This window comes from Streptomyces mutabilis (assembly GCF_046628145.1).
Taxonomy (GTDB): Bacteria; Actinomycetota; Actinomycetes; order Streptomycetales; family Streptomycetaceae; genus Streptomyces; species Streptomyces mutabilis.
In genome coordinates this window covers 7138634-7193985 of the sequence record NZ_CP176874.1, presented here as the reverse complement: position 1 = coordinate 7193985, position 55352 = coordinate 7138634, and the positions used below count along the sequence as shown (strand labels likewise).

The following is a 55352-nucleotide window of genomic DNA, read 5'->3' as shown; positions in this document are numbered from 1 at the left end:
AGCGAAGTCGGGCTCCCGGTGGGCCGGTTCCTCGGGGGCGGGCGAGCGGGCGACCGAGGCGTGCGCGGCCGGTGCCGCGTCGGGTCGCGTGCCCGGCGGACGCACCGGGTGCGTGCCGGTGGCCGTGGTCGTCTCCCCGGTGGGCAGGTCCACGGCGGATATGGCGTACTCGGGCGAACGGGGTGATGAAGAGCCGGTGGTCATGATCTCTCCGTGTGGTGGGGGTGCGGCCGCCCTGCGTCCCCGACATGCGACACGCGCTGTGTGCTGACCATTACTAAGCACGTCCACCGCGGCCTGCCACCGGAGTGGGCCACAGGGATGAGAGACCGGTTCCCGGGGACTTGCCGCAGCCCGGAACGGGCATCCGCAAGGCAAGGCGCGTGCCGCACAGCATGAGGAGGGGGCGGGGTGGACACGACCACAGTGGTGATCATCGCGGCGGTGACGCTCGCGGTGGCCGTCCTGGCGGCGGCGGTGGCCGTTCTGGTACGGCTGGTCCGCACCCGACGGGATCTCAGGCGGGCCGGGCTGCCCACCGGTCCGCGGTGGGTCTTCTGGGGGGCCGTCCTCTACTTGGTGCTGCCGGCGGACCTCGTGCCCGACCCGGTCTACCTGGACGACGTCGGTGTGCTGCTCCTCGCGCTGCGCTCCGCGCGCGGCCCTCTCGGCGGGCGGCGGGAAGCCGAGAGCCGGCGGCGGGACGCCGGTCCGCGCCGTGACTACGCTGCGTAAGGAAACCATTCACCCGTTCGATTCGTATAAGTCTCTGGAAGCCGAAGGAAGTCGGCGGACCAGGCGACGGCGCAAACGAGCCGTCATCTGATCGGCGCAGCACCGACTAGGGAGAGACGATGCAACCGTTCGCGCTCAACTACGCACGGCCCGCAGTGGAGTTGGAGGCCACCACTCCCTACGTCTACGACTCCGGGCTGCAGTTGAACGTGCTCCTGGACGGGCGGGTGGCCGCCGGTGACCACGCGCTGCTGAGAGAGCTGGGCACCACGACGTCCACCGCGGGCTCGAAGACTCACTTCGACGACTGAACACGGGCCGTCGACAATGACCGTACTGATCCTGACCTGTGAAGAGGACGTCACCGCGGACATGGTGGTCGTGCACCTCAACGCGTCGGGAGTACCGGTGGTCCGCCTGGACCCCGCCGATCTGACCGGTTCCGCCGCCCTCTCCGGTGAGTTCGTGCACGGCTCCTTCCGGGGCCATCTGTCCTCGGGGGGCCGCCTGGTGAGCATCGGAGGGATCCGGTCCGTCTGGGTGCGCAGGCCGGGCGAGGCGGCCGCACGCGCCGCGGAGCCCTCCGCGTGGCTGACCGAGGAGTCCGGGCAGGCGCTGTACGGCATGCTCCGCGACTGCGGGGCACGCTGGATGAACGAGCCCGACGCCGCGCACCGGGCCCGGTACAAACCCTGGCAGCTGCGCCTGGCCCAGCGGTGCGGGCTGCCGGTGCCGGCGACCCTCATCACGACGTTCCCCCGGGCCGCGCGCGAGTTCGCCGCGCGCTACCCGGACCTGGTCGTCAAGCCCGTCTCGGGCGCGCACCCGCAGGACCCGCCGCTGGCGGTGCCGACCAGCAGGGTTCCGCCCGAGGCCGACTTCTCCGCCGTCGCCCACGGCCCGACGCTGCTGCAACGCCGGGTCGCCAAGCGCGCCGACATCCGTGTCACCGCCGTCGGCGAGGAGTTGCTGGCCGCGCGGAAGACGACCCTCGCGTGCCCGGACCCGGAGGAGGTCGACGTCCGTTTCACGGCGTCCCCCGAGCCGTGGCGGCCGGCCGAGGTGCCGCCGCGCGTCGCCGAGTCCGTCCGCGCCTACCTCCGCGCTGCGCACCTCGCCTACGGCGCCTTCGACTTCGCCGAGGACGGCGACGGCACCTGGTGGTTCCTGGAGTGCAACCAGTCGGGGCAGTTCGGCTTCGTCGAGGTGGACACGGGTCAGCCGATCGCCCGCACCATCGCCGAGTGGCTGGCCCGTCCCGCTTCCGGGGAGCCGGTGGACGCGGGCGGTCCGGGCACGGCCGCCGTCGGGTGAGGCCCCCCGGCGCGCGGCCGCCCGTCAGTGCTGGCGGGGGCCGGGCAGCAGGGCGGTGCGCTGCCAGCCGGCGCCCGGGGACGGCTGCCGTTGGGCGCCGGGCAGATAGCCGGGTCCGCCCAACGGGCGCATGACAACCTCCAGCTCCCTGCTCACGCGCTCGGCGTCCCGTCGCACCTGCTCGGGAACGTCACCGCGTTCGGCGACGAGTCGGTCGTAGATGGGGGAATCCTGGAACACCCGTCAACGTGCCTTTCGTGTCGTCCGCCCCCGCACGGAGGCGCGACTGAGCAGTCTAGGCGTCCGTCCACCCGGCGGTGCGCATTCGTCCGAAGGTGACGGCCGCTCAGGCGCCGGTCGGGGAGAATCCGGCCGGACGGTCACGAGCACCGTCACGGTGGCCCGCAGCCGGTCGAACCGCGCCGCGTCCCACGGCAGGTCAGCCGCCGCGGCACCGCGTGCGCAGGGCCCGTCTTGCGGATCAGCCCGGTCCTCACGGCCTGACCCCCAAGACGGGCCCCAGGGTACGGCGGTCTCACACGGCCAGCGACAGGCCGCTCTCCCCGTCCGGCTCCGCTGCACGGGCCGCGTCCGCCGTCCGGCCCTTGGCGAGCAGCAGCGCGTCGGCCTTGGCCACCGCGTCGTGGATGCCGGTCGTCGCCATCATCACGCAGAGCGTGTAGCTGACGTCCGCCAGCTCGCGCGCCGTCGCCGGGCTCTCCCTCTCCGCCTGAGCGATCCGCAGTGACGCGTATCGGGTCAGCAACGTTCTGACGACTTTCGGGTCGGGTTCGAGCACGAATCGCCCCTCTCTCGATTTGCGCTCCGTATGCCCGAACCCGGACGAAACATTCACACCGTGCGAGCCGCCACACGCAATTGACGAAAATCAGTCGTTTCCTGTCCGATCTTTGCCGAATTGAGGCAGCTGTTAGACCGAAAAGGGACGGAATGACTTCGAGTGCGACTGGGTGACGTGGCCGCCGCGGTCAGGCGACCTGTCCGCTGTGCAGTGCCGTGTACGCCCCTCCCCTGCCCAGCAGCTCCTCGTGGGTGCCGGTCTCCAGGATCCGCCCCTCCCCCATGACCACGATCCGGTCCGCTCCCCGGACGGTGGACAGCCGGTGTGCGACGACGAAGGTCGTCCGACCGCGCAGCAGCCGGGCCAGTGCCTGCTGGACGAGGGCTTCCGAGCGGGTGTCCAGCGCCGAGGTGGCCTCGTCCAGGATGAGCACCCTGGGGTCCCGGATCAGGGCGCGGGCGATGGCCAGTCGCTGGCGCTGGCCTCCGGACAACCGTGCGCCGTGCTCCCCGACGAGGGTGTCGAGGCCCTGTGGCAGCCGGTCGACGAACTCCAGCGCGTTGGCGTCGCGCAGCGCACCGCGCACCGCCTCCTCGTCGGCGTCGTCCATGCCGTAGGCGACGTTCTCCCGGACGGTGCCGTCGAAGAGGATCGACTCCTGCGGCACCACCGAGACGAAGCGACGGTACGTACGCAGGTCGAGGGTGTTCATGTCGGCTCCGTCGAGCAGCAGCCGGCCGGACGTGGGCCGCAGGAAGCCGATGACGAGGTTGAGCACGGTGGACTTGCCGGCGCCGGAGGCGCCCACCAGCGCGATCGTCTCGCCGGGTTCGACCGCGAGCGAGAAGTCGCTCACGGCCGGCCGCCCGTCGTTCTCGAAGGTGTGCCCGACGCCCTCGAAGGTGACGGCGCCGCGCAGCGAGGTGAGTTCCGTCCTGCCCTCGTTGTCCTCCAGTTCGGGGGCCTGGAGCACCTCGCCGACCGAACGGACGGACTCCAGGCCCTTGGTGATGACCGGGGCCAGTCCCGCCAACGTTGTCGTGGAGTTGGTGAGGGTGGTCAGGAAGGCGCTGAGCATCACGACGTCGCCTGCGGTGACGCCCCAGACGTCGTGGTACGAGATCAGCGCCGCCCCCGCGAGCACCAGGACACCGACCACGTTGAGCACGACCCAGGACAGCGAGCCGAAGCGGCCGTTGACCAGGTCCAGGCGCATCCCGGAGGTGAGCAGGCGCTCCAGGGTGCCGTCCATGCGGCGCAGCGCCTTGCCCTCCAGGCCGTGGGCGCGGGTGACCGGGATGAGCCGGGTCATCTCCGTGACCCGGGAGGAGAGGGTCTCGACCTCGTGGCGGAAGTGTTCGTTGTGGGTGCGCAGCCGGGCCCGGAGCCGGGCCACCAGGAGGGAGGCGGCGGGGACGACGACCAGGAAGACCGGCAGGAACTCGGGTGTGCGGACCGCGATGATGACGAGACCGCCGGCGAGGACGGTGAACGCGCCGAGTCCCGTCTCGGCGGTCTGCTGGACCATCTGCTCGACCGTCTCCACGTCCCGTACGACCTTGGCCTGAAGCACGCCGGCGCTGACGCGCGAGTGGTAGCCGATGGAGAGCTGCTGCATGCGGGTGCAGAGCGCGGAGCGCAGGGCGGTGCCCATGCGGCGCACGCTGCCGTACAGGAGGCGGACGTACAGCAGGTGCAGCGGGTAGTTGACGACCAGGATGAACATGATGATCCCGGTGCTCGTCCACAGGTCGCCGATCGGGCCGTGCTGGACGACGGTGTCGATGATGGACGCGGTGATGAGCGGCAGCAGCCAGACCGGGCTGTGCTTGACGGTGAAGACCGCGACCGCTCCGGCCAGCCGGTGGCGGTCGGCGCGGAAGAGGTAGACGAGGGTGCGTATCGGGTGTTCGCCCCGGTAGCGGTGGTCGAGCGGCTTTTCGGGCGGCGACGCCATCGGCGTGGTCCTCCTGGCGACTGGGGGGCAAGCGCTTTCTTCCGCGCGCTTTCCTACCCCGTCGGCAAGGAGTACGCCACCTCGTCCCGCTGGTCGGTACGCCGGCACACCGTGGCGTCGCGTGCCGGAGGGAGGCCCGCGCCTTCTCCCCCGTGGAGGGCGCGGGCCTCAGTCTCCGAGCGTGCGGGCGAGTTCGGTGGTGGCCCTGGTGATCTCGCTGTCGTCGTCGGCGAGCAGCCGCTGCAGTTCGCTCCGCCGGGCGCGGACGGCCTGCCGCGCCGCGCGCTCCCATGCGACCGGGTTCTCCCGGTGGTTGAGCAGCTTGGGATAGACGGTGGCGGTGGTCTCCCACTGCCGTGCGTCGGCGATGTTCTTCAGCAGCTGGATGATCTGGGCCCGGCAGTTCACCTGGGGCCGCTGGGCGAGCTCCCAGAGGAAGGGAACGGTCGCCGCGGTCGCCTGCTCGACGACGAAGCCGTACTGGCAGATGCGTTTCCGCAGATCGACGAGGGCGGCTCGGGCGGTCTCCGGGTCACCCCCCGCGACCTTGCGCAGCAGGCGCGGAATGGCCGCGGCCGAACCGCTGGAGTCCTGGATGTCGCTCCAGGGCACTCCGTCCAGCCCCGCGAGGGGGGCGGCGGCCCTGGGCGGGCCGGGCGGCTGCGTCTGACGATCGGTGCGCCGGGTGCTCGGCTCGGGTGTCGGAGCGCTGCGCATGGTGTGGGGCCCTCCGCGGCAGTCGGGTCAGGTGAGGGGGCGGGTCGTCAACGCGGCCCAGACGGTCTTGCCCGCCGGTGGTCTCGGGGTCCAGCCCCAGTCGTCGGCGAGTGCGTCGACGATGCACAGGCCGCGCCCGTGCTCCCGCAGTGCGGAGCCGTCGGACGGGGTGCGTACGGGTTCGTTGTCCCCGGGGTCGGAGACGGTCAGCATCAGGTGACCGGGGCGCAGGGCGAGGCCCAGCCTGACCTCCGGCGCACCGGCCGCGGCGGACGGCACCGCGTGGGCCACGGCGTTGGAGGCGAGCTCCGTGATCACGAGGACGGCGTCGTCGGCCTGCCGGTCCAGGGACCAGCCGCTCAGCGTCTCCCGGGTGAAGACCCGGGCCCGGGCGAAACCCTCCGCGCTGCACGCGATCCGCAGCATCGCGGCATCCGGACGCCCCTCCGCCACGGCTGACCTCACGTCCGGAGCGGCCGACGGCCATGGGCTGCGGCCGACGGCCGGTCGCGCCGCGTGCGGGAGCACACCGAACCGGCCCGCCACGCCTGCCTCCGACACTGGTTCGCCGGGTGACCGGAGCCTTAAATGCGCAGGTGACGACACGGCATCTCCCTGATGCAACGTCAGAACGGGGCGCCGACCGAGGGGTTGACGCCACGGCTATTATCCACGCTGACAGCGCTCGCGTGCAATTGCACGGGAAATTGCGCGAAAAGAATCGGATGGGAGCGCGCCGGGACCGACGGGCCCCGGTCCGCTTCCCCGAACGGCGAGGAGACCGCGGTGCCACCAGTACGCAACGGAGTGCGGGCCAGTTCGTTGGAGGCCCGCTGGAAGAAGAGTCGGCACAGCAACGCCGAAGGCAACTGCGTCGAGGTCGCCTTGGTGGACGGCGGCATCGCGGTGCGCAACTCCCGTGATCCGGACGGCCCGGCGCTCGTCTACACGCCCGCCGAGGTGGCCGCTTTCCTGGCCGGGGCGAAGGAGGGCGAGTTCGACCACCTGCTCTGAGGCGGGCGGCGGTCGCCGTGGAGTGCTGCCGACGGGGGTTCCGCCCCGGCGGCCGACCGGGGGAGCATGCACCCAACCGGAGGCCAACTACCCGATTTCCATGGGCGGATGCGGTAGGCACAGGCGGGATGCGATAGTGTGGTTTCTCAAGTCTGCCGGTCTGCTGGGAGTCAGGATGTCCGCCGCCGCGTCGCCTCGCATCTCCCGCCTCGAACCCTATCTGGACCGGGCCGAGCCGGCGCCCACTCTGCTGAAGATGCTCGTCGGCGTCCAGCTGGCGGGCTTCCGCGAGGACGCCGGCCTCTCCCAGGACCAGGCGGCGCGCGAGCTGGGGTTCAGCGCGGCGAAGCTCTCGCGGATCGAGTCGGGCAAGGGCCGCAGGCCCCCTGCGGAGAAGGACGTCCGGGCGCTGCTGGACCGGTACGGCACCGACGCCTACGAGGCCTCGGTCCTGCTCAAACTGCTCCAGCGCGCGGGTGAGCCGGGCTGGTGGCAGCGGCACGACAAGCGCCTGATGCCCGAGTGGTTCGACCGTCTGGTCGGCCTCCAGGAGGCCGCGGCCACCATCCGGACCTTCGAGATCCAGTACGTCCCCGGACTGCTCCAGACGGCTGCCTACACCCAGGCCGTGGTCGAGCGGGGCCTGCCCAACGCGCCCGCGAGCGAGGTCCGGCGACGGGTCGAGCTGCGCATGCGCCGCGCGGAACTGCTGCTTCGCGCCGACGCGCCGCAGTTGTGGGCGATCATCGACGAGTCCGTGCTGCTGCGTGTGCTGGGCAGCCGCGAGGTCATGCGTGAGCAGCTGGAGCACCTCGTCGAGATGGCGGCGAAGCCCCATGTGACGCTGCAGATCGTGCCGCTGGACGTGACGAACGCCTCCGCGCCCGCGATCCCGGTCACCTATCTGCGCTTCGGCGGCACCGACCTGCCCGACGTGGTGTATCTGGAGCACATCAGGAGCGCCAACTTCCTCGAGGACCGCGACGAGACCGAGGAGTACCGGGTCGCGCTGGACCGGCTGGCCGACGAGGCGCTGACCCCGCGCGAGTCGCTCGAGCTGCTGCGCGGGACGATGGCACAGCGCTATCCCGCGAAGTAGCCAACGCGGCGGCTGTCCCGCGACGTGGCCAACGGGGCAGGGGACGCGGGCCGCGCGCCCGTGCGCGGCCCTCACGTGCGTCCTCGGCTAGCGGATGCGGCCCAGTCCGCCGAACTCGATCCACTCGTCGGTGAGCTGGCGGGGCGCCACATCGGTGTCCGGACGCCAGGTGGAGACCTCCACCAGGCCCGGCTCCAGGATTTCCATGCCTTCGAAGAGGGCTTCGACGTCCTTCGGCTCGCGGACCCGGCCCCAGTGCCCCTGCGTGGCCTGGTCCATGAACTCCGTGACGAACTTCCGCACTTCGGGGTCCTCGCTGACCAGCTGGCACATCACCGCGTAACTCCCGGGCGCGAGCCGCTCGGTGACACGGCGGACCACCGCCATCGGGCCGTCGGTGTCACTGTCCGGGATGCAGTGGAAGACCGAGTTGAACAGCACGGCGACCGGCTGTGAGAAGTCGATCAGGCGCTGGGTGTCCGGGTGGGAGAAGATCTCCTCCGTCGAGCGCATGTCGGCGTGTATGACGGCGGTCCGGTCGTTCTGGTCCAGCAGCGCGCGGCCGTGGACCAGCACCATCGGGTCGTTGTCGACGTAGACGACGCGGGACTCGGGGGCGACGCGCTGGGCGATCTGGTGCACGTTGTCCTGCGTGGGCAGGCCGGATCCGTGGTCCAGGAACTGGCGGATTCCGTAGTCCTCCGCGAGGGTCCTGACGACCCGCTGCAGGAAGCGCCGGTTGTTCAGCGCCAGCCGACGGGTGCTGGGGACGACCTTGTCGAGCTCACCGACCGCCGCCCGGTCGGCCGCGTAGTTGTCCTTGCCGCCCAGGTAGTAGTCGTACATGCGTGCGGCCGTTGGCACGTTGGCGTCGATCTCCGTGGACAGCTGCTTGTCGGCTTGCATCGTTCCCCCAGCTCCGTACGGGCGCCAACTGGACTGGCATGGCAGAGAGTACATCCTAGGGACCTGATGGTCAGGCGAACCAGGGGGTGGGGCAAGTGGCCGCCAAAACGTCGGCGGTGCAGGCGAGTTGACGGCCACCCACCTGGGTCAGCCGCGTGCGGCCAGGTACGCGTCGACCCCGGGCGCCTTGCGGGCGTCCTCCACGCCGACCAGGCCGCCGACCGCCTTGGCGTCGGGCTTGAGCACGTAGGTGGACCGGCTGGCCGGCTCGGTCACGAAGGTGAAGTTCTGCGGGGTGCCGAGGCCGGTGTCGGCGTTCTTCTGCGAACGGTGCGCCTTCACCACGGCCTCCCGGGTGAGACTGCCGCCGTCACAGGCCTTCTTCAGGTCGGCGCCGATCAGCTGGGCGGCGTTGTACCCGGAGAGCACGCCGGAGTCGACCGGCTCCCCGGGGTACTTCTTGCCGTAGGAGGCGACCATCTTCTTGACGCCCGGCAGGTCGGAGCTGACCGCCGGCGCGGCGCTGACGACGTGGACCATCGCCTCCAGCGCCGGCGCCGCGGGCGTCTTCATCAGCTGCGGGGAGTATCCGGGAGCGCTGGAGACGATCGGCACCTTGAGGCCCCGGGCGGCGGCCACCCCGGCGAGGGACGCCGTCTGGGCGGGGCCCGCGCTGATCAGGACGGCCTTCACCCCGGCGCTGCTCAGCGCGGAGACCTGCGCGGTCAGATCGGTGTCCGTCGCCTTGATCTTCTGGCCGACCACCTTCATCCCGGCCTGCTCGGCGGCCCACTCGGAGCCCTCCAGCGCGTTGGCGCCGTAGTCGCCCTCGAAGTACACGTGGCCGATCGTGTCGCCCTTGGCGATCTTCTTGGTGCGGGTCAGGAAGTCGACGGCCGCGATCATGTCGAGGTCGTAGGTGGTGCCGAGGACCTGGACGGCGTCCTTGCCGAGCAGGGAGGCGGCCCAGGCCTGCGGGAAGGTCAGCATGCCGTCCCGCTCGATGTCGTCGAGCAGTGCCGCGACCACCGGTGAGCCGATGACCTGGGGCAGGGCGACGACGTCCGGGGAGATGTCGGCATAGGCGGTCACCGCCTTCTGCACGTCGTAGCCGTGGTCCTTCACGACGATCTCGACCTTGCGTCCGCAGATGCCGCCCGCCGCGTTGGTCTCGTCGGCCCACATCTGCTGGGCCTGCACGATGGACTTGCCGAGGGTGGCGTAGGGGCCGGTGAGGTCGGTCAGCGCGCCCAGCTTGATGGCCTTCTCGCTGACTCCGGGACCGGCCTTGACGCCGTCGGCGGCGTCGTCGCTGCTCCCGCCCTCCGCCTTGGAGCTGCAGGCGGTGCCCGCGAGCAGCACGGCGGCCAGTGCCGCGGCCAGGGCGGCGGTCCGGGTGGTGCGGGGCCTTGGGTGCGTGACGTTCACGGGGTGTGCTCCTTGGCTCGTGCGGTGGTCGCGGTGGTTTCCGTGGTGGCGGACGGGGGTGTGCTGCCGGGCAGGCCGGTGGCGGACGGGCGGCCGCGCAGGCGGGCGCGGATCCGGCGGGCCAGTCCGTGCAGGCCGTCGGGGGCGTAGAGCAGGATGACGACGATCGCGGCGCCGTACAGGTAGCGGGAGGCCTCGGTCGGGCCGATCGAGCCGTCGCCCGAGCCCGGCGTCGCCACCAGCGGCAACTGGTCGGCGTAGCGCGTCATCAGCAGCGGCAGCGCGGTGACGAAGACGGCTCCGGCGGTGGCTCCGGCCACGGAGCCGAGGCCGCCGATGACGATCATGGCGAGGTAGTCGACGGAGAGCAGGAGGGAGAAGTAGTCGGGCACCACGCGGCGGAAGGAGAGCGCGAGCAGGACGCCGGCGAGGCCCGCGTACATCGAGGAGACGACGAACGCCGCCGAGCGGTACCTCGCCACGGGCACGCCCATCACGGACGCCGCGGTCTCGCTGTCGCGCAGCGCGGCCAGGGCTCGGCCGGGGCGCCCGCGCAGCACGCCGCGCGCGGTGAACCAGGTGAGGGCGAACAGGGCGAGGCCGAGGTACCAGAGCCGTTCCTCGGCGCCGAACGGCACGCCCAGGACCGTCAGCTCCGGGTCGGTCTCGGCGAAGGTGAAACCGCCCAGTTCCAGCGGCGGCACCGAACGTCCGTTGAAGCCGCCGGTGACGGAGTCCGCGGTGAGCAGGACGTGGTGGCCGAGGAAGACCAGGGCGAGGGTGGCCACGCCCAGGTAGATGCCCTTGACCCGGCCCGCGACGGGGCTGAACAGGCCGCCGGCGGCCCCGGCGAGCAGCACGGCGAGGACGGCGGCGAGGGCCGGCGGCAGTCCCGGGCCGGGCTCGCCCGCCAGCCACACGTAGCCGTAGGCGCCGACGGCGAGGAAGAAGGCGTGGCCGAGGGAGAGCTGGCCCGCGGTGCCGCTGAGCAGACCCAGCCCGACGGCGCCGATGGCCGCGGCCATGGAGAACAGGCCGATGCGCAGCCAGAAGGCGTCCAGGTAGAAGGGCAGGGCGCACAGGAGGAGGGCGGGCAGCAGGAACGTCGCGGACCTGCGCAGGCGGGCGCTCTTCAGGAGGTCAGACACGGGCCGCTCCCTTCGCCGCGAACAGTCCGGCGGGACGTACCAGGAGGACCAGCACCATCACGGCGTACGGGGCGACGTCGCCGAAGCCCTCGCCGAGGACGTGCAGGTCGGACTGGTAGCCGGCGACGAACGCCTCGGTCAGGCCGATCAGCATGCTGCCGACCAGGGCGCCGACCGGGGAGGCCATGCCGCCGAGGATGGCCGCCGGGAACGCCTTGAGGGCGATCTGCCCGGTGGTGCGCTCCAGCCCCGGCGCCGGGAAGGCGACCAGGAAGACCGCGGCGAGCGCGGCGAGTCCGCCGGCCAGGCACCAGGCGACGGTGCGTACGCGGGTCAGCCGTACGCCCATCAGGGCGGCGGCCTCGCCGTCCTCGGCCGCCGCGCGCAGCGACAGGCCCCAGGGCGTGAACCGGAAGAGGGCGAAGGCGCCGCCGATGGCCACGGCGGACACCAGGATCGCGGCGATGCGGCTGTCGGCGACGGTCACCGGGCCGAGGTCGGTCACCGCGTTGCCCCAGGGGTCCCCGAGCGGCAGCAGGTCGCCGCCGATCCGCCTGGCCAGGTCGGTCACCAGGATGATGTCGATGCCGATGGTGACGATGGTCTGCACGTGGGCGGCGTGCGGATCGGTGCCGCCGACCCGCTGCAGCACCAGCCGGTCCAGCGCTCCGGCCACGGCCGCCGTCACGACGACGGCGAGGGCCAGCGCCCCGGCGAAGCCGAGGTCGTCGTGGAGGACGGCGACGAGGTAGCCGCCGAGCAGCAGGAGCGAGCCGTGGGTGAAGCTCAGGACGCCGGAGGCCTTGAAGATGGTGACGAAGCCGAGGGCGATCAGGGCGTAGACGGAGCCCAGGGCCAGTCCGTTGAGGAGGGCGTCGAGGAAGCCGGTCATGCCGCCTCCTCCCCGGTGGTGCCGGTACCGAGGTAGGCGCGCAGTACCTCGGGGTCGCGCCGGACCTCGTCGGGGGTGCCGTGGGCGATGGCCTTGCCGAAGTCGAGGACGGTGACCTCGTCGGCGAGGCGCATGACCAGGCCCATGTCGTGCTCGACCAGCACGAGGGACAGGCCGAGTTCGGCGCGGATCTCCCGGACGACCTCGGTCATCCGGACGCGTTCGGCGGCGTTCATGCCGGCCACCGGTTCGTCGAGCAGCAGTACACGGGGCTCCAGACAGAGGGCACGGGCGAGTTCGACCCGCTTGCGGTCGCCGTACGACAGCAGGGCGACGGGTGATTCGAAGTGGGCGCCGAGACCGGTGAGTTCGGCGATCTCCCGGGCCTTGGCGAGGTGTGCGCGCTGTTCGCGCACGGCGTGCGGCAGGCGCAGGGCGCTGGCGGCGAAGCCGGCGCGGGACAGGGCGTGGCGGCCGAGCATCAGGTTGTCGGCGACGGTGCCCTGGGTGGTGACGATGTTCTGGAAGGTGCGGGCCACCCCGAGGGCGGCGATCCTGTGCGGGGCGAGCCGGGTCAGTTCGGTGTCGCCGAGCCGTACGGTGCCGGCGGCCGGCCGGTACAGGCCCGACAGGACGTTGAAGCAGGTGGACTTGCCCGCGCCGTTGGGGCCGATGACGGCGTGCACGGTGCCCGGGGCGACGGTGAAGGAGACGCCGTCGAGGGCGACGAGTCCGGCGAAACGCACGGTCACGTCACGGACCTCGAGAGCGGGGGGTGCGGCGGTGCGGGTCACGCGGCCCCCTTGCCGTCGGTGTCCTCGGCGGTGTCGCCCAGGTAGAGGCGGCGTACGGCGTCCGTACGGGCGAGTTCGGCGGCGGCGCCGGACAGCCGGACCTCGCCGACCTCCAGGACGAAGGCGTGCTCGGCCAAGGACAGCGCCATGCCGGCGTTCTGTTCGACGAGGAGCACGGCGGTGCCCTGAGCGTTGATCTCTCGGACCACCTCGGCGATGCGGTCCACCATCAGCGGGGCGAGTCCGAGGGAGGGCTCGTCTAGGAGGAGCAGGCGGGGCGCGGCCATCAGGGCCCGGCCGATGGCCAGCATCTGCTGCTCCCCGCCGGAGAGCAGACCGGCGGCCTGACGGGTGCGCTCGGCGAGCCGCGGGAAGAGGGTGAAGACGCGGTCCCGTGCCTCGCGGACCTGGGCCGGGGCGCGCCGGTTCAGGCCGAGTCCCCCGGCCCGCAGGTTCTCGTCGACGGTGAGTCCGGCGAACACCCGCCTGCCCTCGGGGACCTGTACGACTCCGGCGCGTACGGCGGCGACGGGGTCGCGTCCGTCCAGGGCCGTGTCGCCGTAGCGGACGCGGCCGGCCGTGATCGCGCCGCGGTGCAGGCGCAGGGTGCCCGACACGGCCCGCAGCAGCGTGGTCTTGCCGGCGCCGTTGGCACCGAGCAGAGCGACGACGCCGCCGTGCGGGACGGTCAGGGACACGGAACGGAGGGCGGACAGCGCGCGCCCGTACGTCACGTCGAGGTTCTCGACGTGCAGCGCGGGCTCGCCGTCCGGTGGTGCTGCGGGCATCGCGGCTCCTTGGGACCGTGCCGGGGCCGGCACGGTGACGGGTGAAGGGGGGAGCTCACGACAGCACGGGCCCGGGTGCCCGTACAGGGGTCCCGGGCCGGGTCGCTGCGGCGTCCCAGTCCGGGGGCGGAGAGTCTGTGCGGATGCCCAGGGCTGGTACGCGGCGCGGGCCCGTGCGGGGCCGGCGGTGCCCGCGGGGGTGCGGGGTGCGCGTGGGGATGCGGGGGACGTGTCGGGGAGGCGGGCGGGTCGCCGGTACGTCGTGATCCGGAGCGTCATGAGTCGGCGCAGGCCCTCTCCGGAGGGAAAGCGCGGGGCGGTGCCGTCACATCCGCGCGCCGAACGACGGGCGCCCGCGGGCGCCCGCCCCGATGCCGTGCCGATACGCGGGTCGCCCGCGCATCGGCAGGTGCCTCCTCAGACGCCGGAACCCGTCGCTCAGTCGCGCAGGACCCGTCGGGCGGTCAGGGCCAAGCTGATCTCGACCACGTCGGCCGGGCGGGCCAGCGAGCGGCCGGTGAGTTGCTCGCAGCGGCGGAGGCGGTTGAGGACCGTGTTGCGGTGGCAGTAGAGGCGCTCGCCCGCCCGTTGCGCGGAGCCGTCGCAGTCGAGCCACGTGGTGAGGGTCTCCAGCAGCACCTCGCGATCGGCGGGTTCCAGCCGCAGCAGTGGGCCGAGCACCCGCTCCGCGAGGGCACCGCCGAGTTCCGGGCTGGAGGCGACGAGGGCGGCGGGGAGGTGGTCGGCCAGTCTCACCGTGCCGCCCGCCTGCGGGCATATCTCCAGGGCCGTGTCGGCGAGCCTGCGGGCGTCGCCGACCGAGGCCAGCCCGTCCACCGCGCTGCCGACGCCGATCCGGACGCCGGGGACCTGGGCACCCGGCCCGCGCCCGGGCAACGGCGGCTGCGGAAGCCCGTCGTCGCCCGCGTCGGCCAGGACGATGCCGTAGTCGACGTCCGCCCCGGCGTGCCAGTGGACGCGGACACCCGGCGGTACGGCGGCGCGGGCGGCGTCGGTCCGCGCCGGGTTCTGCCCGGCGACGGCGACGACGAGGTACCGGCCGTGCTCGGGCAGCTCCAGCGCCTGGGCGGCCTCGGGGAGGTCGGCGATGCGGCTGGTGCCGTCGAGGAGGCCGGCCGCCAGCAGCCGGGCCCGGTTCTCCCGGCGCCGGCCGACCTGCCACTCGGTCTGCCGGTAGGCGTCGGCGACGAGGGTGCAGTGCTCGTCGACGAAGTTCCACACGTCGGCTGCGACGTGGACGAGGAGGCGTACGTCCTCGGGCGCGGTGCGGGAGGTCTCCTCGACCAGCCGCTGCCACACCAGCGAGCCGCCGAGGCGGAAGGCGTGCAGCAGGGCGTCCAGCGGGAGCCCCTGTTCGGCGCGGGCGGCGCCGATCCGCCAGGAGCAACGGCGGGCCGCGTCCCGGGCGCCGCGGGGATCCAGCAGCGAGGTGACGCTGTGCCGCAGCGAGCGGTGGGCCTCCTGCCAGGTGGCCGTGGGGTCCATCGTCAGGGCCGTGCGGTACGCCGGTTCCTGCTCCCGCAGCAGGGCGACCAGCCGGTCGGTCAGGTCGGGCAGGTCGTCGAGCAGGGCGCGGGCGGCCCGGTGCAGGACGCGCAGGGCGTCGGCGTCCATCAACGACGCGACGCTCGGTGTCCGCGGGCGTGGAACGGGCGTCAGTCCGGTGCGGATCGCTGCTCGTGACCGTACGGCGTGCTGCATCGCGGTCCTCCCCAGGCCAGGGCTTGCGGAGGTGCCCCGCGGCGGGCCGTCCGCCCGTGCCGGGCATGCCCCCTGACTCGTCCTGCCCCGAAGGATGGCATACCGTCCGGTCGGTCCCTAGGGTTGTGCACCGGTCTTTTCCGACCTTCCGGCCCCTTGGTCCTGCTCGGCCTGCTCCACCATGCGGGCCAGTTCCAGGCGGGACCGGACGCCGAGCGCGGCGAAGACCTTGCGGAGGTGGTAGTCGACGGTGCGGGTGCTGACCGCGAGGGTGAGCGCGACCTCGCGATTGGTGGCGCCCTCGGCGACGTGCCGCGCGATGCGCAGTTGCTGCGGCGTCAGGCGGGTCAGCGTTCCGGCTCCCCGGGCCTGCGGCGCGGCACCGAGCGCCCGCAGTTCCGCCCGGGCCTGCGCCGCCCAGACGCCCGCGCCGCACCGGTCGAAGCCGGCCAGCGCGGTGCCGAGGCGACCGCGGGCCTCGCGGGGTCTGCGCCGCCGGCGCAGCCACTTGCCGTACAGCAGCGCGGTGCGGGCCCGTTCGAAGTCGCCGCCGGCCTCGTCGTGCCGGGCGAGGGCCCGCAGGTAGAGGTCGTCGGCGCGGTCCTGGGGGGCCAGGAGGGCGTGGCAGCGGGCCAGCTGCGCGGCGGCCTGCGGGTCGGCGCCGAACGCCGCCCAGTCGGCGAAGTCCGTGAGGACCTCGTGGGTGTCCTCGGGACGTCCGGCGAGGACCGCCGCCTCCACGAAGCACGGCACGGCGAGCCGCCACACCGCGAAGTGTCCGCGTCCGGGACCGGGCAGGACGAGGAGACCGAGCCGGTCGGCCGCGTCGTGGGGGCGGCCCCGGCCGAGGTCGGCGCGGGCCGCCGCCCACTCCGCGAGGGTGGCCGCCTGGGCCAGTCCGTGGCGCCGGGCCGTGGCCAGCGCGGCCTCCACGTGCCGGGCCACCGCCTGCGGCTCCTCCTCGATCGACGCCGCCAGCGCCAGTACGGCCCGGTGGTGGGCCGCCGTGTTGCGCTGCCCGGCGCGCAGCGCGGTGCGCAGCCCGTCCTCCGCGTGGACGCGCGCCTGGGAGTGCCGGCCCGCGCGCAGTTCGGCGTAGGCGAGGTACTCCAGTGCCTGCGGCACCAACGCGTCCGAGCCGAGCTGCCGGGCCGCCGCCAGCGCCCGCGCGCCCGCCCGGCGGGCGGCGTCCACTTTCCCGAGCAGCAGGGCGGCGGAGGCCGACCGCAGCAGGGCTTCGGGCCGGTCGTCGATCCTGCCCCGCTCCACCACCTGCTCGAGCGACGGGGCGGCCCGGTCGAGCCGTCCTTCGAGCAGCGCCCGCATGCCGACGCGGTGGTCGCGCACGGGGTCGGGACACCGGCCGGGCGCCTGCGGCCGTCCCACCGGTCCCGGCGGCCCCACCGGTTCCGGCGACAGTGTGGCCAGGCAGGCCGGCAGGTCCCCCGCGGCCCAGGCCGCGACGGCGGCGGCCAGGGTGGCGGTCGCGGCGTCGGCGGGCGCGTCCGCGGCCAGCAGGGACGCGGCCAGCAGCAGGGACTGATGGGCGTCGCCTACGGGCCGTCCCGGAGTTCGGCCATTCCGCGCGCCAGTTCGGCCCGTCCTCGTACCGCGGCCGGGGCGGCGCAGCCGCGGGCCGCCGCGAGCAGGGGACGTGCCCGGTCGGGGCGGCCCGCGAGCAGGGCCTGCTCGGCCGCGGCCGTGTACCGCTCCGCCCGGGCCGCCCCGTCGGCCGTCAGCTCGGCGGCGCGGGCGTACGCCTTGGTGCGCAGCCGGGGGGAGGCGGGCACCGTGCCGTCGGCGGCGAGCGCCGCCAGCCGGTCCGCGAGCCGCGCCACGGGCGTCCGGCCGGACAGCGACCAGGAGCGGTGCAGCAGCGCAGGCAGCCGGTGGCCGCCGGCCTCCAGTACGTCGGCCAGCGCGCGGTGCGCGGCCCGGCGCCGGTCCGGCGCGGCGGTGGCGTGGACCGTCCGGCGCAGCAGTGGGCTGTGGAAGCGGAGCCGGTCGCCGGCCCCGGCGAGAACTTCGGGGAGGGGGTCCGCGGCGGGAGCGGGCGCGGGCTCGGGACGCAGGTGCCGCAGGGCGTCGAGCACCAGGCCGGTGTCGACGTCCGGTCCGTCCGACGCCCGGACGGCGGCCGAAACCGTCAGCAGCAGGTCGTGGGCGTCCGGGGACGGACCGGACAGCGCCCGGCCGGCCACCGCCGCCAGGGTCCCGGCGTCGGCCAGCGGCGTGGGCAGGGGCCTCAGCCCGCGCAGTTCGGCGGGCGAGAGCCGGCGGACGAGGGCGAGGAGCAGTGCCGGGTTTCCCTCCGCCTCGGCCAGCAGTTGCTCGCGGACGGCCGGGGCGGTGGCGCCGTCGGTCACGTCGTCGAGCAGGGCGTCGGCGTGCGACGGTGCGAGCGGGTCGAGGCGGACGACGGGGAGGCGGGCGTACTCCGGGTCGACGGCGCGGTGCCCGGCTACGGAGAGGAGCAGTCCGATGCGGCCGCCGGTGTGCAGGATTTCGGCCGCGCGGCCCAGGGCGGCCCGGGCCGGGGCGTCCCACAGGTGGGCGTCGTCGACGCACACGAGGAGGGGAGCCTCGCCTGCCGCCGCCCGCAGGGTGCCGAGCAGTTCCTCGGCGGTGGCAGGGGCGCGCCGGTCCGTGGCGGGCCCGAGGTGCAGTACCGAGCCGGCCCGGAAGGAGCGGGCGGCCCACTGGAGCAGGGCGGTCCGGCCGAGCCCGGGTTCGCCGGTCACGACGAGGTGGCCGCTGTGGGCGCGCAGCCCGTCCAGCAGGGCACGCACCGTCTCTCGTTGTGCGCTTCGGCCGTGGAACCGCACGGCCGTACGTACGGTCGTCTCTCCGGTCATCCACGTCAGGTTACGCGTGCGTAACCTGACGTGGAAGCCGTCGCTCCGCCGCCGCCCGCCGGGGTGTCGGCCCTGTCACCTGCGCATGTGCGCCGTACGGAGGCGACGCACGTTGTGCCGCCGCCCAGCCGCCCGGGCCGGGGGCCGTGCGGCCGCACAGCGGGCCGGCGGCGGCCGCGGGAAGCCCGCGACCGCCGCCGGCCGGTGCCGGAAGGCCTGTCAGGAGCCGTGCGGGCAGTTGCCCCGGTACTCCTCGATGGTCAGGCTCGGCCGGGGCAGCGGGCACAGGAACTGCTCGTAGCGGGTGTCGTTGTCGATGAACCGCTTGAGCCAGGAAATGCTGTACTTCGCGATCGTCGTGTTCGACGTGTTCGGCGAGAAGTGGCTCGCGTTGTTCAGCTCCAGGTACGCGCGGTCCGTCCGGGACGGCAGGCTGGAGTAGAACGGTTCGGAGTGCGAGGAGACGGGTGCGATCGTGTCGCCGTCGGCCCCCACGATCAGGGTCGGGGTGCTGACCTCGGGCCAGCTCTTGTCCAGGTTCCAGGGGGTGAGCGGGATCGCCGCCTGGAGCGAGGGACGGGACTTCGCGGCCTCCAGTGAGCCGCCGCCGCCCATGGAGTGGCCCATGACGCCGAGCCGGCTGCTGTCGATGCGCCCGCGCACGGAACTGCGCTCGGTGAGGTAGTCCAGGGCGGCCAGCAGCTGCCGGCCGCGGGAGTCGGGCTGGTCCATCGTGGTGTTGGTGTCGATGGTGAAGACCACGAAGCCCTGGGAGGCCAGCCGCGGGCCGAGCCAGGCGATGGACGACTGGTACGCCGTGAAGCCGGGCGAGATGACGACGGCGCCGAAGGTGCCGTCGCTGGTGCTGGTCGGGTAGTAGATGGTGCCGCCGCCGAAGCCGGTGACCACGAGCGAGGAGACGGTGGTGTCGGCCACGGAGTACGGGCCGCGCAGTGCCTCGATGCTGGACTCGGTGGGCGCCGGGCCGCGCTCGTACGGGTTGTCGGCGGCCTGGGCGCCGGGGCCGGTGAGGGTGGTGAGCGCCACGGCGGCGGCCACGGCCGCGGTGACACCGGCGAGCCGGCGACGCGCTCCGCGGAACGCCGGACGCGCGGCGTGGGTGTGGGGGTGCTGGGGCACGGGGAGTCGTCCTCTCGGTCGTGGCGAGTGGTCGGCCGGTGATCGCACACGGCCCGGACGCGTGGGGTCGCGTCCCGGGCCATCCACCGGCCGGCGTCGCCGATGAGCTGGTCGTGCCACTGTCGGGGCGCGGTACGGCCGGGGGGATCGGCAATATCACCGGTCTCGTGCGACGCGTTCGTGGAGCGGCACCGGAACGAACGGTGACCGGGGCGCCGGGAGGCCGCGCCGAGGGTCGAGCACGGGGGTCCGGAGGCACCGTCGAAAGCCGACCACGGGGGTCCGGAGGCCGGCGCCGAGAGCCGAGGGCGGGGGTCCGGAGGCACCGTCGAGAGCCGAGGGCGGGATCGAACCACGGTCGTGGTGCCTCCGGAACGTCCGTGGTCTTGCCCGGGCACCCGGTCGGTGTGGCACGCTCGGCGTCGGCCGGGCGGTTGCGCGCCGGCCGGCGTGCGGCACGTCAGCCGGCCCGGTGCCGGGTCCGGCGCGGAGGAGAGGCGACGGCATGCGGATCGGACTGCTCGGTACCGGCCCCTGGGCGGACATGGCGCATGCCCCGGCCCTGCGTCTGCACGAGGGCCTGGACTTCGTCGGGGTGTGGGGGCGCCGTCCCGACGCCGCCGAGGAGCTGGCGAAACGGCACGGCACGCGCGCCTACGACGACCCCGACGCCCTGCTCTCGGACGTGGAGGCCGTCGCGTTCGCCTTGCCCCCGGCGGTGCAGGCCGGCATGGCGGTGCGTGCGGCGCGGGCCGGTTGCCATCTGCTGCTCGACAAGCCGCTCGCGGCGACGGTGGCGCAGGGGCGGGCGGTGGTCGAGGCGGCCGGTGGGGCGGGCGTCGCCTCGGTGGTCTTCTTCACCGCCCGGTTCCAGCCCGAGTCCGAGGCGTGGATCACCGAACAGGGCGCCGGGGGCGACTGGTTCACGGCGCGGGCGCAGTGGCTCGGCGCGGTGTTCAGCGGGGACAGCCCGTTCGCCGCGTCGCCGTGGCGGCGGGAGAAGGGCGCCCTGTGGGACGTCGGACCGCACGCGCTGTCCGTGCTGCTGCCGGTCCTGGGCGACGCCCGGCGCGTGTCGGCCGCGGCGCCCGGGCCCGGGGACACGGTCCATCTGGTCCTCGACCACACCGGCGGTGCGTCCAGCACGCTCACGCTCAGCCTGACGGCACCGCCCGCGGCGGCGGGCGCGACGGTGGAGCTGCGCGGGCCGCGGGGGGTGACGCTGCTTCCCGAGACGACGGAGGGCCCGGTGCCGGCGCTGCTGCGGGCCGTGGACGCGCTCCTCGCCTCCGCCGGGGGCAGGGGCCCGCACCCGTGCGACGCCTCGTTCGGCCTGCGCGTCACCGAGATCCTCGCCGAGGCGGAATCCCTGCTGGCCGAACGGAGGTGACCGGGGTCAGACGCCTGCCCCCTCACCCCCGAACGGTTCGTCGCTCCACCTGAACCAGGCCCGCTCGCCCTGGATGTGCAGCAGGAACTCGGCGACCGGGCCGTCGGGAGAGACCAGCCGCACCCTCCGTGCGATCTCGGCGTGGACCGCCTCCCAGTCGGCCCAGTGCCCGTCGTCGTCCCGCTCCGCGAGGGCGAGTTCGCGCGCGAAGAGGTCCTCGACGCCACCGAACGCCGGCCCCGCCCGGAACCGGCCCGACAGCCAGGGGAAGTCGGCGTCGTCGATCAGGATCTCGCCGATCTCGGCACCCTGGCCCCCGTGGCCCGCGGCACCACCGTCTGCACCGGTCTCCCCGGCTTTCCCGGCTTCCCCGTCCTCCTCGACCTCTTCCGCCCTGCGCACGTACCAGGTCTCGCCCTCGAATCCCACGTCCGCCCCTCCGCCACCCGCTCCGGTGATCACCCTGACGGCCAGCATGCCACCCGGCACCGACACCGGGCCGGAGCGCACCCCGGCCCGCTGCGTCGGCGCCGCGGCGCGGCCGGTCGGCCGTCGGTCTCGGGCGCCGCCACACAGCAGTGGTCGCCCCGCGAGCGGGCCTCCGGCCTCCCGCACGGATTAAACGGGCCTTAAACGCCGGTTAAGCGTTGCTCGTCCGGCACCGGACATCCCAAGTGGGAGAAGTAGCAAGGAGTTTGGGGCGGACCGGAGCGGTTGGCCGCACCATGCGTTCTGCGTACCATCGGCGCACGGTGTGAGAGCGCTCTCAGGATTCCGCCCGCACTCTGTCATGTCCCGAACACTCTGGAGACCCCCCACATGACTCCCCGTCACCAGCGTCCGCTCGGCCGCCGCAAGCTCCTCGTCGCCCTCGGCGGCGCGGTCGTGGCCGCCCCCGTCGCCGCCGCCGTCGCCCCGCACGCCCTCGCGGGCGTCGACGCGGACGGCGACACTGCCGCGCCCCGGGCCGAGGCCGCGGGCGCCCTGCCGCTGACGATCGTCAACGACACCGGCTCCTTCGGCAACGCCGACGTGCACGTCTACATCGTCGGCAACCAGGACGGCCGGCAGGTGCGCCTCACCCCCGACGGCACCGTCGCACCCGTGGCGCTGTCGGACAACGGAGCCGACGGCTTCACCGACTACGCGATCAGTCTCGCCGGCAGCGGCGGGACAACGCTGTCACTGCCGTACCTCTCCGGCCGGATCTACGTCTCGCTCGGCGCGAAGCTGAAGTTCAAGGTCGTCGCCGACGGCGCCGGCAATCCGGCGCTCCAGTACCCGGCGGGCTGGGTGAAGTCCGACCCCAACCACGGAGTGCTGCACGACTGCGCCGAGTTCACCTACAACTCCTCCGGCATGTTCTGCAACACCACCATGGTCGACATGTTCAGCGTGCCGCTGAGCATCCGGCTGACCGGGGCCAAGGACCAGACGACGGGCACCGTACGCCCCGGCGGACGGGCGGCCGTCTTCGAGGCGGTGCGGTCGGTCGAGGAGTTCGCGCCGCTCGTCGTGGACGACACGCGGGTGATCGCCCCCGGCCACGGCCTGGACGCCGGGCTGTTCCCCGAGGACTACCTGGCCCCGTACATCGACGAGGTCTGGAGCACGTACACCGGCAAGGACCTGCGGATCACCACCAACGCCGGCACCTTCACCGGCCGGGTGCGCGGTGACCGGCTGACCTTCGACGGCCCCGCCCAGGTGTCGTTCGCCAAGCCGTCCACCCGGGACGTGCTCTTCTGCGACGGCGCCCTGGCCGCGCCCAACGACGGCACGACCGGCCCGGTCGCGGCGGTCCTGGGCGCGGCCTTCAACCGCTCCACGCTGGTCACCTCCGCCGACCAGCCCACGACCGACCCGGCGTCGTTCTACCGGGCGGCGCTGACCAACCACTACTCCAAGGCTGTGCACGCGGCCACCGAGGACGGGAAGGCGTACGGCTTCGCCTTCGACGACGTCGCGGACTTCGCCTCCTACGTCCAGGACACCGCGCCCACCGGGTTCCGGCTGACCCTGACCGCGTTCTAGCCCCTCCCCCACGGCCGCCCCGGCTCGGCGTGCGGGAGGCGGGGCGGCGTAGGAGCGTGGTGGGTGTGCGAAAGGTGTCGGCCGCGCCACCGCGCCGGGACGAGGACCGGCGGAGCTGGCTGAGCGGTGCTCCGCCGCCCCGCTGGGTGCGGGTGCTGCCGCCGGTCCTGACCGGGGCGATCTGCGTGGCGACGCTGCTCAGCGACGACCGGCTCGACATCGGCTTCCTGCTGGGCGCCATCCCGCCGCTGGCCGTCCTGTCGTACGGGCCGCTGGCGACGGCCCTGCTGTGCGGTGCCGTGATCGCGCTGCTGACCGTGCCCGCCTTCCGGCTCGACCGTCCGGGCGACGCCGACCTGCTGACCGTCGTGTTCGTCGCGGCCCTGAGCGTCTTCGTGTCCTTCGTGCGCAGCCGCCGCGACGCCCAGCTGGATCTGGAGCGCACGGTCGCCGAGGCGGCTCAGCGGGCCGTCGCTCCACCGCTGCCCGAGCGGGTCGGGGCGGTGCGCTGCGCGGGGCTCTACCGGGCGGCCCAGCGCGGCACCCTGGTCGGGGGCGACTTCTTCGACGTGCGGGACGGGCCCTTCGGTGTCCGGGCCGTGACGGGTGACGTCCAGGGACACGGGCTGTCGGCGGTGTCGACGGTCGCGTCGCTCCTGGGGGCGTTCCGGGAGGCGGTGCTCGACGAGCCGGACCTGGCGTCGGTGGCGGGACGGCTGGACCGCAGGCTGCTGGTGGACTCCGCGGGCGCGCGGCACGCCGAACTGTTCGCGACGGCCGCGCTGCTGGAGTTCTCCGCCGACGCCCTGCGGGTGCGCGTCGTCGTGTGCGGCAACCCGCCGCCGTTCCTGCTGCGCGGTGCGCGCGCCACGGAACTGGAGGTCTCCCCGTGGACACCACTGGGGCTCGGGCTGGCGGACGCCGGCGCGATCGAGGCGTGCACGGTGGCGCTGCGCCCCGGCGACCGGCTCTTCCTCGCCTCCGACGGGGTGGTCGAGGCCAGGGACGACAGCGGTGCCTTCTACCCGCTGGCCGACCGGCTGACCGCCCTCGCCGCCCAGGACGCCGAAGGCGGCGGGGACGCCGCCACACTCCCGGAGCGCGTCTGGGCCGACCTCGTGCGCTTCTGCCCGGACGTGGAGGACGACGTCACGATGCTCGTCCTGACTCCCGCGCCCCCGTGACGGCCCGAAACGCGTCCGGCCTTCCGGATGCGCGGTCCGCTTCCGCATTGAATGGTGTTATCGGGATATTCGGGACCGACAACAACACGGCACCGAAGCAGCGATCCGGATCCGAGGAGCACTGATCATGTCGACGTCACAGCCCGACGCCTCCCAGCCGTCCGAAGCCCGCGCGGGGGACGACCGCGCCACACCGGACGACCTGCTCCACGCCCGCACCGGCACGGACGTGTCCCCGGAGGACGTGGTCCTCGCGGCCGGCCGGGACATCACCCCGAAGAATCTCGAATGGGCCCGGCGCAAGCTGGCCGAGGAGGGCCCCGCCGCTCTCGACAAGCTCCTTCCCTGACCGGGCGGCCGCCCGCGTTCCCCCGTCTCACGCGGCCCGGGCCGGTGCGCGACGCACCGACCCGGGCCGGGTGACGGGCGAGCCCCGTCGGCGTATCAGGTGGATCAAAGGGTCCGGGCTGCCCGGGTTGTCCGGGCTGCCCGGGTTGTCCGGGCTGACAGGGCTGCCCGGACAGCCCGGGACGTCCGGGCGATCGGTCAGGCGGTCCTGCCGCGGTCGTCCTCGCGGTCCGGGAGCGCCGTCTCGTCCTCCACGACGTGCACGGCTGCCTCCTCGGCGCCCGCGGCCCCGCCGTCGATCCCCACGTCCTCGGCGACCGTCTCCTTGGTCGTGTCGGTGCGTACGCCCTCGTCCGGGGCGACCAGCCGGCCGGCGCGATCGGTGCCCGCCTCGGGGTCGACCGGCTCGCCCTCGCCGTCGGGCTGGTCACCCACGCCGTCCCCGGTGGGCCCGGACACGTCCGGCACCTCCTGGGAGAGCCGTTCGTCCAGGGTCTCGCCGTCGTGCTGCTCCGCGGCCGTGGTGCCGTGCTTGGTCACGCCGAGGGGCTTCTCCGGCGGGGAGTAGCCCTCGTCCAGCGTGTCGTCGTAGGTCCGCTCGTCGACGGCGTCCTGGAGGTCGAGGGGCGCGGCGTCCTCCTGCTCCTCGTTGTTCCCGGTGGGCTGGTAGACGTCGTCGGCCATCGGGTCCGTGCCCATCGCTGCCTCCCTCTCGCGCTGCGTCGGCTCGGTGGTCTCGGTGTGCGGTTCGCGTTTCCCGATACGCGATCTCTAACCCGTTCCGGCGGGGTGGTCTTCACCCGCGGGGCGCGACGCGGACGGTCAGATCGGTGATGCGGTACGGGGTCCAGTCGCGGGCGTAGCCGGGCACGCCGCCGTCCGGGCCGGTGACGGCGGCGACCGGGAGCCGGCGGGCGGTGTCCAGGATCTCGGCGGCGGTGGTGTTCTCGTTGTTCCCGCTGGTCGAGCCGGAGGAGCAGCCGGTGTAGTAGCCGATCGGGATGGACTCGTGCCCGGTGATCAGGCAGGGCGGACGGACCCCCAGCCGGTGCAGTTCGTCCGCGACGCGGGCCCAGTCCTCGCGGCTGGCGACGTTGCGGTCCACCGTGCCCTCGAGGACGGTGAACTGCACCGCGAGGTGGCCGGCCAGCGCGAGCGCGACCAGGGGCGCGGCCACCGGCCGCCACCGCCCCTGCCGCGTCCGGACCAGGTGCCACAGCCCGTCGGCCACCGGGATCGCCAGCAGGGCGTAGGCGGGCTGGAGGAAGCGCGGCGCCGCGTAGCCGATCATGAACAGGTAGGGTGCCGCGGCCGTGACGGCGCAGACGAACGGGATCAGCGTGCGGGCGGTGCGCCGCGCCCGGACCGCGACGACGACGCCCAGGACGGCGACGAACGGCAGGACGACCCACCACGCGGTGACCACCGGGTGCGGCATCGACCCGGTGCAGGGCCGGCACAGGCCCCGGCCGCCCAGGCTGCGCATCTGGTCGTCGACGGCGATGTTCCAGCCGAGGCCGCCCTGGATCTCGGAGGCCCTCGACAGGCGCTCCCCGAGGCCGCCGTACCAGCCGTACGCCTCGATCACCCACTCCACTCCCCCGGCCGCGAGACCGCCCACGAGGGCGAGCAGCAGAAGCCAGCGGCGGCGTACGAGGACCAGGACCAGCAGCGGCAGAGTCACCCAGACCGCGTCGGTGGGCCGCATCCACGCCATCAGCGCGGCGCCGGCCACCACCCCCCACAGCGCGGTCCGGCCGGAGTGCCCCTGCCAGGACCGCAGGAAGCAGCCCACGCAGATCAGGGCGCCGATCGCGACCCAGTAGTTGGGCATGGCCTGGGGGCCGTAGAACAGCGTCACCCACAGAGTCGCGAAGAACGCGCCGGCGGTGGCCAGGACGCGGGCCGGGAACAGCCCTTTCCAGGCGCGCAGGGCGAGGTACAGACCGGCGCCGGAGAGCAGGGCGAGGTAGACGCGCAGCAGTTCGGTGGACTCCGACCAGGACGCGACGGGCGCCACCAGCAGGGAGACGCCGCGGGCGCGCGGTGCGCTGAAGAAGGCGGCGGGGTGGTGGGTGGTGACCTGGCTGGTGTACACGATCTCGTCCCAGCCGAGCCCCATCCACGGGTGGACGAAGATCAGCTGGGTGAGGGTGAACACGGCGGCCACCGCCGCGAGCAGAGCGTCGCCGCGCAGGCGTCGCGGGGTGCCGGGCGGCGCGGCCGGCTCGCCCCGTCGTCTGTCGGCGAGCATGGCGTTCGCACCGTCGGTCATCGTGCACCCCTCACCCCCGCCCGTCACGGGGTCGTCCGGTCCTCACCTCCTGCCGCCGCTGAGCGGGAACCCGGAAGTCGGATTACATGGTCAAACTAGTGCGCGGGGCACGGCCGCGCAGGGTGGAACTCGGCCAGTCGCGCGATCGGTTCGGTTCCGGTCCGCGGGCCCCGTCAATGGGCGTTGGGGCGTCGGTGCGGGGGTTGTTCGGGGGTGGGACGCCGTTTGGGCGCGGGGATCGCGCGGGTGACGGGCCCGTCACCGTTCACGGCCAGCGGCGTCCCGTGGTGGTGGATGGTGAGCGGCTCGCCGGACAGCAGGGTGTACGTCGCCCTGTCGGCGCGGACCTCCACACGCAGGCACCGGCCGCGGAACTGGAGCCGGAAGGCGAGGCGGCTGAACTTCTCGGGCAGCCGCGGCGTGAACCGGAGGCTGTCGCCCTCCCGGCGGGTGCCGCCGAAGCCGGCGACCAGCGCCATCCACGTACCGGCGAGCGAGGCGATGTGGAGCCCGTCGCGGGTGTTGTGCTCCAGGTCCGCGAGGTCCATCAGCGCGGCCTCGGCGGCGTAGTCGTAGGCCAGGCGCAGGTGTCCGGTCTGGGCGGCGACGACGGCCTGGCAGCACGCGGAAAGGGAGGAGTCCCGTACCGTGAGCGGCTCGTAGTAGGCGAAGTTGCGGGCGATCTGGTCCTCGTCGCAGTGGGCGTCGAACCAGCTGCCGCAGGTGTACATCGCCAGCACGAGGTCGGACTGCTTGATCACCTGCTTGCGGTAGAGGTCGAAGTAGGGGAAGTGCAGCATCAGCGGGTACTGGTCGGCGGCGGTGCGGGCGAAGTCCCAGCGCTGGTGACGGGTGAAGCCCGCGTGCTGCTCGTGGACGCCGATCTCCTCGTTGTAGGGGACTTGCACCGACTCGGCGGCGTCCCGCCAGGCGGCGCTCTCCTCGTCGTCCACGCCGAGCCGGGCCGCGTCGTCGGGGTGGCGCTCGCAGGCGTCGGCCGCGGCGAGGAGGTTCGAGCGCGCCATGAGGTTGGTGTACGTGTTGTCGTCGGCGATGGCGCTGTACTCGTCCGGACCGGTGACGCCGTCGATGTGGAAGACGCCGTGGTGGTCGTGGTGACCCAGCGAGCGCCAGAGCCGGGCCGTCTCCACCAGGAGTTCGAGGGCGGTGTCGCGTTCGAAGTCGGTGTCGCCGGTCGCCGCCGTGTAGCGCACCGCGGCGTGCGCGATGTCGGCGGCCACGTGGAAGGCGGCCGTGCCGGCCGGCCAGTAGGCGGAGCCCTCCGAGCCGTCGATGGTCCGCCACGGGAACGCGGCGCCGCGCAGGCCCAGCTGGGTGGCGCGGTCCCGGGCGGCGGGCAGGGTGTCCCGGCGCCAGCGCAGCGCCTCGGCGACGGCCCTGGGCTCGGTGTAGGTCAGCACGGGCAGCACGAACATCTCGGTGTCCCAGAACGCGTGCCCGTCGTAACCGGAGCCGGTCAGTCCCTTGGCCGGAATGGCCCGCTGTTCGGCGCGGGCGCCGGCCTGCAGGACGTGGAACAGGGCGAACCGCACGGCCTGCTGGATCTCCTCGTCACCGTGCACCTCGACGTCCGCCCGCGCCCAGAAGTCGTCGAGGTAGGCGCGCTGTTCGGCCACCAGGCCGTCCCAGCCGCTGTGCGCGGCGGCGGCCAGCGCGGCCTCGACCTGATCGCTCATGGCGGGCCGGGAGCGGGCGCCCGACCAGCCGTGGGCGACGGTCTTGCGCACCCGCAGCCGCTGGCCGGGTTCGAGCACGGAGGTGATGGTCAGGCGCGCGACGTCCTCGTTGCTCTCGCTGCTGGTGGTGATCTCGCCGGAGGTGTCGACGACGTGGTCGGCGGCCACGGCGACCCGCAGGCCGCTGCGGCGGGTCCGGTGGAGCAGGCGCAGCCGGGAGCCGACGGCCATGTCCTCCTCGGGCTCCAGGGGTGACCGCAGGGCTCTGGACGCACGGGGGTCGCCGTCGGGGTCGGGCAGGCTCTCGTTGGCGACCAGCTCGGACTGGATCACGACCCTGGCCCGGCTGTCGACGGGCTCCACCTCGTAGGAGACGGCGGCGATGGCCCGCTGGGTGAGGGAGACCAGCCGGGTGGAGCGCACCCGGACGGTGGTGCCGGCCGGGGAGGTCCACTCGCAGGTCCGCTCCAGGACGCCGCGCCTGAGGTCCAGGGTCCGTTCGTGCTTGACGAGCCGGCCGTAGCGCAGGTCGAAGGGTTCGTCGTCGACCAGCAGGCGCAGCAGCTTGCCGTTGGTGACGTTGATGACGGTCTGGCCGGACTCCGGGTAGCCGTAGCCCGCTTCGGCGTAGGGCAGCGGGTGGAGTTCGTAGACGCCGTTGAGGTAGCTGCCGGGCAGGCCGTGCGGTTCGCCCTCGTCGAGGTTGCCGCGCCAGCCGATGTGCCCGTTGGACAGGGCGAAGACGGATTCACTCTGGGCCAGGAGGTCGAGGTTGAGGGCCGTCTCGCGCACGGACCAGGGTTCGACGGCGTACGTCCGGTTGGTGATCACGCGTCGTCCCCCAGTTCGGCGAGGTCCTTGACGACGCGGTCCGCACCGTGGGCGTAGAGGGCGTCGGTCTGGCCGACGCGGTCCACGCCGACGACGTACCCGAAGTGCCCGGAGCGGCCCGCGTCCATGCCGGCCAGCGCGTCCTCGAAGACGGCGGCGCGGGACGGTTCGACGCCGAGGTCGCGGGCGGCGGCGAGGAAGGTGTCGGGGCGCGGTTTGCCCGGCAGCCCCCGTTCGCGGGCCACCACGCCGTCGACGCGTACGTCGAACAGGCGCTCGGCATCGATGGAGCGCAGGACGTCCAGGGTGTTGGCGCTGGAGGAGACGATCGCGGTGGCGAGGCCGGCGGCGCGGACCGCGTCGATGTAGCGCAGCGTGCCCTCGTAGGGCTGCACGCCGTCGGTGCGGATCTTCTCCAGGACCAGCTCGTTCTTGCGGTTGCCGACGCCGCCCACGGTCAGGGCGTCCGGTGGGTCGTCGGGGCCGCCCTCGGGCAGTTCGATGCCGCGGGAGGCGAGGAAGGTGCGCACGCCGTCGGCACGGGGGCGGCCGTCGACGTACTCGTCGTAGTCGGAGTCGGTGAAGGGCCGGAAATCCGCGCCGTCCCGCTCGCGCAGGAAGGCGTCGAAGGTCTCCTTCCACGCGGCGGCGTGCACCACCGCCGTTTTGGTGACGACCCCGTCGAGGTCGAAGAGGCAGGCCTGGATGTCGTCGGGAAGTCCCAGCTGCGTCGTCATACCCGACACAGTTCCCCGCCGGGGCGGGTCCGATCAGGTGACACACTCTGCGGTGTGCCGCTGACTTTCGACGACCTCCTCGCCCGTGCCCGCTCGCTGCCCCGGGGCGGACGGCGCGCGATCCTCGGTATCGCCGGCAGCCCCGGGGCCGGCAAGACCACGCTCGCCGAGTGCCTGGTACGGGAGTTGAACGGGGCCGGCGATCCGTGGGTCGCGCACGTCCCCATGGACGGCTTCCACCTCGCCGACGCCGAACTGGACCGGCTGGGCCGCCGGGACCGCAAGGGCGCGCCCGACACCTTCGACGCGGCCGGGTACGCGGCGCTGCTGCGCCGCCTGCGCGAGGAGGTGCCGGGCGGCACGGCGGCGGGCGGTGCGGCGGCGGGCGGTGCGGGATCGGCGGACTGCGAGGAGCCGGCGGACGGCGGGGAGGCCGTCGGCGACATCGTGTACGCGCCCGGCTTCGAGCGCGTGCTGGAGCAGCCGATCGCCGGCGCCGTGCCGGTACCGCCGTCGGCGCGGCTGATCGTGACGGAGGGCAACTACCTGCTGCTGGGCGGCGGCGCCTGGGCGCGGGTGCGTTCCGGGCTCGACGAGGTGTGGTTCTGCGAACTCCCGGAGCCGGAACGGATCCGGCGCCTGGTGGCCCGTCACGAGCGGTTCGGCAAGTCCCACGAGGACGCGGTCGCCTGGGTCCTGGGCAGCGACCAGCGCAACGCCGACCTGGTCGCGGCCACCCGGGACCGCGCCGACCTCGTGGTGCCCGAGGGCGCGATGCCGGTCACCCGGTCATGAACCACCGCCCGTGAGGCGCGGCTGCTCCGCGTGCGGGAAGCCGTCGGCGCTCACGTGCGGCAGGACGCCGCTCGTCACGCGGTAGCGCCCGTTCGGCACGTCGTCCGACCTGGCGACGTGCACGGCCAGCGGACCGGCCCACTCGTAGCCGCGCCGTTCGGCGTGCCGGGCCAGGCTGTCGGTGAGCACCTGGCCCACCCGGCCGTCGCGGCGCGCCAGTTCGTCGTGGACGGCGCCGGCGAGCGCGACGTCGTACGCGTTGGGGACCATGACCCGCCCCGCCGGCGAGACCACGGCTTTGCTGTCGCATTCGGTGCGCAGGGCGTCGAGGAGTTCGACGGGTTCCTTGCCGAAGGCTCGCGCCCACAGTGCTTCCATGCGGTTCTCGAGTGTCTTCTCCAGCGCGCTGATGGCGCCCATACGGTGTCACCTGCCGGGGGTGTGCGCGGGACCGGCCGCCCGGACGGCGTGGCCGGTCGCCCTGGTGGCGTGCGTTCGTGGCGCGGTCAACGGGCGGTCATCGCTCGTCGTAGTCGTCGGGGCGGACGTGCGCCTCCTCCAGGGCCTCGCGCATGGTCCGGCCGGTGCCTCCCGGCGGGCGGGGCGCCTCCTCGTCCTCGCGCCGGTCGAGGACGTCGTCGGTGGTGTCGGTCTTCGGCCGGTTCTCTTCCGGGACGGTCATGACGGTGCCTTTCGTGCTGCTCTGCGGTCGCTTCCGCAACGGCGGGTTCCCGGTCGGCGCGGGGCTATCCCCGCCGGCTGCGATGCCGGTCGCGCGGGGCGGGGTCCGGCGTCGCGGGGCGGTGGAGCGGCCCCGGACACCGCCCTGCCGGTCACGAGGGGTGAGCTATGTTGACCTCCGTGGGAGACAAAGGAGGCGCACCCGTGCCATCGCCGCAGCAGGCCCGCGCACAGGCATCGGCGATCACCTCGGGACGTGCGGCCGAGGAGACGGAGGTCTCCGCCACGTCCCGGCTCAGGACGCTGTTCGACCGGCCCCGCCTGTCCCCCGGGCAGCGGCGCATCGCGCAGTACCTGATCGAGCACCTCACCGAGGCGGCGTTCCTGTCGATCACGGACCTCGCCGACCGGGCGGGCGTCAGCCAGCCCTCGGTGACGCGGTTCGCCTCGGCGGTGGGCTTCAGCGGATACCCGGCACTGCGGGAGCGGCTCCAGTCGATCGCGCTGGGCGGCCGGGGCGGTGTCCCGGCCGAGGAGAACCGGGGCAACGAGCTCCAGGCCGCCGTCGACGCCGAGATCGAGAACCTGGAGAACCTGCGGCGCGACTTCGCCGACGCCGACCGCGTGATCGACGTCGGCCGCAAGCTGGCCGCCTCGGCGCCGCTGACCGTTCTCGGGCTGCGCATCTCCGTCTCGCTCGCCGAGTACTTCGCCTACGCGGCCCGCCGGGTCCACCCGGACGTGCGTCTGGTGACCCGCGGCGGCAGCGTCGCCTACGACGCCCTGCTCCAGTCCCGGGAGGCGGGCGGTACCTGGGTGCTGGCCTTCTCCATGCCCCGGCACGCCCAGGAGACGCTGAACGCGGTCCGGGTGGCGCGGGGGGCCGGACTGAAGGTGGCGCTGATCACCGACCTGGCCCTCGGCCCCGTCGTCGACGAGGCCGACGTCACCTTCGCCACGGGGACGGGGTCACGGCTGGTCTTCGACTCCTACGCGGCGCCCGGGGTGATGTGCGCGGCCCTGCTCCAGGCCATGACCGACGCCGATCCCGAGCGGACCCAGGCCCGGCTGGAGGAGTACGAGCAGGTCGCGGACCAGCACCAGTTCTTCCTCCGGGACTGATCCGTCCACTCCGACCGGGGAGTGCGACCGGCGGGCGGCGGACGCGGACGGGTCCACACGGGGTCCCACGGTCCACGGGTCCCACTGGTCCAGCGGTCCACCGATCCACGGATCCACGGATCCATCCGATCAAAGCAGGCATGAATGTTTTCATACGCCTTGCAAACCGGATGGCATATATAAATACTGCTCACGGATCGCGCCCCGGCCGCCCCGGGCCGCGTCCGCACCTGCGTGAACATCCTGACCGCCGGCTCCTACCCGCTCCGGCGTGACCGGATGTTCCGTCGGGCACCGCCTGCGCGAGCGCCCGCGGCGGTCCCGGTCGTCCCCTGGACCGGGACCGCCCCCCCCCACCGTCGCCCACCCCGCCGACGCCGCACACCGGAAGCGATGATCATGCCCCTGACGACCACGCGCACCAGCCCGGACTGGCCCTGCCAGGTGAAGGCGCCCGGCAGTTACGACTGGGAACGCTCGGCGGCCAAGTGGCTGCGCGAGCTGGTGCCGGCCCGCTACGCCGGCTATCCGGCGCTGATCCGCCACCCCGTGCTGCTCGCCCGCCATGCGCAGATCCAGGTCCAGCACGAGATCCGGGTGGCGCGCACCGCCCTGCAGACCGCCCGAGCGGATCTGCCCCGGCTCGGGCTGCACGAGTCGGTCATCGAGCACACCATCAAGCTGTACGCGGCGGAGGTCCTGCAGTTGCAGCACATCGCGCGCAGCGTGCGGGCGGTCACCGAGGCGCTGGTGGAGCGTGGCGCCGGGCGCTGACCCGGGCCGCACCCACGTGAGCGCGTCAGTCCACCGGATGGCCCGCCGCGATGTCCGCGGCGTCGGAAAGCCGCAGCAGTGGCCCGCCGGCTCCGTCCCGTCCGCCCCACTCGACGGGCTCGAGCACGAACCCGACGTGATCGCCCCCGGCGACGCGCTCCACGACGCGCCCGACGAACCACGCCTCGGCGTCCTCCAGCACCACTGCCCCGCCGTGGCCCTCGCGCCAGCGGACCCGCCCGAACTTGTCCTCCTCGTCGCCGGTCCGCCCGCCGAAGAGTTCGGCCGTCGCGCGCTGGTCGCGGGCGAGGAGATGAACGGCCAGGAAATCGGCGGACCGCGCCACCCGGAAGGTCCGGTTGACCTCGGAGAGCCAGACGGCGTAGCGCACCGGGTCGAGCGAGCACTGCGAGGAGAACCCGACCAGGCACCCCGCCCGTTCCCCGCCCGCCGCGGCCGTCACCACGCACATGTCCGGGTCGAGCCTGCCGACAAACACGTCCATGCCGGCCATGGTAGAGGGGCTCAGTCCGCGAGAAGACGCCGAAGTGCCGCCCGCAGGGCGGTGACGAAGGAGTCCCGGCGCGCCTCGTCGAGGGCGTCCAGCGACAGGTAGGGGTTGAGGTCCTCAAGCTCGACGAGCAGCAGTTCGCCGCCCGGAGCGCGGCAGGCGTCCACGCGCTGGATACCGTGGTCGATGCCGTTCCAGCGGATGAACCGCCGGGCGAACTCGAGGTCCCGCGCGGTGGCGTCGTACGGCTCCAGCTGCCAGCGCCGGGCGGGGTCCGGCGCGTGGAGCGCGTACTGGAAGTCGTCGTCGACGAAGTAGAAGGAGACCTCGTACGCGAAGTCGACGCGCGGCTGGACGAGGACGTCCCCGGCGTCGTCGCGCAGCGCCTCCCGCAGACGGTCCGCCGGCACGAACCGCAGGCCCTCCGAGTCTGCGCCGAGCCGGGGCTTGACGACGTACTCGTCCGCCGCCGGCAGCAGGTGCAGGTCCTGGAGCCGGCCGACGGTGGGGATGACCGGTTCCCCCGCGGCGCTCAGGTCGAGCAGGTACTGCTTGCCGGCCATGTCCGCCCGGCCGGTGAGCTGGTTGTAGACGCGGGCGCCCAGTTCGGCCGCGCGCTCGCGGAAGGCGGTGTAGGCGGCCAGGTGGCCCAGCACGGGACCGCTGTTGCGGACGACGACGGCGTCGAAGGCGTCGAGCAGTGCGGCGGCCTCTCCCGGATGGCACAGCGCCAGGTCGAACTCGTCGCGCAGCCGGGAGGTCAGGAAGATGTCCTCGTCGCAGTAGCGCCGCCCGCGCGCCCGGTAGGCCAGGTCGGTGACGTACAGGAGGCGGGGGCGGGCGGGCGGCATGCGGAACTCCTCGGGGCTGACCGGGTGTGATCGTATGCGATCGGTACACCGGGCGACTTGAGTGCACTCAGTTCCCTCTCGAGGCTGCACTGAGTGCCAGGCAGCCGGTGAACTGCTACGTTCCCCCTCATGAGCTCCAGCAGTGCGGCGCCCGGCCGCGGGGACGGCACCGGCGCGGCGGGTGCCACGGATGCGGCGGGCGGCCGGCCGCCGATGCGGGAGGCACTGGTCGCGGCGGCGTTCCGGCTGTTCCTGGAACGGGGCTACGAACAGACGACCGTCGACGACATCGTCACGCTGGCCGGTGTCGGACGGCGGTCCTTCTTCCGCTACTTCCCCTCCAAGGAGGACGTGGTCTTCCCCGACCACGAGCGGTGCCTGGCGGACATGACGGCTTTCCTGGCCGCCTCGCCCGAGGACACCGACCCGGTGGCCCGGGTCTGCGACGCGGCCCGGCTGGTGCTGCGCATGTACGCCGAGAACCCGGACTTCTCGGTGCAGCGCTACCACCTCACCAAGAAGGTCCCCGGGCTGCGCGCGTACGAGCTGTCGGTGGTGTGGCGCTACGAACGCGCCCTCGCCGATTACCTTCGCGGACGCCTCGGCGGACGGCCGGACGGGGCCCTGAGGGCGGACGTGATCGCGGCCGCGGTGGTCGCGGCGCACAACAACGCGCTGCGCTCCTGGCTGCGTTCGGACGGGCGGGACGACGCGGCCGCCGCGGTGGACCATGCGCTCGGGTACGCGCAGTCCGCCTTCGGGAGCGTCCCCGTACCGCCCGCGACCGGGGAGCGGGGGGACGTGGTCGTGGTCGTCGCGCGGCGCGGAGCGCCCCTGTGGCAGGTCGTGCGGGAGGTCGAGGCGGCGTTCGCCGACGGCTGACCGGCCCTCGGCGAGCGGGTCGCACCGCACGCAACCAAGGGTACGCAGTGCCTTTACGTGTGGCACGCAGTGCCATAACCTGAGGATGTGCACGGTGGCACGGTCACCCGCACAGGTGTGCCCGGGTGACCGCGCACCCGGATTCCGGCTCGAATGCAGGGAGTTGACCAGCGTGTACCACCACTCAGGAAACGTCGCTCAGCAGACAGCCGGCTCCGCGACGGGCGTCCTCGACCCCAAGGCCCCGGACACCGAGGCGATCCTCTTCCAGCGCTGCACCTGGTGCGGCACGGCCATGTACCACCGGGTGCTGTGCCCGGTCTGTCGTGGCAGCGACCTGCGGACCGAACGCAGCGACGGCACGGGGACGGTGCGGCACTCCACGGTGGTGCACCGCAACACCCCGGCGGCGCGCAACGTGTCCCTGATCGAGATGGCCGAGGGCTTCGTGCTGCGCGGCCGGGTGATGGGCCCGCTCATCGGCATCCACAGCGGCGACCGGGTACGGCTGTCCACGGCCAAGGACCCGGTGCGGGGCGAGCCGGTCTTCCAACTGGTCGACGAACCGTACCGGGCCTGGACCTGAGCGACGGTCAGTTCACGGCCGGCCCGTCCCCGCACGGCGCCGGCGTACCGGGCAGCAGGGTGCCGGTGCGTACCGGTGCCCCCGTCCCGAAGCTCCGGTTGGCGGCGAGACCGACGACCAGCGCGAGCGCGCCGTCGCGTTCGGTGGCCGTCGGGTGCGCGGCGGCGTCCGGGTACGCGGCGGTACCCGGTTCCGTGCCCGGCCGGACCGCACCCACCGGGCCGAACAGCGCGTCCAGCATGCGCGGGTCACCGCCGCCGTGCGCCTCGTGGTCGACGTCGAGCGGGATGTCGACCGGGGGCTGCCACAGCGGGCGCAGGGTGAGGCGGGCGCCGCCCGCGTGCTCGGCGGCCGTGTCCCCGTGCACCGCTCCCCGTTCCGAGGCCGCCCGGGTCGAGGGCCTCGCCCAGCGGCTCTCCTCCACCTCCAGCTCCAGGCGTCCGGCGCTGCCGTTGATCATCACCCGGTACCCCTCCCACGGGGAGTAGGCCGTCAGGTGGTACGTCATCGTGGCACCGCGGGCGTACCGGACCAGGACCGCCATGTCGTCCTCGATGGTGACCGGCCCGTCGAAGACGTTGCGGTCGCGCAGGTACCCGTCGTCCCGTTCGGCGTCCAGGTAGAGGGCGCGCAGGGTGTCATTGGCGGCCAGATCGAGGGCGAAGGGGTCGTCGGCGGCCGGCCCGGCGCCGTGGGCCCGGGCGTACTCCCGGCGCAGCCCGTGGCGTTCGCCCGCCTCGCGGCCGTAGAAGCCGAGGCGTCCGTAGCCGAAGACCTCCTGCGGCTCGTCGGCCAGCCACCAGTTGACGAGGTCGAAGTGGTGCGAGGACTTGTGCACCATCAGCCCGCCGCTGCGGCGCTTGTCCCGGTGCCAGCGGCGGAAGTAGTCCGCACCGTGCCGCACGTCCAGCAGCCACTCGAAGTGGACGGACAGCACCTCCCCGACCGCGCCCCGGGCCAGCAGCGCCCGCACCTTCTCGTGGACGGGGTTGAAGCGGTAGTTGAAGGCGACGGTGAGGGAGTTGCCGGTCTCGCGGACGGTGTCCAGGATGCGGGCGCAACGGTCGGCGTCGACGGTCATCGGCTTCTCGGTGACGACGCGGCAGCCCGCGCGCAGCGCCGGGACGATGTACCGGTCGTGCTCGGCGTCGACGGTGGTGACGATCACCTCGTCGATGCCCTCCTCGCCGAGCAGGTCGGCGAAGCGCTCGGGGTCCCACTGGGCCGCGGGAGGTTCACCGGCCGCCGTGAGCAGCCGGTTGTGGAAGGCCATCCGGGTCGGGCTCGGGTCGCACAGGGCGGCGACGCGGTGACCGGGGCGTTCGGCGAGGCCCCTGGTGAAGGTCTGGGCGCGGTGGCCGGTGCCGACGACGGCGGCGCGCAAGGAGGGAGTCGGACTCATGTAGAAAGCCCTTTCCATCCGACTGCGGGGTCACTCCTCGACGATCGGGCCGTCGTGACTCCTCGCAGATCGGGCCGTCGTGCCACCCTTCTTGGGATCTGGCCGCCGCACCCCTCCTGTCGCGGGCGACGCGGTGACGCGAGCCGGGCCGGGCCGCTCAGGACGTGAGCGTGATCCGGATGCCCACGGTGCCGGCCGACCCGCGGCGCAGCCGGCTGCCGAGGAGGGTGAGCCGGCCGACGACGCCGTACTTGCGGGCGATCAGCCGGCGGTAGCGTCCGGTGGTGGCCGGGTCGCAGATCTCCGCCGTCGCCGGGACCTGGTCGCCGGTCGGCCGGCCGCGCACGTCGCAGGGGCCGACCAGCACGTCGGCGCGGTTGCGGACGCGCTTGACCTTCCAGGAGTCGGCGACGGTCCACACGCCGAGCGCGTCCCCGTCCCGTACGACCCACACCGGGGTGGCGACCGGGGTGCCGTTCTTCCGGTACGTGGTGACCAGCAGGTACTTGCCGGCGCCGAGCCGGGCCGTCGAGACGTCATCCATGGCGGGAGTCTAGGCGTGCGACGGCCCCGGTGCGGCGGCCCGGCACCTCGGCTCAGTCCACGGCCGCCGCCATCCTCCGCACCGCCTCCGTGATCACCTCCGGAGAGGTCGCGAGGTTGAGCCGCAGGTGCCCCGCGCCGCCGGTGCCGAAGGGGATGCCGGAGCTGAGGGCGACCCGGCCACGCCGGAGGAAGACGTCCGCCGGGTCGTCGCCGAGGTCCAGCGGGCGGCAGTCGAGCCAGGCCAGGTACGTCGCCTCGCCGGGGCGGTGGACCACGCCGGGCAGGTGCTCGGCCAGCAGCCGGGTGAGCAGCCGCCGGTTCTCGTCGATCCCGGTCAGCACGGCGTCCAGCCAGGCGGTGCCGTCGCGCAGGGCCGCCGTGTGGGCGAGGACGCCGACGTGGCTCGGTCCGTGGCCGACCTCCTCGGGCATGCGCGCCAGGTCGGCGGCGGCACCGGGCCCGGCGAGGGCGAGCGCCGCCTTGAGCCCGGCCAGGTTCCAGCCCTTGGACGCGGACATCAGGGCGAGGCCCCGCTCGGCGCCGGGCACGCTCAGGTACGGCACGAACCGCGCGCCGGGGGCGGTGACGACCGGCGCGTGGATCTCGTCGGCGACGACCCGGACGCCGTACCGCTCGGCGAGGGCGGCGACGGCGGCCAACTCGTCGGCGGTGTGCACGGTGCCGGTGGGGTTGTGCGGGCTGCACAGCAGGTAGGCGGCGCGCCCGCCGCCGGTGACGGCCCGCCGGAACGCCTCCTCCAGCACGCCGAGGTCGATCCGCAGGTCGGCGCCGAGCGGCGCTTCGACGACGCGCCGGTCCAGGTGCGTCACGAACTCGTAGAAGGGCGGGTACACCGGCGGGTTGACGATCACCGGGTCGCCGGGCCCGGTGACCAGCTTGAGCATTTCGACGACGCCCAGCATCACGTCGGGCACGATCGCGGTGCGTTCCACGGCGAGGTCGTCCCAGCCCCAGCGCTTGCCCGCGAAGGCGGCCAGGGCCTCGGCGTAGGCGGTGCCGACGGGGTAGCCGGTGTCGCCGAGTTCCATGGCCTCGGTGACGGCGCGCACGACGGGAGCGGCGAGCGGGACGTCCATCTCGGCCACCCACAGCGGCAGCACGTCCGCGGGGTACGTGCGCCACTTCATGCTCGTACGGCGGCGCAGCTGGGCGAGGGTGAGCGACCGGAGAGGGTTCGCCTCGTCGGAAGGGTGCTGCTCGTTGCTGGTCATGGGGCACAAGATAGGCGCCGACGGTGCGCCCCGGAAACGGTACGAGAGGGACACCGCGGGCCGGACCGGCCCGGCTGCCCGGTGAACACGGGCCTGCCCGCCCCCGTATGGGAGGAGGGCGCTCGATGTCCGCGGGGCCCCGCGGCGGTGACGCCGTGAGTCCGGGTTCGGGAGCTCATGCATGAGGCACGCACGACGACGCATCGTCCGGCGAGTGGCACGGCTGGCCGCCGTCGGCGGACTGCTGCTCGGGGGGACCATGGTCACCCGGGCCGTGGCGAGCGAGCCCTCCGGTGTCCCCGCCGTGCCGCACACGCTCGCGCGGCCCGCGTCCGACGCCGGCGCCGGCGCCGGCCTGGTGTCCCGGCTCGGCGCCGACCGTACGGCGGGCCACTGGGTCGGCGACGACGGGCGGCCGGTCGTCGCGGTCACCGACGAGCGCACGGCGCGGGAGGTGCGCCGGGCCGGTGCCGGGGCGAAGGTCGTGCGGCACAGCCTGTCCGAGCTGAAGTCGGCGACTTCGACGCTGCGTTCGGCACCGCGGGTGCCCGGCACGGCGTGGGCCCTCGACTACCGGTCGAACGAGGTGGTGGTGCGAGGGGACAGCACGGTCTCCCGGTCCGACTGGTCCCGCCTCACGGACGTCGCCGAGGACATCGGCGGCTTCGTGCGCATGGAACGCACCGAGGGCACCTTCACCACGCGCCTGAACGGTGCGGAGCCGATCCTCTCCACGGCGGGGCGCTGCTCGACGGGCTTCAACGTGACCGACGGGCGGAGCGACTTCATCCTCACCGCGGGGCACTGCGGGCCGACCGGGTCGGTCTGGTTCGGTGACGGCGCGGGCGACCGGAGGGTCGGCAGGACCGTCGCCGGGAGCTTTCCCGGGGACGACTTCTCCCTGGTGGAGTACGCGAACGGCGAGGCGGGCGACGGCGCCGACGTGGTGGCCGTCGGCGCCGGCAAGGGGGTGCGGATCACGGGCGTGGGTGAACCGGCCGTGGGTCAGCGGGTGTTCCGCAGCGGCAGCACCACCGGGTTGCGCGACGGCCGGGTGACCGCGCTCGACGCGACGGTCAACTACCCGGAGGGCACGGTCACCGGCCTGATCGAGACCGACGTGTGCGCGGAACCCGGCGACAGCGGGGGCCCGATGTTCTCCGAGGGCATCGCGCTCGGCGTGACCTCGGGGGGCAACGGCGACTGCGACAAGGGCGGCACGACGTTCTTCCAGCCGCTGCCGGAGGCCATGGCGTCACTGGGTGTCCGGCTGCTCGTCTCCGCACCGGAGGGGTCGGCGCCTTCCGCGCCGGGCGCCACCGGCGGTGGTACCGCTCCGGGCGCCGCGGCACCGGGGGTCACGGCCCCCGTGACGGGTGTCGACGGTTCGACGCTCCTGTCCCGCCTCACCGACCGCCGGAACGTCGGCCCCGGCATGCTCGTCGTCGCGGGCAGCATGGTCGCTCTGGTGGCCACCCGCTGGATCCGCGCGGAGCAGGACCGCAAGGCGTACCGACGGCACTACTCCGCGACATGGGGATGATCCCGGGTCAGTACGAGGAGGGCACCCGCACGGGGTGCCCGGGGCCGGTACCGCGAGGCGCCGAGGGGGCCCGGGCACCGGTCAGGCGGCGTGCTCCGGGTCCGCGGCGGCCCACTCCAAGACGAGCCGCTGGTACTCCTCGCGCTGCTCGACGCTCAGTGTCCCGCCCGACCGGAGCCACAGGGCCCGGATCTCCTCGTTGACCTCGGCAGCCGATCGCTCGGAGGAGGGTTCAACAGTGGTGGACATGCTGTGAAGCATACGGCGCCGGGCGTGAAGACGATGTGAGTAATCGCCAGCCAATCGGACATATCGGACCGTGTTACTGGTCACGTCGATCTTCTCATCTGTCAAGGCTCACGGGCGAGTTCGTTCCCCGCGGGTGTGTTCTGCCGCACATGACCCGCCCGTTCACACGTGCGCAGCCCCCAACACCAGTACCTGGATGGCCAGCACGGCGGCGCCGCGCGCCCAGTCGTGGAAGTCGGACACCCTGGTCTCCAGGCCGACCGGTGCGGCCCGCGGGTGCCGGTTGTCCCGGATGGTGTTCTCCACCACGTCGCCGGCCACGTCCATCAGACCGACCCCCTCGCCGGCGAGCAGGATCTTCTGCGGCATCACGAAATTGGCGATCTGCGCCACCAGGGTGCCCAGGGCCCGCCCGGCCTCCTCGACGACCCGGGCCGGTACCGGCTCCCCCGCCGCGGCGGACGCCAGGATCTCCTCGTAGTCCAGGTCACGGCCGAGGGCTGCCCGGACCTGGTAACGGATGTTGGGGATGGTCAGCAGCGAGACGGCGCTGCCGCGCCGGCCGTCCGGGGTGAGCGGACCGTAGCGGTCGAGGATCCAGTGCCGACCGAAGCCGCGGTCCTCGTCCCCGGAGTACGGCACCCGCCTGCCGCCGAGCACCAGCCCGTACCCGACGCCCGCGCCGATGGTGAGGACGACGAACCGGTCCAGACCGCGCCCCGCGCCGAACCACGTCTCGGCCTCCACGAAGGCCGCGGTGTCGTTCTCCACGACGACCGGCAGCCCGGTGCGCTCCTCCACGAGCGCGGCCAGTGGGACGCCCCGCCAGCCGAGGAAGGGGGACTCGCCGACCACCGAACGGTCCTCGACGAGGCCGCCCACGCCGATCCCGACACCGGCCACCCGGGGGCGCCCGCGGGACAGCTCCCGGGCCATCGCCGCCAGCAGGTCGGCGACCTCGCCGGGGTCGTGGGTGGTCAGCGTTCGGTCCAGGCGGGCGACTATCTCGCTGCGCAGCGTGGTCGCGACGCCGTACACGGTGTCACCGGTGATCTTGAAGCCGAGGAAGTACCGGGAGTCCGCGACCACGTCGAGCGGCTGCGACGGACGCCCCTGCCGCACCGCCGTCGCGCCCGCCTCCGGGACCTCGACCAGCAGCCCCGCCCGGATGAGCGGCTTGGTCAGCCGGGTCAGGCTGCCCGGCGAGAGGTCCAGCCGCCGGGCGATCTCCGTCCGGGACAGCGGACCGTGCACCAGCACCTCGATCGCGACGGAGCGCTCGCCGGGGCTCAGCGGAAGCCAGCTTTCGGCCTGTCCACGCATGACGATCGACCGCCCTTTTCGTCCATCATTTCTTCCACTGCGAAAACAACACGGCCAGTCTAGGTCCGCATGCCCGCGCCAAAGGATCAAAGCACGCCTCTTGACGCAATGATTGTTCCGCCCCAAAAGTAAACAGGACGAGCCGTCGCACGCGAGGGAGTCTGCCGATGTCCATCGCCTCCAGCAGCCGTGCCGGGGACCGGGGTGACGGACGTCTCGCTGCGGTGTTCCTCGCGCCGGCGTTCCTCGGCTTCGCGGTCTTCCTCCTGTGGCCGACGCTGCGCGGCGTCTACCTGAGCTTCACCCGCTTCAACCTGCTGACCCCGGCGGAGTGGGTGGGGCTCGACAACTACGTGCGAATGGTCAACGACCCCATCTTCTGGGAGTCACTGCGGGTCACGGTCGTCTACGTGGTCCTCAACATCGGCGTGCAGACCGTCTCGGCCCTGGCCATCGCGGTCCTGCTCCAACGGCTGACCCGGTCCCCCTGGCTGCGCGGCATCGTGCTCACGCCGTACCTGATGTCCAACGTGGTGGCCGGCATCGTCTGGCTGTGGATCCTGGACACCCAGCTCGGCATCGGCAACGAGATCATCGCCGCGCTCGGCCTCGACCGCGTCCCGTTCCTCACCGACGAGACCTGGGCCGTGCCGACCATCGCGCTGATCAACGTGTGGCGGCACGTCGGCTACACCGCGCTCCTGCTGTTCGCGGGTCTCCAGGCCATCCCGGGCGACATGTACGAGGCCGCGAGGGTGGACGGGGCGAGCGAGTGGCGGATGTTCCGCCGGATCACGCTGCCGCTGCTGCGGCCGGTCCTCGCGGTCGTCCTGATCATGACGGTGATCGGTTCGTTCCAGGTCTTCGACACGGTCGCCGTGACCACCGCCGGCGGACCGGCGGGCGCCACCAACATCCTCCAGTTCTACATCTACGGCGCCGCCTTCGGCCGCTTCCAGTTCGGGTACGCCTCGGCGATGTCGGTCGCCCTGCTCGTCGTGCTGAGCGCCATCACCTTCCTCCAGTACCGGCTCACCCGGGCCGGCCGGACCGACCTCGGCTGACGGAGAGGAGAACGAGATGACCGACACGACCGCCGTGGCCGGGCCCGTCACGGCACGCGGTGACCGGCGCGGTCGGCGCGGACTCTCCCCGGGGCGGATCGTGGCCTGGGCGGTGATGGCCGCGATCGTGCTCGTCACCCTGCTGCCCTTCTACTGGATCCTGCGCACCGCGCTGTCCACCAACAGCGGACTGGCCGCCCACCCGGCCGACCCGCTGCCGGTCGATCCGACCACCAGCGGCTTCGAGCGGGCGCTCGGCCTGCAGTCGGCCGAGGAGGCGGTCGCCCAGGGCGGCTCGGGCGGCGGACTGAGGTTCTGGCGGTACCTGCTGAACTCGGTGCTCGTCTCGACGCTGATCACCGTCTGCCAGATCCTCTTCTCCGCCATGGCGGCGTACGCCTTCGCCAGGCTGCGCTGGCGGGGCCGGGACACGGTGTTCGGCCTGTTCCTGGCCGGGCTGATGGTGCCGACCGTCTTCACCCTGCTGCCGAACTTCGTGCTCATCAAGGAACTCGGCCTGGTGGACTCCCTGCTGGGCATCGCCCTGCCGACGATGTTCATGACCCCGTTCGCGGTGTTCTTCCTGCGGCAGTTCTTCATGGGCATCCCCCGGGAGGTCGAGGAGGCGGCGCTCCTGGACGGCGCCGGGAAGGTGCGGATCTTCTTCCGGATGCTGCTGCCGATGGCCGCCACACCCGTCCTGACGCTGGCCGTGCTGACGTACATCACGGCCTGGAACGACTACTTCTGGCCGCTGATGGTGTCCTACAGCGACAGCTCGCGCGTGCTGACCGTGGCACTGGCCGTCTTCCGCGCGCAGACCCCGACGACCGGCACCGACTGGTCCGGCCTGATGGCGGCCACGCTCATCGCGGCGCTGCCGATGCTGCTGCTCTTCGTGGTCTTCGCGCGCCGCATCGTGGGCACGATCGGCTTCACCGGCATCAAGTGAGGGGACGGACATGCGATTTCGTACCACCGCCGCCGTGACCGCGGCGCTGGCCCTGTCCCTGGTGACCGGCTGCGCCAGGGGCACCGGTTCGTCCTCGGACACGGTGACGTACTGGCTCTGGGACACCAACCAACTGCCCGCGTACCAGGCGTGCGCGAAGGACTTCGAGCAGCGGAACCCCGGGCTCGACGTGAAGATCACACAGATGGGCTGGGACGACTACTGGACCAAACTCACCGCGAGCTTCATCGCGGGCACCGAGCCCGACGTGTTCACCGACCACGTCCAGAAGTTCGGCCAGTTCGCCGATCTGAAGGTGCTGGAGCCGCTCGACGACCTGGGCATCGAGGACTCCGCCTACCAGCCCGGTCTCGCCGCGACCTGGCTGGGCGAGGACGGCCACCGCTACGGCGTCCCGAAGGACTGGGACACCGTCGCCCTCTTCTACAACGAGAAGATGGTGAAGGACGCCGGGCTGAGCGCCGAGGAGTTGAATGCCCTGTCCTGGAACCCCGAGGACGGCGGCACCTTCGAGAAGGCGATCGCGCGCCTGACCGTCGACGACAAGGGCAGGCGGGGCGACGAACCGGGCTTCGACAAGGACAACGTCGAGGTCTACGGCCTGGCCACCAACGGCGGCGGCGACGGCGACGGCCAGACCACCTGGAGCCACTTCGCCGCCTCCGCCGGCTGGACCTACACGGACAAGGAGCGGTGGGGCACCGAGTACCGGTACGACGACGACACCTTCCAGTCGGTCGTCGAGTGGTATTTCGGACTGGCGGACAAGGGCTACATGGCACCCCTCACCGACTACTCCGTGTCCAACCAGGCCAACGCCCAAGTGGGCGCGGGCACGGCGGCCACCGCGTTCGACGGGGCGTGGATGCTCTCGACGTACGACGGCTTCGAGGGCGTGGACTTCGGCACCGCCGTCACTCCCGCCGGCCCGACCGGCGAGCGGGCCACGATGATGAACGGCCTCGCGGACTCCGTCACCAAGAACGCCCGCAACAAGCCCGGCGCCCTGAAGTGGGTGAAGTACCTGGCCTCCGAGGAGTGCCAGCGCACCGTGGGCGGCCTCGGCATCGTCTTCCCGGCCACGCCCGAGGGCACCGAGGCGGCCGTCGCGGCGTACGGGAAGAGGGGCATCGACGTCTCGGCCTTCACCCGGCCGGTCGACGACGAGCAGGGCTTCCGGCTCTTCTCCTACCCGATCACCAACTACGCGGCGGACGTGCAGGCGCTCATGCGCCCCGCCATGCAGGACGTCTACGGCGGCGGAGAACCGGTGAGCAGCCTCGACGAGACCAACGACCAGATCAATCTGATCCTCGACCAGTGAAGGGCACAGCTTCCATGACGTTCTCCATCGGCATCGTCGGTGCCGGCCAGTTCTCCGGCCAGTTCGCCAAGCTGTTCCACGCGCACCCGGGCGTGCGCGCCGTGTACGTCACCGACCTGCTGCCGGAGCGGGCCGAACGGCTCGTCGCCGCCGAGGGCCTCGCCGGCACCTTCCCCACCTACGAGGCGATGCTGGAGTCCAGGGACGTCGACGCCGTCGCGATCTTCACCCAGCGATGGACCCACGGCCCGCTGGTGCTCCAGGGGCTGAGCGCGGGCAAGCACGTGTACTCGGCGGTCCCCATGGCCATCAGCACGCAGGAGATCGCGGAGATCATCGACGCAGTGAAGGCGACCGGTCTGACGTACATGATGGGCGAGACCAGCCAGTACAACCCGGCGACCGTGCACGCCCGCGACAAGATCGCCGAGGGGGCCTTCGGGCGACTCTTCTACGCCGAGGGCGACTACGTCCACGACATGGACCTGGGTTTCTACGAGGCGTACCGGTACAGCGGGGGCGAGCGATGGAAGGAGACCGCCAGTTATCCGCCGCTGCTCTACCCGACGCACTCGGTGGGCGGGGTGCTGGGCGCCTGGCGGACGCACGCGGTCAGCGTCTCGGCGATCGGGGTGGTGGACGACCGCGGGGACGGGGTCTTCGACCGGTCGGTCAGCCGGTTCGACAACGACGTCTCCAATGCGACGGCGTTGTTCGAAGTGGCCGGCGGCGGCTCGTTCCGTACGAACGAGTTCCGGCGGGTCGGCTACCCCTCGCACATCCGGGAGTCCCGTTTCCGCTTCTTCGGCACCGAGGCGAGCATGGAACAGCTCGCGACGGTGGCGCTGTGGCAGGACAAGAACGGGGTGGAGGACATCAGCGAGCTGTTGGAGCCCAAGCCCACGACGCCCCCCGACGACCCGTCCCTCCAGCACGTCGCGCCGGAGCTGCGGGCCGCCTTCACCTCGGGGTCGGCGCCGGTGCACGACCGGGCGCGGCTGCCAAGGGTGTTCGACCGGATGAGCAACGGGCACGAGGGCAGCCACCACTTCCTGGCGGACGACTTCGTCGTCGCGGTCAACTCCCGGACCCTGCCGCCCGTCAACGCGTGGGTGGCGGCCCGCTACACCCTGCCGGGCATCGTCGCGCACGAGTCCGCCCGGCAGGGCGGGGTCAGGCTGGAGATCCCGGACTTCGGGGACGCGCCCGAGATGTGACGCCGTCCCGTGGGCCGGGCTCCCGCGCGTCGTGTGCCGGGGGCGCGGCTCGCGGTCGCGGACCGGGCGGCGCCCCGTCAGCCCGTTCACGGTCGCGGACGCTGGGCGGCGGCCCGTCAGCCCGCTTCGTCCCGCTCCCGCACAGCCTGCCGGAAGCCGGTGTTGACGGCGGTCAGGCCGCCGTCGACGACCAGTGTCGTCCCGGTGATCCAGGCGGCGTCCCGGGAGGCGAGGAAGGCGACGGCCGCCGCGATGTCCTCGGGTTCGCCGACCCGCCCCAGCGGGTACAGCCCCTGGACCGCCGCCAGGTCCTCGTCCCGCCCCTCCCAGGCCGTGGTGCGCACGGTGCCCGGCGTCACCAGATTGACCCGGACGCCGCGCGGCGCGGCGTGCCCGGCGAGGGTGCGGGTGAGGGAGGCGAGGCCGGCCTTGGCGGCGCTGTAGGCGTGGTTGCCGAAGTCCTGGAGGCCGTTGACCGAGCCGACGCTCACGATCGCGCCGCGTCCGGAGGCGGCCAGGTGGGGCAGGGCGGCCCGGCAGCAGCGGTAGGCGCCGGTGAGGGTGACGTCGAGGTCGCGGGCCCAGGCCTCGTCGGGTTCGTCCTCGAAGAGCGGGGCGTCGGGCGTGCAGGCGTACGCGTTGTTGACCAGCACGTCGAGGGTGCCGAAGGTGTCCACGGCGTGGGCGACGGCCGCCTCGACGGACGCCCGGTCGGTGACGTCGCAGGGGAACGCCTCGGCTTCGAGGCCCTGTTCCGTCAGCTCCCCCGCCGTGCGCCGCGCGGCAGCGAGATCCACGTCGGTCAGCAGTACCCGCGCTCCCTCCTCGGCCAGCCGGCGGGCGGTGGCCGCGCCGATGCCGCGGGCCGCGCCCGTGACCAGTGCTCCGTGGTCCGCGAATCGCCCTGTGTGCGTCATGGGCACCGACCGTACTGCCGAAACGATCACAACGGCAGATAGCGTGCGTCCATGTCCGTGTTCTTGCAGCAACTCCCCGCGCTCATGGGCGTCGTCATCGGCGCTCTCGGTTCGTACCTCGCCGTGGTCCGCAGTGACCGGGCCCGGTTCCGCCGGGAGACGGCGGCGCGCTGGGAGGAGCGGCGGCTCGCGGTGTACGCGGACTACGCGCGGACCCTGAAGACCTCCGTCACGCTGACGTACCGGATCGCCGCCCACCTCGGCAACGACCCGCACCCTCACCCGCTCGCCCCGCAGGAGGCCGCCGCGGCCCAGGCCGAGGCCGCCCTCGCCCGGGACCCGGCCGGGGAGGCACTGCTCCTGCTGGGCAGCAAGGAGGTCGTGGAGAAGGCGCGGGCCTGGGTCGTGGCGGTACTGGACATGGAGCGCTTCCTGCGCGAGGAGACGCGGGACCCGGAAGCCTGGCAGGTCCTGCTGGAGCGGCAGCGCGCCGGCCGCGAGGGCTACTACACGGCCGTGCGGGAGGACCTGGCCCTGCCTCCGGGTCACGCGGCCCGGTGGCCGCTGCCGCCCGTCAGCGGTAACCGGTGACGTCGGCCGGCTTGCCCGCGTCCTGGACCTCGACGAGATAGCGCCAGGCGTCCGGACGGCTGCCGTCGAGGTCCGTGAAGCCGTACTCCTGCGCGAGGCCGCCGCTGGAGAGGGACCGGCCGTTGAAGCGCGCCACGTCCGGGTCGGCGGCGAGGGCGGTGACGGCGCGGCCGACGTAGCGGGGAGTCTCGGAGATGGCGAAGTGCGGGACGCGGTCCAGGGCGTCGCGCCAGTTCTCCTCGCGTACGCCGAAGTGGTCGAGCATGATCTCCGAGCGCAGCCAGCCCGGGGTCAGCGCGACGGCGGTGGCGCCGCGCGGGCCGAGTTCGTGGCCGAGGGCGAAGGCCATGCGCAGGACCGACGACTTGGCGAGGTCGTAGAAGAAGGAGACCCGATAGTGGTCGCGGTTGTAGTCGTCGGTGCCGTCGGTGACCTCGACGACCAGTCCGCCGGGGCGGCGCAGCAGGAGCGGCAGGGCGTGGTGGCTGGTGACGGCGTGGGTCTCCACGGCGAGCCGCAGCAGTCTGAGTCCCTTGTCGAGGTCGTGCTCCCAGACGGGGCTGTCCCAGTCGAAGAGCATCTCGCCGCCCCAGATGTCGTTGACCAGGACGTCGAGGCGGCCCTGTTCGCGGGCCATGCGGTCGACGAGCGCGGCGACCTGGGCGGGGTCGAGGTGGTCGGTGGGTACGGCGATGCCGTGGCCGCCCGCCTCGGTGACGAGGTCGGCGGTGTCCTCGACGGTCTCGGGGCGGTCGTACTCCGAGCGCCGGGCGCGGGTGCTGCGGCCGGTGACGTAGACGGTGGCGCCGGCCGCGCCCAGTTCGACGGCGATGCCGCGTCCGGCGCCGCGGGTCGCTCCGGCGACCAGCGCGACCCTGCCCGCCAACGGCTTCTTCGGTGACTCTGTCATGTCCGGCTCCCGATTCCTCTCCACGAGTGATGTCGTGATCGAGAGTGCCCGGGAAGCCGGACATCTTCTGTCACCTTTTACGCGTGTCCCTCGCGGGTGTCACCGTGCTCCGGCTCAGTGTCCGCGCTTGATCCACTCCTCCAGGTGCGGGGCCTCGGCCCCGATGGTGGTCGGGTCGCCGTGGCCGGTGCGGACCTCCGTCTCGGGCGGGAGCACCAGCAGCCGGTCGCGGATCGAGTCGATGATGGTCGGGAAGTGGGAGTAGGAGCGTCCGGTGGCGCCGGGGCCGCCCTGGAAGAGGGTGTCGCCGGTGAAGACGGTGCCGAGGCCCGGGTCGTAGAGGCAGACCGCGCCGGGCGCGTGCCCGGGGGTGTGCAGGACGGTCAGGTCGGCGCCGGCTGCCTCGATGACCTGGCCGTCGGTCAGCCAGGCGTCGGGGTCGCGGTCGGGGTGGGTCTGCTGCCACAGGGGCATGTCGTCGCGGTGCAGCCAGATGGTGGCGCCGGTGCGCTCGGCGAGGGCGGGCGCGGCGTTCACGTGGTCGTTGTGGGCGTGGGTGCACACGATGGCGGTCAGCCTGCGGTCGCCGACGGCCTTCGCGATGGCGTCGGCGTCGTGGGCGGCGTCGATGACGACCACCTCGTGGTCGTCGCCGACGAGCCAGACGTTGTTGTCGACGTCCCAGGTGCCGCCGTCGAGGCTGAACCGGCCGGAGGTGACCAGGCGTTCGATGCGGGCGGTCATCACAGCACCACCACCGAACGCAGCACGTCACCGGCGTGCATCCGCTCGAAGGCCTTCTCGACCTCGTCGAGCCGGATGGTCTCCGTGACGAACTTGTCCAGGTCCAGACGGCCCTGGAGGTGGAGGTCGATCAGCATCGGGAAGTCGCGGGAGGGCAGGCAGTCGCCGTACCAGGAGGACTTCAGGGAGCCGCCGCGGCCGAAGACGTCGAGCAGCGGGAGCTCCAGCTTCATCTCGGGAGTCGGTACGCCGACGAGGACGACGGTGCCGGCCAGGTCGCGGGCGTAGAAGGCCTGCCGGTAGGTCTCCGGGCGGCCGACGGCCTCGATGACGACGTCGGCGCCGAAGCCGCCGGTCAGTTCGCGGATCGCCTCGACCGGGTCGGTCTCGCGGGAGTTGACGGTGTGGGTGGCGCCCATGGAGCGGGCGGTCTCCAGCTTGCGGTCGTCGATGTCGACGGCGATGACCTTCGCGGCTCCGGCGAGGTGGGAGCCGGCGACGGCCGCGTCGCCGACGCCGCCGCAGCCGATGACGGCGACCGTGTCACCCCGGCCGACGTTGCCGGTGTTGATGGCGGCGCCGATGCCGGCCATCACGCCGCAGCCCAGCAGACCGGCCACCTGAGCGGAGACCCCGGGGTCGACCTTGGTGCACTGTCCGGCGGCGACCAGCGTCTTCTCGGCGAAGGCGCCGATGCCGAGGGCCGGGGAGAGTTCCTGACCGGTCGAGGCGAGGGTCATCTTCTGCTCGGCGTTGTGGGTGTCGAAGCAGTACCAGGGCCGTCCGCGCAGACAGGCCCGGCACTTGCCGCACACCGCGCGCCAGTTGAGGATCACGAAGTCACCGGGGGCCACGTCGGTGACGCCGGCGCCGACCGACTCGACCACGCCCGCCGCCTCGTGGCCGAGCAGGAAGGGGTAGTCGTCGCTGATGCCGCCCTGCTTGTAGTGCAGGTCGGTGTGGCACACCCCGCAGGCCTGGATACTGACCACGGCCTCCCCCGGTCCGGGATCGGGCACGACGATCGTCTCGATCCGTACCGGTTCGTCCTTGCCCGGTGCGATCACGCCGCGTACTTCCTGCGCCATGGTCTGGACTCCTTCTTCGGCCGTTCAGCGTTCCCCCCGACCCTACGCGCAACTGATCGGTAAGAGGCACCACGACGGCGCGCCGGGCCCACGTAGCCTGAGTCGTCCGCCCACCTGCCGAAGGAGTGCCGTGAGCACCGCCGACACGGAGACCGGTCAGCCCGCCTGGCGCCTGCTCCTGACGTACGTACGACCGCACCGCAGAACACTGTTCGCGGGCGCCCTGCTCTCCCTCGTCACGGGAGCCACGGGGCTGCTGCTGCCGCTGGTGGCGCGGGAGCTGATCGACGACCTGTCGCACGACCGTGCCATCACCGGCGCGCTGCTGGCCATGTCGGGGCTGGTGGTCGCCAACGCGGTGCTGGGCGCGCTGGGTTCGTACGTGCTGCGGCGCACCGCCGAGTCCGTGGTGCTCGGCGCGCGGCGCTCCCTGTCCTCCTACCTGCTGCGGCTGCGGATCACGGCCGTGGACCGCACCGAGCCCGGCGACCTGATGGCCCGGATCACCTCCGACACGACCCTGCTGCGGGAGGTCACCACCGACTCCCTCGTCGGCCTCGGCACCGGCGGGCTCACCCTGGTGGCGACCCTGGTGATGATGGGCCTGGTCGATCCGGTGCTCCTCGGCGTCACCCTGGCGGTGGTCGCGGGGGCGGGGACGGTGCTGGGTCTGATCGTGCCCCGCATCAACCGGGCGAGCCGGCAGGCGCAGGACGCGGTGGGCGTGATGGGCGCCGCGCTGGAGCGGATACTCGGCGCGCTGCGCACGGTGAAGGCGTCCGGCGCCGAGCCCCGGGAGGAGCGGGCGCTGCACGAGGCCGCCGAGGAGTCGTGGCGGCAGAGCGTGCGTGCCGCCAAGTGGTCGGCGGCGGCGGGCAACACGGCCGGGCTGGCGATGCAGATCGCGTTCATCACGGTGCTCGCGGTGGGCGGCGCGCGGGTGGCGACGGGGGCGATCGACGTCGGCACGCTGGTCGCCTTCCTGCTGTTCGTGTTCTATCTGATGTCGCCGATACAGCAGGTCGTCGGCGCGATCACGCAGTACCAGACGGGCAAGGCGGCGCTCGCCCGCATCCAGGACGCGCTGCGCCTGCCCGCCGAGCCGCCGGCCCGGCCCGCGCCCCTGCCGTCGCCGTCCGCGGAGCCGGCGTCGGTCGCCTTCCGGGACGTCCGCTTCCGCTACGCCGACGACCTGCCGTACATCCACCACGGGGTGACCTTCGAGGTGCCGGCGAGGGGGATGACCGCGTTCGTCGGCCCGTCCGGCGCGGGCAAGACCACCGTCTTCTCCCTCGTCGAGCGGTTCTACGACCCCGTCTCCGGGGAGATCACGCTGGACGGCCGGAGCCTCGCGGACTGGGACCTGGCCACGCTGCGGGCCGCGATCGGCTACGTGGAGCAGGACGCACCGGTGCTGTCCGGGTCGCTGCGGGACAACCTGCTGCTGGGCAATCCGGAGGCGGACGACGCCGCCCTCGCGACGGTGGTGAAGACCACCCGCCTCGACGGTCTGGTCGCCCGGCTGCCGAACGGGCTCGACACTCTGGTCGGGCACCGCGGCACCAAGCTGTCGGGCGGTGAGCGGCAGCGGGTGGCCATCGCCCGGGCCCTGCTGCGCCGTCCTCGGCTGCTGCTGCTCGACGAGGCCACCTCTCAGCTGGACGCGGTCAACGAGGCGGCGCTGCGCGACACGGTGGCCGACGTGGCCCGCACGACCACGGTGCTGGTCGTCGCACACCGGCTGTCCACGGTGACGACGGCCGAGCGGATCGTGGTGATGGACGCGGGTCGTGTCCGCGCGGTGGGTACGCACCGGGAGCTGGTGACCACGGATCCGCTGTACGCGGAGCTGGCGGCGACCCAGTTCCTGGCCGGCCGCGGCTGAGCGGCGGCCCGGCCACGATTGCCTCGCGCGGCCGGACGCAGGAAGCTCGAAGTGAGGGCCACGGTCGCCCGTCCCCTTGGCCGCGGCCTTCGAAGGAGGTCGTCATGGGCACCACGGCAGGCCCCGGCTTCGACATCGAAGCACTGCGCCGGGGCATCGAGGGAGAGACGGCGGCACCCCTTGTGTCGCTCTACGCACAGGACGCGGAGGTGCGCGTCGTCGACCGGTACGACCAGCCCAGCCGTCCCAAGGTCCTGCACGGCCGGCAGGAGATCGCCGAGATGCTCGACGACGTGTACAGCCGCGACATGACACACCGGCTGGAACGCTGCGTCGTGCAGGGCGACAACGCAGCGTTCACCGAGGAGTGCACGTATCCGGACGGCGTGCGGGTGCTCGCCGAGTCGATGCTGTCGCTGCGGGACGGCAAGATCGTCGAGCAGACCACCATCCAGGCCTGGGACGAATAGCCGGGGCGTGCCGGTCACGGGCCGCGCGGCGAGTACGGGGGCGAGCAGCGCGCGCTGCGGTACCGGCTGCTGACCGATACCCGCCGGGGCGGCCCACAGCGCCCGGGTGATGCGTGCCCCGGGGCTGGTGGCGGGTGGCCGGACCCCTCGGCCTCGCCGAGGGGTCCGGCCACGGCCGCGGCAAGGTACCGGGCGACGTCGTCGAAGAGCTGGGGCACGGCGCCGAGGAAGCAGTCAAGCATTGTCATGTACGCGCTCTTGTGGAGAAGGGCCCTCCTTCCCTACTTTGCAGTAAGTTCCCTCTGGAAGCAGCTGTGTTCAGATTTCGCGCGCCATCGCCCCCACCACGCCCACTGCCCGAGGAGAGCAGCATGCCCGCCTTCGGAACCAGGCACCTTCACGCCGTCGCCGCCGCCCTCGCACTCACCCTCGCCGCCCCGGCGACCACCGCCGCGGCCTCCCCGGACACCCCCGCCGGCCTGCGCGAGGTGATGTTCGTCGGCAACAACTGGGAGGGCACCGCGGACGTCATCCGCTCCACCGGCGACTTCGCGAGAATCGGCCGGATCGACGTCGTCCCGGACAAGGCGGAGCGGATGGCGGAGATCAATGCCGACCCGATCAAGTGGATCTACTTCCAGGCCATCCGCAACAGCGTCGGCGAGGGACACGACCAGCTCGTCGACGACATGTACTCGACGCCCGACGGCGCGTCGGTGGTGGTCTCCCGGCCGAGCTTCGCGGACGTCGTCTCCGTCGATCTCGCCACCGGTGAGATCGACTGGCGCTTCCCCGTGTCGGGTTACCGCTCCGACCACATGGCGGTCTCCCCCGACGGCACCCGGGTCGCGGTGTCGGCCTCCACGTCCAACACCGTGCACGTGCTGGACATCGAGACGGGCGAGGAGCTCGGGTCCTTCGGCACCGGCGACAAGCCGCACGAGAACATCTTCACCCGCGACGGCAAGTACATCTGGAACATGTCCATCGGCGAGGTGAACACCGCGCTGGACGCCCCCTGGCTGGACTGGACGAAGGGCGACCGGCGCATCACCGTCGTGGACGCGGCGACGTACGAGCAGGTCAAGGTGATCGACATGCGCGAGCGCCTGGACGCGATCGGTCTCGGCGACCGCTCCGACGCCGTGCGGCCCGCCGCGTTCTCGCCCGACGAGTCCAAGCTGTACTTCCAGGTCTCGTTCTTCAACGGCTTCTTCGAGTACGACATCGCCACCGACCGGATCACCCGCACGAAGACCCTGCCGAAGAACCCGGCCACCAGCGAGGACCGCACCACCTGGGTCAACGACTCGCGGCACCACGGCATCTCCATGAGCCCGGACGGCACCAAGCTGTGCGTGGCGGGCACCATGGACGACTACGCGACGGTCGTCGACCGCGCGTCCCTGCGGGAGGGCCCGCTCGTCGCCGCCGCCAAGCCGTACTGGGCCACGGTCAGCGGTGACGGCACCCACTGCGTGGTCTCCGAGAGCGGCGCCGACCAGGTGACCGCCATCGACTTCGCCACCGGCGAGAAGTCGGTGTCCGTCCCGGTGGGCGACCACCCTCAGCGGGTCCGGATCGGCCATGTGGCGGCGGACTGGACGGGGCCCTCCACCGGCTGACGCGGGCGCGCGGCCGAGGGCCGGAAATGTTCGGAACACGCCTGTGTGAGGACGCCCGGGACGGGTAGTCGGCCGACAACGGACGAGGCATGCATGTCCTCGGCATCACCGCCTTCGGAAGGAGGTCCGTGACAGCGCACTCCAGAAGCGCCCGGGCCGCTTCCCCCCGACACGGAGCGGCCCGGTCCGCACCGGGCGGTGCCCTCGTGGGCGCCGCCCCTTCCGTTTCCCCGGTCCGCC

The 55352-nt window shown here is 73.0% G+C and carries 55 protein-coding genes and 1 pseudogene (1 of these 56 cut by a window edge); 23 read left to right on the top strand and 33 right to left on the bottom strand.

From position 1 onward, the window contains the following. Positions 1 to 204, bottom strand: the 5' portion of a protein-coding gene (locus ACLIN4_RS32245; protein WP_289909095.1) for a hypothetical protein. It extends 1257 nt beyond the left edge of the window; only the first 204 of its 1461 coding nucleotides appear in the window; it begins with the start codon at positions 202 to 204; its stop codon lies beyond the left edge, outside the window. 207 nt (positions 205 to 411) lie between these two features. Here ACLIN4_RS32245 and ACLIN4_RS32240 point away from each other — a divergent pair, with 207 nt between their 5' ends. The 3 genes from ACLIN4_RS32240 (at position 412) to tgmB (ending at position 2049) form a co-directional block, all read left to right on the top strand. Further along, positions 412 to 735, top strand: coding sequence for a YkvA family protein (locus ACLIN4_RS32240; protein ID WP_289909096.1), 324 nt, complete (start codon positions 412 to 414; stop codon positions 733 to 735). A gap of 119 nt (positions 736 to 854) precedes the next feature. Next, positions 855 to 1046: a putative ATP-grasp-modified RiPP gene (gene tgmA, locus ACLIN4_RS32235; RefSeq protein WP_073728776.1), complete on the top strand. Its 192-nt coding sequence runs from the start codon at positions 855 to 857 to the stop codon at positions 1044 to 1046. A 16-nt stretch (positions 1047 to 1062) separates the two neighbouring features. Further along, complete coding sequence (gene tgmB / locus ACLIN4_RS32230) at positions 1063 to 2049, top strand: ATP-grasp ribosomal peptide maturase (protein WP_107478991.1); 987 nt, start codon at positions 1063 to 1065, stop codon at positions 2047 to 2049. A 24-nt stretch (positions 2050 to 2073) separates the two neighbouring features. Here tgmB and ACLIN4_RS32225 read toward each other — a convergent pair whose 3' ends face one another. The 5 genes from ACLIN4_RS32225 to ACLIN4_RS32205 form a co-directional block, all read right to left on the bottom strand. Then, on the bottom strand, positions 2074 to 2289 hold the full coding sequence (locus tag ACLIN4_RS32225) for a hypothetical protein (RefSeq protein ID WP_100048577.1): 216 nt from the start codon (positions 2287 to 2289) through the stop codon (positions 2074 to 2076). A gap of 295 nt (positions 2290 to 2584) precedes the next feature. Then, positions 2585 to 2848, bottom strand: a complete 264-nt coding sequence (locus tag ACLIN4_RS32220; protein WP_100048576.1) for a DUF5133 domain-containing protein — start codon at positions 2846 to 2848, stop codon at positions 2585 to 2587. A gap of 190 nt (positions 2849 to 3038) precedes the next feature. After that, entirely contained in the window at positions 3039 to 4808 is a 1770-nt protein-coding gene (locus tag ACLIN4_RS32215; RefSeq protein ID WP_107478992.1) for an ABC transporter ATP-binding protein, read from the bottom strand. A 168-nt stretch (positions 4809 to 4976) separates the two neighbouring features. Then, entirely contained in the window at positions 4977 to 5525 is a 549-nt protein-coding gene (locus ACLIN4_RS32210) for a hypothetical protein (protein WP_290012081.1), read from the bottom strand. Between the two features lie 27 nt (positions 5526 to 5552). Next, a complete protein-coding gene (locus tag ACLIN4_RS32205) occupies positions 5553 to 6131 on the bottom strand; it encodes an ATP-binding protein (protein ID WP_289909098.1) in 579 nt (192 codons plus the stop codon). 180 nt (positions 6132 to 6311) lie between these two features. Here ACLIN4_RS32205 and ACLIN4_RS32200 point away from each other — a divergent pair, with 180 nt between their 5' ends. Further along, entirely contained in the window at positions 6312 to 6539 is a 228-nt protein-coding gene (locus ACLIN4_RS32200; protein WP_100048574.1) for a DUF397 domain-containing protein, read from the top strand. A 175-nt stretch (positions 6540 to 6714) separates the two neighbouring features. Continuing rightward, positions 6715 to 7638 carry a helix-turn-helix domain-containing protein gene (locus tag ACLIN4_RS32195; RefSeq protein ID WP_411576484.1) on the top strand — a complete coding sequence of 308 codons (924 nt, stop codon included), beginning with the start codon at positions 6715 to 6717 and terminating at the stop codon, positions 7636 to 7638. An 87-nt stretch (positions 7639 to 7725) separates the two neighbouring features. On the opposite strand, the gene ACLIN4_RS32190 is transcribed toward ACLIN4_RS32195, so the two are convergent. The 9 genes and pseudogenes from ACLIN4_RS32190 to ACLIN4_RS32150 form a co-directional block, all read right to left on the bottom strand. Further along, entirely contained in the window at positions 7726 to 8544 is an 819-nt protein-coding gene (locus ACLIN4_RS32190; protein ID WP_100048572.1) for an SAM-dependent methyltransferase, read from the bottom strand. Positions 8545 to 8691: 147 nt separating this feature from the next. Beyond that, positions 8692 to 9972: an ABC transporter substrate-binding protein gene (locus ACLIN4_RS32185; protein ID WP_107478994.1), complete on the bottom strand. Its 1281-nt coding sequence runs from the start codon at positions 9970 to 9972 to the stop codon at positions 8692 to 8694. Beyond that, positions 9969 to 11120: a branched-chain amino acid ABC transporter permease gene (locus ACLIN4_RS32180; RefSeq protein ID WP_179342598.1), complete on the bottom strand. Its 1152-nt coding sequence runs from the start codon at positions 11118 to 11120 to the stop codon at positions 9969 to 9971. Before ACLIN4_RS32180 ends, ACLIN4_RS32185 begins: the two co-directional genes overlap by 4 nt. Continuing rightward, positions 11113 to 12012, bottom strand: a complete 900-nt coding sequence (locus ACLIN4_RS32175) for a branched-chain amino acid ABC transporter permease (protein ID WP_107478995.1) — start codon at positions 12010 to 12012, stop codon at positions 11113 to 11115. Before ACLIN4_RS32175 ends, ACLIN4_RS32180 begins: the two co-directional genes overlap by 8 nt. After that, positions 12009 to 12806, bottom strand: a complete 798-nt coding sequence (locus tag ACLIN4_RS32170; RefSeq protein ID WP_289909099.1) for an ABC transporter ATP-binding protein — start codon at positions 12804 to 12806, stop codon at positions 12009 to 12011. The genes ACLIN4_RS32175 and ACLIN4_RS32170 overlap by 4 nt, the downstream gene beginning before the upstream one ends. After that, positions 12803 to 13594, bottom strand: a complete 792-nt coding sequence (locus ACLIN4_RS32165) for an ABC transporter ATP-binding protein (protein ID WP_107478996.1) — start codon at positions 13592 to 13594, stop codon at positions 12803 to 12805. The genes ACLIN4_RS32170 and ACLIN4_RS32165 overlap by 4 nt, the downstream gene beginning before the upstream one ends. Positions 13595 to 14032: 438 nt before the next feature. After that, a complete protein-coding gene (locus ACLIN4_RS32160; protein WP_411576483.1) occupies positions 14033 to 15316 on the bottom strand; it encodes a PucR family transcriptional regulator in 1284 nt (427 codons plus the stop codon). A 117-nt stretch (positions 15317 to 15433) separates the two neighbouring features. Further along, positions 15434 to 18171 (bottom strand): annotated as a pseudogene (locus ACLIN4_RS32155) (LuxR C-terminal-related transcriptional regulator). Positions 18172 to 18390: 219 nt separating this feature from the next. Next, complete coding sequence (locus ACLIN4_RS32150; protein ID WP_107480493.1) at positions 18391 to 19311, bottom strand: dienelactone hydrolase family protein; 921 nt, start codon at positions 19309 to 19311, stop codon at positions 18391 to 18393. A 505-nt stretch (positions 19312 to 19816) separates the two neighbouring features. On the opposite strand from ACLIN4_RS32150, the gene ACLIN4_RS32145 reads away from it, so the two are divergent. Next, a complete protein-coding gene (locus ACLIN4_RS32145) occupies positions 19817 to 20701 on the top strand; it encodes a Gfo/Idh/MocA family protein (RefSeq protein ID WP_289909102.1) in 885 nt (294 codons plus the stop codon). 6 nt (positions 20702 to 20707) lie between these two features. Here the strand turns inward: ACLIN4_RS32145 and ACLIN4_RS32140 are convergent, their stop codons facing one another. Further along, positions 20708 to 21130 (bottom strand): hypothetical protein, encoded by a 423-nt coding sequence (locus tag ACLIN4_RS32140; protein WP_107480494.1) that lies wholly within the window; start codon positions 21128 to 21130, stop codon positions 20708 to 20710. 390 nt (positions 21131 to 21520) lie between these two features. On the opposite strand from ACLIN4_RS32140, the gene ACLIN4_RS32135 reads away from it, so the two are divergent. From ACLIN4_RS32135 to ACLIN4_RS32125, 3 genes are all read left to right on the top strand, one after another. Further along, a complete protein-coding gene (locus ACLIN4_RS32135; RefSeq protein WP_411576482.1) occupies positions 21521 to 22735 on the top strand; it encodes a glycoside hydrolase family 64 protein in 1215 nt (404 codons plus the stop codon). A 65-nt stretch (positions 22736 to 22800) separates the two neighbouring features. Continuing rightward, entirely contained in the window at positions 22801 to 23919 is a 1119-nt protein-coding gene (locus ACLIN4_RS32130; RefSeq protein WP_107480522.1) for a PP2C family protein-serine/threonine phosphatase, read from the top strand. A 127-nt stretch (positions 23920 to 24046) separates the two neighbouring features. Beyond that, the gene (locus tag ACLIN4_RS32125) at positions 24047 to 24268 is read left to right on the top strand and encodes a hypothetical protein (RefSeq protein ID WP_043384240.1); all 222 of its coding nucleotides are present in this window, start codon (positions 24047 to 24049) and stop codon (positions 24266 to 24268) included. Positions 24269 to 24465: 197 nt separating this feature from the next. On the opposite strand, the gene ACLIN4_RS32120 is transcribed toward ACLIN4_RS32125, so the two are convergent. The 4 genes from ACLIN4_RS32120 to ACLIN4_RS32105 all read right to left on the bottom strand — a co-directional run bounded on the left by ACLIN4_RS32120 (position 24466) and on the right by ACLIN4_RS32105 (position 29807). After that, complete coding sequence (locus tag ACLIN4_RS32120) at positions 24466 to 24966, bottom strand: DUF5709 domain-containing protein (protein ID WP_290011989.1); 501 nt, start codon at positions 24964 to 24966, stop codon at positions 24466 to 24468. Positions 24967 to 25063: 97 nt separating this feature from the next. Then, complete coding sequence (locus ACLIN4_RS32115; protein ID WP_411576481.1) at positions 25064 to 26542, bottom strand: hypothetical protein; 1479 nt, start codon at positions 26540 to 26542, stop codon at positions 25064 to 25066. A gap of 173 nt (positions 26543 to 26715) precedes the next feature. Further along, positions 26716 to 29070, bottom strand: a complete 2355-nt coding sequence (locus tag ACLIN4_RS32110) for a glycoside hydrolase family 65 protein (protein ID WP_411576480.1) — start codon at positions 29068 to 29070, stop codon at positions 26716 to 26718. After that, positions 29067 to 29807, bottom strand: a complete 741-nt coding sequence (locus tag ACLIN4_RS32105; RefSeq protein WP_100045461.1) for a beta-phosphoglucomutase family hydrolase — start codon at positions 29805 to 29807, stop codon at positions 29067 to 29069. Before ACLIN4_RS32105 ends, ACLIN4_RS32110 begins: the two co-directional genes overlap by 4 nt. 54 nt (positions 29808 to 29861) lie before the next feature. Between ACLIN4_RS32105 and ACLIN4_RS32100 the strand changes: the two genes are divergently transcribed. Further along, the gene (locus tag ACLIN4_RS32100; RefSeq protein ID WP_107478339.1) at positions 29862 to 30602 is read left to right on the top strand and encodes a nucleoside triphosphate hydrolase; all 741 of its coding nucleotides are present in this window, start codon (positions 29862 to 29864) and stop codon (positions 30600 to 30602) included. On the opposite strand, the gene ACLIN4_RS32095 is transcribed toward ACLIN4_RS32100, so the two are convergent. Further along, entirely contained in the window at positions 30597 to 31022 is a 426-nt protein-coding gene (locus ACLIN4_RS32095; protein ID WP_100045465.1) for a DUF3662 domain-containing protein, read from the bottom strand. The two genes, ACLIN4_RS32100 and ACLIN4_RS32095, sit on opposite strands and share 6 nt — an antisense overlap. 97 nt (positions 31023 to 31119) lie before the next feature. After that, positions 31120 to 31284, bottom strand: a complete 165-nt coding sequence (locus ACLIN4_RS32090) for a hypothetical protein (RefSeq protein ID WP_179350261.1) — start codon at positions 31282 to 31284, stop codon at positions 31120 to 31122. 203 nt (positions 31285 to 31487) lie between these two features. Here ACLIN4_RS32090 and ACLIN4_RS32085 point away from each other — a divergent pair, with 203 nt between their 5' ends. Together ACLIN4_RS32085 and ACLIN4_RS32080 are read left to right on the top strand one after the other, a co-directional pair. Then, positions 31488 to 32405 carry a MurR/RpiR family transcriptional regulator gene (locus ACLIN4_RS32085; protein ID WP_043384259.1) on the top strand — a complete coding sequence of 306 codons (918 nt, stop codon included), beginning with the start codon at positions 31488 to 31490 and terminating at the stop codon, positions 32403 to 32405. A 393-nt stretch (positions 32406 to 32798) separates the two neighbouring features. Then, entirely contained in the window at positions 32799 to 33179 is a 381-nt protein-coding gene (locus ACLIN4_RS32080; protein WP_179342511.1) for a hypothetical protein, read from the top strand. A 25-nt stretch (positions 33180 to 33204) separates the two neighbouring features. Here the strand turns inward: ACLIN4_RS32080 and ACLIN4_RS32075 are convergent, their stop codons facing one another. Beyond that, the gene (locus ACLIN4_RS32075; protein WP_107478338.1) at positions 33205 to 33693 is read right to left on the bottom strand and encodes a flavin reductase family protein; all 489 of its coding nucleotides are present in this window, start codon (positions 33691 to 33693) and stop codon (positions 33205 to 33207) included. 11 nt (positions 33694 to 33704) lie between these two features. Continuing rightward, on the bottom strand, positions 33705 to 34541 hold the full coding sequence (locus tag ACLIN4_RS32070) for a hypothetical protein (RefSeq protein WP_107478337.1): 837 nt from the start codon (positions 34539 to 34541) through the stop codon (positions 33705 to 33707). 129 nt (positions 34542 to 34670) lie between these two features. Between ACLIN4_RS32070 and ACLIN4_RS32065 the strand changes: the two genes are divergently transcribed. Continuing rightward, positions 34671 to 35423, top strand: a complete 753-nt coding sequence (locus ACLIN4_RS32065; protein ID WP_107478336.1) for a TetR family transcriptional regulator — start codon at positions 34671 to 34673, stop codon at positions 35421 to 35423. Positions 35424 to 35595: 172 nt separating this feature from the next. Beyond that, complete coding sequence (locus tag ACLIN4_RS32060; protein WP_100045469.1) at positions 35596 to 36009, top strand: Zn-ribbon domain-containing OB-fold protein; 414 nt, start codon at positions 35596 to 35598, stop codon at positions 36007 to 36009. A 7-nt stretch (positions 36010 to 36016) separates the two neighbouring features. Here the strand turns inward: ACLIN4_RS32060 and ACLIN4_RS32055 are convergent, their stop codons facing one another. The 3 genes from ACLIN4_RS32055 to ACLIN4_RS32045 all read right to left on the bottom strand — a co-directional run bounded on the left by ACLIN4_RS32055 (position 36017) and on the right by ACLIN4_RS32045 (position 39189). After that, entirely contained in the window at positions 36017 to 37411 is a 1395-nt protein-coding gene (locus tag ACLIN4_RS32055; RefSeq protein ID WP_289909109.1) for a Gfo/Idh/MocA family protein, read from the bottom strand. 157 nt (positions 37412 to 37568) lie between these two features. Beyond that, complete coding sequence (locus ACLIN4_RS32050; RefSeq protein ID WP_107478334.1) at positions 37569 to 37955, bottom strand: PPOX class F420-dependent oxidoreductase; 387 nt, start codon at positions 37953 to 37955, stop codon at positions 37569 to 37571. 52 nt (positions 37956 to 38007) lie between these two features. After that, complete coding sequence (locus ACLIN4_RS32045; protein WP_289909110.1) at positions 38008 to 39189, bottom strand: MalY/PatB family protein; 1182 nt, start codon at positions 39187 to 39189, stop codon at positions 38008 to 38010. Between the two features lie 181 nt (positions 39190 to 39370). Here ACLIN4_RS32045 and ACLIN4_RS32040 point away from each other — a divergent pair, with 181 nt between their 5' ends. Further along, positions 39371 to 40732: a S1 family peptidase gene (locus ACLIN4_RS32040; protein WP_289909111.1), complete on the top strand. Its 1362-nt coding sequence runs from the start codon at positions 39371 to 39373 to the stop codon at positions 40730 to 40732. A gap of 81 nt (positions 40733 to 40813) precedes the next feature. Here ACLIN4_RS32040 and ACLIN4_RS32035 read toward each other — a convergent pair whose 3' ends face one another. Beyond that, positions 40814 to 40993 (bottom strand): hypothetical protein, encoded by a 180-nt coding sequence (locus ACLIN4_RS32035; RefSeq protein WP_100045471.1) that lies wholly within the window; start codon positions 40991 to 40993, stop codon positions 40814 to 40816. Positions 40994 to 41143: 150 nt separating this feature from the next. Continuing rightward, on the bottom strand, positions 41144 to 42304 hold the full coding sequence (locus tag ACLIN4_RS32030; RefSeq protein ID WP_381944948.1) for an ROK family protein: 1161 nt from the start codon (positions 42302 to 42304) through the stop codon (positions 41144 to 41146). 167 nt (positions 42305 to 42471) lie between these two features. Here ACLIN4_RS32030 and ACLIN4_RS32025 point away from each other — a divergent pair, with 167 nt between their 5' ends. The 4 genes from ACLIN4_RS32025 to ACLIN4_RS32010 are packed head-to-tail and all read left to right on the top strand — an operon-like array spanning position 42472 to position 46882. Next, entirely contained in the window at positions 42472 to 43368 is an 897-nt protein-coding gene (locus tag ACLIN4_RS32025; protein WP_411576479.1) for a carbohydrate ABC transporter permease, read from the top strand. 16 nt (positions 43369 to 43384) lie between these two features. Then, entirely contained in the window at positions 43385 to 44320 is a 936-nt protein-coding gene (locus ACLIN4_RS32020; RefSeq protein WP_290011981.1) for a carbohydrate ABC transporter permease, read from the top strand. 10 nt (positions 44321 to 44330) lie between these two features. Further along, a complete protein-coding gene (locus tag ACLIN4_RS32015; protein ID WP_107478329.1) occupies positions 44331 to 45665 on the top strand; it encodes an ABC transporter substrate-binding protein in 1335 nt (444 codons plus the stop codon). 14 nt (positions 45666 to 45679) lie between these two features. Next, a complete protein-coding gene (locus ACLIN4_RS32010) occupies positions 45680 to 46882 on the top strand; it encodes a Gfo/Idh/MocA family protein (protein WP_307653527.1) in 1203 nt (400 codons plus the stop codon). Positions 46883 to 46998: 116 nt separating this feature from the next. Here ACLIN4_RS32010 and ACLIN4_RS32005 read toward each other — a convergent pair whose 3' ends face one another. Beyond that, on the bottom strand, positions 46999 to 47799 hold the full coding sequence (locus tag ACLIN4_RS32005) for an SDR family NAD(P)-dependent oxidoreductase (protein ID WP_107478327.1): 801 nt from the start codon (positions 47797 to 47799) through the stop codon (positions 46999 to 47001). A 51-nt stretch (positions 47800 to 47850) separates the two neighbouring features. On the opposite strand from ACLIN4_RS32005, the gene ACLIN4_RS32000 reads away from it, so the two are divergent. Further along, the gene (locus ACLIN4_RS32000) at positions 47851 to 48390 is read left to right on the top strand and encodes a hypothetical protein (RefSeq protein WP_307651703.1); all 540 of its coding nucleotides are present in this window, start codon (positions 47851 to 47853) and stop codon (positions 48388 to 48390) included. On the opposite strand, the gene ACLIN4_RS31995 is transcribed toward ACLIN4_RS32000, so the two are convergent. The 3 genes from ACLIN4_RS31995 to ACLIN4_RS31985 form a co-directional block, all read right to left on the bottom strand. Further along, positions 48374 to 49300, bottom strand: coding sequence for an SDR family oxidoreductase (locus ACLIN4_RS31995; RefSeq protein WP_100045482.1), 927 nt, complete (start codon positions 49298 to 49300; stop codon positions 48374 to 48376). The genes ACLIN4_RS32000 and ACLIN4_RS31995 overlap by 17 nt on opposite strands. Positions 49301 to 49414: 114 nt before the next feature. After that, entirely contained in the window at positions 49415 to 50044 is a 630-nt protein-coding gene (locus tag ACLIN4_RS31990) for an MBL fold metallo-hydrolase (protein ID WP_269958018.1), read from the bottom strand. Continuing rightward, entirely contained in the window at positions 50044 to 51132 is a 1089-nt protein-coding gene (locus tag ACLIN4_RS31985) for an S-(hydroxymethyl)mycothiol dehydrogenase (RefSeq protein ID WP_100045485.1), read from the bottom strand. Before ACLIN4_RS31985 ends, ACLIN4_RS31990 begins: the two co-directional genes overlap by 1 nt. Before the next feature lie 130 nt (positions 51133 to 51262). Between ACLIN4_RS31985 and ACLIN4_RS31980 the strand changes: the two genes are divergently transcribed. The 3 genes from ACLIN4_RS31980 to ACLIN4_RS31970 all read left to right on the top strand — a co-directional run bounded on the left by ACLIN4_RS31980 (position 51263) and on the right by ACLIN4_RS31970 (position 55112). Next, positions 51263 to 53017 carry an ABC transporter ATP-binding protein gene (locus ACLIN4_RS31980; protein ID WP_290011977.1) on the top strand — a complete coding sequence of 585 codons (1755 nt, stop codon included), beginning with the start codon at positions 51263 to 51265 and terminating at the stop codon, positions 53015 to 53017. A gap of 104 nt (positions 53018 to 53121) precedes the next feature. Next, positions 53122 to 53487, top strand: a complete 366-nt coding sequence (locus ACLIN4_RS31975; protein ID WP_100045488.1) for a nuclear transport factor 2 family protein — start codon at positions 53122 to 53124, stop codon at positions 53485 to 53487. 371 nt (positions 53488 to 53858) lie between these two features. After that, the gene (locus tag ACLIN4_RS31970) at positions 53859 to 55112 is read left to right on the top strand and encodes a YncE family protein (RefSeq protein ID WP_290011976.1); all 1254 of its coding nucleotides are present in this window, start codon (positions 53859 to 53861) and stop codon (positions 55110 to 55112) included. Positions 55113 to 55352 lie beyond the last annotated feature (240 nt).

Coding starts and splice junctions, on each gene's coding strand:
- ACLIN4_RS32045 (WP_289909110.1), bottom strand. CDS start 39,189: ATGACCAGCAACGAGCAGCACCCTTCCGACGAGGCGAACCCTCTCCGG.
- ACLIN4_RS32005 (WP_107478327.1), bottom strand. CDS start 47,799: ATGACGCACACAGGGCGATTCGCGGACCACGGAGCACTGGTCACGGGC.
- tgmA (WP_073728776.1), top strand. CDS start 855: ATGCAACCGTTCGCGCTCAACTACGCACGGCCCGCAGTGGAGTTGGAG.
- ACLIN4_RS32055 (WP_289909109.1), bottom strand. CDS start 37,411: ATGAGTCCGACTCCCTCCTTGCGCGCCGCCGTCGTCGGCACCGGCCAC.
- ACLIN4_RS32195 (WP_411576484.1), top strand. CDS start 6,715: ATGTCCGCCGCCGCGTCGCCTCGCATCTCCCGCCTCGAACCCTATCTG.
- ACLIN4_RS32015 (WP_107478329.1), top strand. CDS start 44,331: ATGCGATTTCGTACCACCGCCGCCGTGACCGCGGCGCTGGCCCTGTCC.
- ACLIN4_RS32145 (WP_289909102.1), top strand. CDS start 19,817: ATGCGGATCGGACTGCTCGGTACCGGCCCCTGGGCGGACATGGCGCAT.
- ACLIN4_RS32075 (WP_107478338.1), bottom strand. CDS start 33,693: ATGGCCGGCATGGACGTGTTTGTCGGCAGGCTCGACCCGGACATGTGC.
- ACLIN4_RS31985 (WP_100045485.1), bottom strand. CDS start 51,132: ATGGCGCAGGAAGTACGCGGCGTGATCGCACCGGGCAAGGACGAACCG.
- ACLIN4_RS32190 (WP_100048572.1), bottom strand. CDS start 8,544: ATGCAAGCCGACAAGCAGCTGTCCACGGAGATCGACGCCAACGTGCCA.
- ACLIN4_RS32175 (WP_107478995.1), bottom strand. CDS start 12,012: ATGACCGGCTTCCTCGACGCCCTCCTCAACGGACTGGCCCTGGGCTCC.
- ACLIN4_RS31995 (WP_100045482.1), bottom strand. CDS start 49,300: ATGACAGAGTCACCGAAGAAGCCGTTGGCGGGCAGGGTCGCGCTGGTC.
- ACLIN4_RS32010 (WP_307653527.1), top strand. CDS start 45,680: ATGACGTTCTCCATCGGCATCGTCGGTGCCGGCCAGTTCTCCGGCCAG.
- ACLIN4_RS31990 (WP_269958018.1), bottom strand. CDS start 50,044: ATGACCGCCCGCATCGAACGCCTGGTCACCTCCGGCCGGTTCAGCCTC.
- ACLIN4_RS31970 (WP_290011976.1), top strand. CDS start 53,859: ATGCCCGCCTTCGGAACCAGGCACCTTCACGCCGTCGCCGCCGCCCTC.
- ACLIN4_RS32020 (WP_290011981.1), top strand. CDS start 43,385: ATGACCGACACGACCGCCGTGGCCGGGCCCGTCACGGCACGCGGTGAC.
- ACLIN4_RS32165 (WP_107478996.1), bottom strand. CDS start 13,594: ATGCCCGCAGCACCACCGGACGGCGAGCCCGCGCTGCACGTCGAGAAC.
- ACLIN4_RS32215 (WP_107478992.1), bottom strand. CDS start 4,808: ATGGCGTCGCCGCCCGAAAAGCCGCTCGACCACCGCTACCGGGGCGAA.
- ACLIN4_RS32090 (WP_179350261.1), bottom strand. CDS start 31,284: ATGACCGTCCCGGAAGAGAACCGGCCGAAGACCGACACCACCGACGAC.
- ACLIN4_RS32050 (WP_107478334.1), bottom strand. CDS start 37,955: ATGGATGACGTCTCGACGGCCCGGCTCGGCGCCGGCAAGTACCTGCTG.
- ACLIN4_RS32065 (WP_107478336.1), top strand. CDS start 34,671: ATGAGCTCCAGCAGTGCGGCGCCCGGCCGCGGGGACGGCACCGGCGCG.
- ACLIN4_RS32035 (WP_100045471.1), bottom strand. CDS start 40,993: ATGCTTCACAGCATGTCCACCACTGTTGAACCCTCCTCCGAGCGATCG.
- ACLIN4_RS32000 (WP_307651703.1), top strand. CDS start 47,851: ATGTCCGTGTTCTTGCAGCAACTCCCCGCGCTCATGGGCGTCGTCATC.
- ACLIN4_RS32105 (WP_100045461.1), bottom strand. CDS start 29,807: ATGACGACGCAGCTGGGACTTCCCGACGACATCCAGGCCTGCCTCTTC.
- ACLIN4_RS32115 (WP_411576481.1), bottom strand. CDS start 26,542: ATGACCGACGGTGCGAACGCCATGCTCGCCGACAGACGACGGGGCGAG.
- ACLIN4_RS32135 (WP_411576482.1), top strand. CDS start 21,521: ATGACTCCCCGTCACCAGCGTCCGCTCGGCCGCCGCAAGCTCCTCGTC.
- ACLIN4_RS32025 (WP_411576479.1), top strand. CDS start 42,472: ATGTCCATCGCCTCCAGCAGCCGTGCCGGGGACCGGGGTGACGGACGT.
- ACLIN4_RS32080 (WP_179342511.1), top strand. CDS start 32,799: ATGATCATGCCCCTGACGACCACGCGCACCAGCCCGGACTGGCCCTGC.
- ACLIN4_RS31975 (WP_100045488.1), top strand. CDS start 53,122: ATGGGCACCACGGCAGGCCCCGGCTTCGACATCGAAGCACTGCGCCGG.
- ACLIN4_RS32160 (WP_411576483.1), bottom strand. CDS start 15,316: ATGCAGCACGCCGTACGGTCACGAGCAGCGATCCGCACCGGACTGACG.
- tgmB (WP_107478991.1), top strand. CDS start 1,063: ATGACCGTACTGATCCTGACCTGTGAAGAGGACGTCACCGCGGACATG.
- ACLIN4_RS32040 (WP_289909111.1), top strand. CDS start 39,371: ATGAGGCACGCACGACGACGCATCGTCCGGCGAGTGGCACGGCTGGCC.
- ACLIN4_RS32120 (WP_290011989.1), bottom strand. CDS start 24,966: ATGGGCACGGACCCGATGGCCGACGACGTCTACCAGCCCACCGGGAAC.
- ACLIN4_RS32030 (WP_381944948.1), bottom strand. CDS start 42,304: ATGCGTGGACAGGCCGAAAGCTGGCTTCCGCTGAGCCCCGGCGAGCGC.
- ACLIN4_RS32070 (WP_107478337.1), bottom strand. CDS start 34,541: ATGCCGCCCGCCCGCCCCCGCCTCCTGTACGTCACCGACCTGGCCTAC.
- ACLIN4_RS32125 (WP_043384240.1), top strand. CDS start 24,047: ATGTCGACGTCACAGCCCGACGCCTCCCAGCCGTCCGAAGCCCGCGCG.
- ACLIN4_RS32095 (WP_100045465.1), bottom strand. CDS start 31,022: ATGGGCGCCATCAGCGCGCTGGAGAAGACACTCGAGAACCGCATGGAA.
- ACLIN4_RS32210 (WP_290012081.1), bottom strand. CDS start 5,525: ATGCGCAGCGCTCCGACACCCGAGCCGAGCACCCGGCGCACCGATCGT.